Origin of the sequence: Synechococcus sp. UW179A, assembly GCF_900473965.1 — a bacterium.
GTDB lineage: Bacteria > Cyanobacteriota > Cyanobacteriia > PCC-6307 > Cyanobiaceae > Synechococcus_C.
On sequence record NZ_UCNJ01000017.1, the window covers coordinates 1 to 56,517 of the forward strand.

A 56,517-nucleotide genomic window follows, 5' to 3' on the forward strand; every position below is an offset into this window, starting at 1 on the left:
TTGCCCTTGAGTGATGGGTTGGTGGGATCACTGACATCGATGATGTCCAGGCCGTTAAGACTATCGGCAACGAAGGCGGTGTTGCCATCGGCGGAAAGACTGACGCCCCTGGCAAAGCCCGAGGTGTTGATGTCGAAGTTGCCCCTGAGTGTTGGGTTGGTGGGATCACTGACATCGATGATGTCCAGGCCGTTAAGACTATCGGCAACGAAGGCGGTCTTGCCATCAGCTGAGAGGGTGACTTCTAAGGCATAGCCCGAGGTATCGAAGTTGCCTCTGAGGGTTGGGTTGGTGGGATCACTGACGTCGATGATCGTCAGACCGCTGCTCTGATCAGCAACGAAGGCGGTGTTGCCATCGGCCGAGAGAGTGACATACCAGGCATTCCCCGAGGTGTTTAAGTTGCCCCTCAGTGTTGGGTTGGTGGGGTCGCTGACATCGATGATGTCCAGGCCATCTGCGTAATCCGCCACGAAGGCGGTGTTGCCATCGGCCGAGAGAGTGACATACCAGGCATTTCCCGAGGTGTTTAAGTTGCCCCTCAGTGTTGGGTTGGTGGGGTCGCTGATATCGATGATGTCCAGGCCATCTGCGGAATCCACCACGAAGGCGGTGTTGCCATCGGCGGAGAGGGTGATGCCCTTGGCAAGGCCCGAGGTGTCGTAGGTGGAGATCAGCGAAGGTGCGGTCGCGATGGAGGCAGCGCCATTGGCCGCTGGATCGACAACATCAATGATCTTCAGCCCGCTGCTGTAGTCGGCGACGAAGGCGGTGTTGCCATCGGCGGAAAGAGTGACGTCTGAGGCAAACCCAGAGGTGTTGTATGTGGCTGAGAGTGAAGGGCTGGCGGGGTTGCTGACATCAATGATCTGCAACCCGTAGCCCAAAGCCGGGACGAAGGCAGTGTTGCCATCGGCCGAGAGGTTGACGGCCCTGGCACTCCCGAAGAAGGTGAGGGTGCCCCTCAGAGATGGGCTGGAGGGGTCGCTGACGTTAATGATGTCCAGGCCGTGACCGCCATCCGCCACGAAGGCGGTGTTGCCATCGGCGGAGACAGCCACTCCAGTGGCTTGCCCGGAGGTGTTGTAGGTGCCCGTGAGTGTCGGGGTGGAAGGGTCGCTGACATCAATGATCTGCAACCCGCTTCTCCACTCAGCGACGAAGGCGGTGTTGCCATCGGCGGAGACAGCGACTCCGACGGCTGGATCGGAGGTGTTGTAGGTGCCGGTCAGTGATGGGCTAGCTGGGTTGCTGACATCAACGATCTGCAACCCGCTTGATTGATCAGCGACGAAGGCGGTGTTGCCATCGGCTGAGAGGGTGACAACCCGGGCACTGCCGCTGGTGTCGAGGGTGCCGGTCAGTGATGGGCTGGCGGGGTTGCTGACATCAATGATCTGCAACCCGCTCGAGTCATCAGCGACGAAGGCGGTGTTGCCATCGGCGGAGACAGCCACTCCAGTGGCTTGCCCGGATGTATTGTATGTACCCGTGAGTGTTGGGGTGCTGCTGATCGATTCGGCTCCGGTGCGATCCCAGGCTTTGAACGTGATCAGGTCACTGATCGTGCCGCTGTAGTCCGTCGCTGGCGCGAAGGCCAGCCGGGTGTTGCCATCGGCATAGAGAACCCGCGCTGAACTCGCCGATACAGCACCGACATCACTCCAAGACGTGCCGTTGTTGGTGGAGTAGTAGAGCGTTCCACCATTCAAGTTGGTGCCGATGATGGCAATGGCCGGCGAATCACCATCGCTATCGCTGAAGTTATTGAGGCTTCCGTCTGAATCAATCAGGGCTGACACAAGGGTGCCGACAGCACCGGATGGAACCCCGGAGTTGATGGCAATGGCGCTGAATTGTGGGCTGGCCGATGCTGTGAGCGTGGGAGCAGCGGCTTCCACGGCAATGCGCTGGCCGTTGATGATCAGGGTGTGATGGTCGTTCTGGTTGGTTTCAACGAATGGGACCGCAACACCGCGGATCAGCGCCGAAAAGATGGCTCCTTCATCACCGGCGGTGTCGTTGCTGCCATTGAGCCTGTGATCGATAGCATGGCCGACTTCTTCCAGCAGCACCGCTTCCACTTCGGTAGCGCTTGCTGAATTCAGCCAATCGGCATTGAGATAGATCCGTTCCTCTCCCTTGGTATCTGCATGGGCGTAAGCCCCATGCAGCCCCGCCATGGTGTGGCCGTCGAGAATCTCGACGCTGATGCCATTAAAATCAATGGGAGCCGAACGGCCAAAAATTCGTTGCAGCAGTTGTTGCCAGGCCTGTGGTTTTGATTGCCAACGCCTGAGCCGTTGATCCACAGCGTGGATCGCTGTAGTCCATGCCGTGTGGGACTCGCCCGCCGCGGTGTCTGTGCTGTTGTGGAGATGGAGCTCAGCCAACAGATCACTGGGGCAGCATTTCTTTTTACAGAGTGCTCAGCTTTGCTGCTCGGAAATGACCCGATTCGTTGTCATGTCAAGCGAAGGAGCATCTGTTCAGGGTGATCCTGTTGGCGTTTGCTCAAAGCTTTGGTGGTTGGTTCCGGCTTTAGAGGCCTGTTCGATGCCACTGGCTGCCGGGTAGTTTCAAAACGGCAGCTGCAGGGTTCGCCTCTAGGCAGAATCGTGGGTAAGGAACCTGAATTGCGTGGCTGCGAGCAGCATCCAATCTGCGGATCAGCACTGGCCCTGGTGGCCGCTGCTGCCACTGCCGCTGCTGCCACTGAGGAATTTCTGCTTGCAGCGGGTTTAAGGGGGTGATCCCTGAGTTGCCTCTGGTTTGTTGTGCAAGTGGACGTGATTGTGGGCCAGTGATGATGGGCTTGCGGTGGTGCTTGAGCTGGTGCTGTTGAGGATTGGAAATCAGATGATTTCAAATTGGATGCTGAGGTCGTTGAAATCCCAGTCAGAGGAGTTTGGTGAGTTGTTGTCCTCAAAGGCAAAGAAGTTGCATCCGAGGGTTTTGATCTGGGATGAGCCGTAGGTGTAGATCTCGCCATCGGGTGTGATCAGTACAGGCGCGTAAAAGCCAGCGTCTGAAGTCGATAGATTCCATTCAATGGCCTGCGTATCAACACCAGTGCAGGAGATGCTGTTGCCGCCTGGATTAATGAGGTTGTCGGCAACGACCTGATCAAAGGCTGCACCTGCAGTGTTGGTGATGCCATCAACGGAGAAGTTGCCGTCAGCGTCCTCACTGAGCTTGACCATGGCAATGCGGTTGTTGAACGCGCAGTTGCTGTTGAGTGAAAGCTTGAGGGTCTGGCCTGTTGCCGGAATGCTGGAAAGATCAAGGACAGCGTTGTGGATGCCTTGTTGCTTGGCAGCCATCCCGGTTGCTGCAGGATTGGGTGAGGAGGCTGAGTGGCTGATGTCGATGATCAGATCATCGTGATCGTTGTCAGTGAGTCTGTCGTTGAGCCTGAGCTGGAAGCTGCCGTCGCTGTTGTCCGTGATGCTGAGTTGCGGAGAGCTGATGAGCGGCTGGTTGTTGCTGAACTGATGGAACGAAATGGTGGACCCGTGTGGAACGAAGATCGCGTGCCCACCGCAGTTTTCTGAGAACGGTGTGGCGCCGATACAGCCGAGGGCGTTGTTGTTCTGGTCAACGATGATCAGGCTGTTCTGGAGATCGGAATCAGCCGAGATGACCTTGAGGTTGATCCAGAGTCCTTGGGAGGCGCTTTGGGTGACGAACAACGCGTTGTCGTCATTGAGTAGAAGGTTGCTGGTCGTTGGTGTTTGAGAAACGGGAGCTGAGCTCAGTGTGGAACTGGAGTTGTCACTTGATGAACCTGAACCCCCACCGGATGATGCTGGGATGATGGAGTTGTTGGTGACCGTGGTGCTGGAGAAGGAAACGGCGTCATTGCCGGCCGAATCCTGAACCGCGTTGGCATCGTCAGAGCTGGAAGGGTCGGAGTAGGCAACGGTGACGGCCTGATTGGTTTTGATGGTGTTGGTGAGTGTGAGCTCACTGGTGGAACCGTCATTGGTAACAGCGGTAACGGCATTGGCGGCACCGTCGGTTGTGACTGCAAAGGCCGAGGTGGGAGCGGTTGTGGAGGACAGGGTTTCGTCGTAGGTGAGAACGACCTTGGCCCCGTCTGTGGATGTGGCGGCAGACGAGAAGGTGGGCCTGAGGGTGTCAACCGAGAGGCTGACGGAGTTGTTGCTATCAGAGCCGTCGTTGTTGGTGTTGCCTGCGGCGTCGGAGAACTTGGAGGAGGCAACGGAGATCAGACCGTCGTTGGTGCTGTTGGCAGAGGGAGTGAATGTGGAGGAGTAGGAAGTGCCAGAACCGGAGAAGTTGGAAAGAGCACCGCCGGAGATGGTGAGATCGGAATCGGTGAAATCGGTGGAGGCTTTCGAGAGTGTGAAGCCGAGGCTTGCGGTTTCGCCAGCTTTTAAGGAGGCGACATCAGAGCTAATGGCAATGGTGGGCGGAGTGGAGTCTTTGGTTGAGGTATCGGAGGTTTGTGTTGCTGCATTGCCAGCTAAGTCGCTGACATCAGCTGTGATGGAGAGTGTGCCGTCGTTAAGGGAGGAGAGATCGAGATTGGAGCGTGAATAGCTGTTGCTGTTGACGGTGGCGGTGGAGTTGATGGGAGTACCACCAGCATCGGAGGAGATGTTGATGGAAACGGTTTGACCGTCTTGAACACCTGAGGTGGAGCCAGAGATGGTGACGGAATCGTCTTCTGCAGCATTGATGAATCCATCACCGCCGTCGTTGATGGCAACGGAAATGGATGGAGCGGATGTGTCTTTGTTGGTGGTATCGGAGGCTTGTGTTGCTGCATTGCCAGCTAAGTCGCTGACATCAGCTGTGATGGAGAGTGTGCCGTCGTTAAGGGAGGAGAGATCGAGATTGGAGCGTGAATAGCTGTTGCTGTTGACGGTGGCGGTGGAGTTGATGGGAGTACCACCAGCATCGGAGGAGATGTTGATGGAAACGGTTTGACCGTCTTGAACACCTGAGGTGGAGCCAGAGATGGTGACGGAATCGTCTTCTGCAGCATTGATGAATCCATCACCGCCGTCGTTGATGGCAACGGAAATGGATGGAGCGGATGTGTCTTTGTTGGTGGTATCGGAGGCTTGTGTTGCTGCATTGCCAGCTAAGTCGCTGACATCAGCTGTGATGGAGAGTGTGCCGTCGTTAAGGGAGGAGAGATCGAGATTGGAGCGTGAATAGCTGTTGCTGTTGACGGTGGCGGTGGAGTTGATGGGAGTACCACCAGCATCGGAGGAGATGTTGATGGAAACGGTTTGGCCGTCTTCTGCGCCAGACGTGGTTCCTGCGATGGCAACGGAACCATCTTCTGCTGCGTTGAGGCGCCCGTCGCCGCCGTCGTTGATGGCAACAGAAATGGTGGGTGGAGTGACGTCAGGGACCGCAAAGACCCGCACATGGCCTGAACTGTTTCCATTGCCATCATTTTGATTTGCGGCGATGGCAACGGTGCTGCCGTCACTGGAAAGAGAGACGCGCCACCCGCTTTGGTCATTAATGGCTTCTCCAGCGACATCAGTGCCGATTTGCACCCAGGCAGTGCCACTCCACTGGTAGAGGCGTGTGTGGCCCGGACTATTATTTGCAGCGGCGCTAGCAGGGGCACCAATGGCAACGATGGTTCCGTCGCCGGAGAGCGAGACGGAATAGCCACTGAAGTCATTCGCGGCTTCTCCATCAATGTCAGCGCCTAATTGACTCCAGGCGGTGCTGTTCCATTGATAAATGCGTGTATAGCCTGAGGTGGTGAAGGACCCAATGGCAACGGTGCTGCCGTCGCTGGAGAGTGAGACGGAATAGCCGCTTTGGTCATTAGCTGCTTCTCCATCGATGTCACTGCCTAATTGGTTCCAGGCGGTGCCACTCCATTTGTAGATGCGTGTGAGGCCTGCGTTGCCGTCGTGGCCCCTAGCACCGATTGCAACGGTGCTGCCGTCGCTGGAGAGCGAGACGGAATAGCCGCTTTGGTCATTAGCTGCTTCTCCATCGATGTCACTGCCTAATTGGTTCCAGGCGGTGCCACTCCATTTGTAGATGCGTGTGTGGCCTTTATTGTTGCCATTGTCAATGGCACCAACGGCGACGATGGTTCCGTCGCTGGAGAGCGAGACGGAATAGCCGAATTTGTCACCATCGCCTTCTCCACTGATGTCACTGCCTAATTGGGTCCAGGCGGTGCCATTCCATTTGTAGATGCGTGTGTGGCCTCTGTCGTTGCCATCGCCGTTGTGGTCAATTGCACCAATGGCGACGATGGTTCCATCGCTGGAGAGCGAGACGGACTGGCCGCATTTGTCAAGGATGGTTTCTCCATCAATGTCAGTGCCTAGTTGGTTCCAGGAGACCGTCTCTGAATTCAATTGGTAGAGACGCACATGGTTTGAGCCAAGTGCCCCAATGGCGACGATGGTTCCGTCGCTGGAGAGCGAGACGGAGCTGCCGTTTCGGGAATATGCGGCTTCTCCGTCGAAGTCGAGGCCGAGTTGGATGAATGAAGACATCGCTACGCCTCAGCCGGATCAGCGTGCTGAGCTCCTATATCGAGCCAGCTTCCAGGCTCCACTGGAAATGCCCAGACGCCAGCATTCCACTCCCTTTTCCAAGAGAGCAGCTCCGGTACGAGTGGCGAGAGAACTATCAAATGCAGACTTTGTTTGACTGATTCTGGAGCCGACACTGCGATGAAGCCACTGGTTTTAAGCCGATTCGTGCATGATTTGCTTGGGCCATCACTCGGTTTCGTTGAGAGGGGTTAAGAAGGGGGCTGAGTCTTGGTTCCGGCATTAGAGGTCTGTTCGATGCCACTGGCTGCTGGGCGGTTTCAAATCGACAGCTGCACGGACCGCCTCTAGGCAGAATCGTGGGTACGAAACCTCAGCTGAGTGGCGTTAAAAGACATCCAACCTGCTGAACAGCACTGGGCCTGGTGGCCGCTGCTGCCGTTGTATCCGTATGGCCGCCGTGCCACTCACTTTGAAGAGCTGATTCCTGGACAGATCTGGAGCCTTGAGCAGCTTCAGGGTGTGTATTACGTGGCGGTGCCGATTCGGCTCACGGTGGTCAAGGTTCCCGGCGGTCTGATGCTGATGAATCCGCTGCCGCCCACCGGCGAGCTCCGCGCTTTGATTCGCACCCTTGAAGCTGAGCATGGTCCGGTGCGCAGCATCGTGTTGCCCACGGCCTCTGGTCTGGAGCACAAGCTGCCGTTGGCTCCGATGGCCAGAGCATTTCCTGAGGCTGATCTCTGGGTCTGCCCAGGTCAGTGGAGTTTTCCGATCAATTTGCCGCTGTCTTGGCTGGGTGTGCCCGCCAAGAGAACCAGGGTGTTGCTCGACGATGGCGTGCCCCACCCCGAAGTCTGTGAGTGGATTTCACTTGGCCCCCTGGATCTCGGCGTTGGTCGTTTTCAGGAAGTGAGCTGCCTGCATCGCCCCTCGGGTGCGCTCTTGGTGACCGACGCCCTGGTTGGTATTTCGTCTGAACCACCGCAGGTGTTTGCGCACGACCCTGCACCGCTGCTGTTCCATGCCCGTGATCGCGGCGATCAACCCTTCGACGACACTCCCGACAATCGACGCCGAGGCTGGGCGCGGCTTGTGCTGTTTGCTTCCTACCTGCGCCCGGAACCCCTGGATGTACCTGGCCTGCTGCAGGTGATTCGGCAGGCCTTTCGGCCCGGTCTGCGCAGTGCGCGAACCCATTTCGGCCTGTATCCCTTCGCTTGGAAGCCTGGTTGGCTGGATTCGGCCAAGGCTCTGATGGGTGACGATCAACCACGACTGCAGGTGGCGCCGGTGCTGGAGCGCCTGGTGCTGCCCCGACAACGACAGGCGTTGATCGCCTGGTTGGCTGCTCTCGAACAGCTGCGTGACATGCATTGGCTGGTGCCCGCTCACTATTCAGCGCCGCTCGCCTTCTCAACCCTGCAGGTGGTTCAGCTGCGCGAGCATCTCATGCTGCGGGAATGGGCCCCCAGTGAGGGCAACTGGGAGTTCCTAGGAAGCATTGATCAAACACTTCTCGACCTTGGCGTTGTTCCCGACTCGGAGAAATCATTGCAGTGAACGACGCGGTAATCGCTGATCACTGCAGGCTCGAATTGGAATCAGAGATCCGAGTCAGAGTCGATCGCCATTTCATCGTCACCGAACAGCGTCTCTTCCAATTCCTTGCGTTGCTCCATCTGGCGCAGGAAGTAGCCAGTCATCATCGCCGAAGCCAGCATGTTGGCCAGATTGTCGCGGTTCGAGGTCACCTTGACCTCGAACTGTTCACCGGGAAGCATTCCCAGAAGTCCTTGAACGTTGTGGCGGATGATGTCCTGAATGTCCGGACTGGCCGATTTGGCCACCCTTTGAAGCACATCCGGTGATTGATCCTGCAGGTACTGAATCAAGCCATTGACGGGCTGACCCTCCTGGTTGTCAGTGGTCAGAAACTCAGGGTTAAACATCCCATCGCTCTCCGTCATGCACTTGACCTTATCGCAGCTGTGCTCTGCGTCACTAAGGCGTCCGGTCGGGAGAACCGAATCGGCCCGAACCTGCTGAGCGGCCAATAGCGCAGGATTGCCGTTCCGATCACATCCGCCTGCGGCAAGGGTCCCCAGAGGTGAGAATCAAGGCTGGCATTGCGGTTGTCACCCATCACCCAGAGATCGTCTTCGGGCACGGTGACCGGAGCCATCTCGTAGTTGATGGCTTCGTTCAGCCAGGGCTCATTCACGGCTTCACCGTTGCGCCTGAGCTGGCCATCACGCACCTCCAGCTGATCTCCGGGCCTGCCCACCACCCTCTTGATCAAGGCGGCATCGGGGTCATAGCCGGCCTGCACCAGTGGCTCAGGAACCTTGAACACCACGATGCTGTTCAGGGGCAGTGATTGGTGACGCACCCGGTCGAAGCGTGGACTCAGTTTCTCCACCAGGATCCGGTCCTGCAGTTGCAGGGTGGGCAGCATCGATCCAGATGGAATCCAGCGCGGCTCCACCACGATCCAGCGCAGCAGCAGTGCCAGCAGCACCCAGATCAGCAAGGAGCGCCAGCTTCCCTGACGTTTCGTGGAGTCGGCGGAAGGGTCGCTCATCAGCAGCGTCAGCAATGAGGGTTGGCCTTGAACGAGGATCGCATCAGCCTCGGCATCAGGTCTGAGTCACGCCGCCGACAATCTCGCTGCAGCGATCGGTCTGCTGTTGTGCCTGCAGCGCCAAGGCTTGGAGCGCTTGGTGCTTTGCCCTGGCAGTCGTTCCGCACCACTGGCGCTGGCGGCGGGTGGCCTGGCTGATCGTGGAGTGCTGACGCTGACCACGGCTATTGATGAGCGCTCAGCTGCCTTTCATGCCCTGGGCATGGCTACAGCATCCGGGCGTGCAGTGGCTGTGATCACAACGTCGGGCACTGCGGTGGCCAATCTGCTGCCCGCTGCGGTGGAGGCCGACCGCTCAGCTCTGCCCTTGCTGTTGCTCACAGCCGATCGTCCGCAAAGGCTCAAGAACTGCGGCGCCAACCAGACGGTCAATCAGGAGGACTTTCTGGCGTCGGTTTGTCGAGCGTTCATGACTGGACCTCTGGATGGTCTGCACCGGCTGTCGCAGGCCGAGCTGCAATCGCTGGCGAATCAAGCCTGGGACCAAACGCTTCAGCATCCCGGGCCAGTGCATTTCAATCTTCCCTTTGAGGAGCCCCTGCATCCCAGCCGCGACGACCAGCAGCAGGCCTGGTCTGGTTGGGATTTCGCTGTGAATCAGCAGCGGCAGCTTCGCCGTCCACCGGCCTCCGCTGCTACCAGGCCAACCGATGGCTTCGATTGGTCCCGGCCCGGCGTGGTGGTGGCCGGACCCTGGCGAGGCCTTGAAGCAGATAGGCCCGCCTATCAGCAGGCACTCAATGCTTTCGCTGAGTGCAGTGGCTGGCCTGTGCTGGCGGACCAGTTGGCCGCAATTCCTGCAGATCTGCCCCATTTGATCCGCCACTGGGAGCTGCTGTTGCCGCAGTCTTTGCCACTTGCTGAGGCAGGCCTTCAGGTGCTGCGGCTGGGTCCACTTCCTGCCAGCCGGCGACTGGAGAGCTGGTTACGCAGCCTTGGTTCGGGTCAGCTGTTGATCAGCGAAGGCGAACCCCGCTGCCTAGATCCACTGGGGTTGTCGCGGCAGTACAGCAGTGGCCTGACGGCCTGGTGGAACGCCATCAGCACTGATGCTTGCTTCAGTCCGTCTGGCTCTCGGGCGCTGCGATGCGCTTGGACACAGGCCGATGCCCAGGTGCAACAGGTTCTGGATCAGCACTTGCCAGCTGCAGGCGCTGTCAGCGAGCCCGCACTGATGAAGGCCCTGCCTGAACTGTTGCCGCAGGGGCTGCCGCTAATGCTTGCCGCCAGCAGTCCTGTGCGCGACTGGCAGACCTTCGCAGCTGCCGATCTTGGCTCACGTCGCTGCTTCAGCTTCCGCGGGGCTTCCGGCATCGACGGCACCCTGTCGCTGGCCCTTGGTCTGGCCCGCGTTCAGGGTCCAACCGTGCTGATCTGCGGTGATCTGGCGCTGCAGCACGACAGCAATGGCTGGCTGCTGGCCAGCGAAGCCTCTCTACCTCTGCTGGTGCTGCTGATCGATAATGCTGGTGGCGGCATCTTTGCCCAGCTGCCGATTGCTTCCGCTGCCTCCAGCTCGTTGGATCAGCTGTTCGCCATGCCTCAGCGCCATGATCCTCTGGCTCTGGCAGCGGCCCATGCGGTGCCCGCTCGCCAGCTGACTCGGCTCGAGGACCTGCAGCCAGCTCTGGAGTGGGGACTGGCGCAGCAGCGCACAGCATTGCTGCGTGTTTGCACTGATCGATCCGCCGATGCCGAACTGCGTGATCAGCTGCGTGAGATCACGGCCGTCGCGCTGCAGCAGTCCCGGGGCGGTACAACAGAGGCCTGATCGTCGTCGCTGCCATGGCTGAGTCGTTCCCCCGCGCGGTCTTGCCCGGTGATGCAGGGGTGACGTGGCAGCCCTGGGGCCAATACGAGGATGTGTTGCTCGATCGCTGCGACGCAGGCATCGCCAGGGTCGCCATTAATCGACCGCAGAAACGCAATGCCTTTCGCCCGCGAACCGTGGCGGAGCTTTGCGATGCCTTCGCGCGCATTCGTGATGACAGCAGCATCGGTGTGGTGTTGTTCACCGGGGTTGGCCCTGCAGACGACGGTGGCTATGCCTTCTGCGCTGGCGGTGATCAGAGCGTCCGTGGCGATGGTGGCTACCTCGATGAGCAGGGTCTTGCCCGCCTCAATGTTCTTGACCTGCAGCGGATGATCCGCAGCCTGCCCAAGGTGGTGATCGCTCTGGTGGCCGGTTATGCGATCGGTGGTGGCCAGGTGCTGCATCTGCTCTGCGACCTCAGCCTGGCGGCGGATAATGCCGTGTTCGGCCAAACCGGACCACGGGTTGGCAGCTTTGATGGAGGATTTGGTGCTGGCTATCTGGCCAGAGTGGTGGGCCAGCGCAAGGCAAGGGAGATCTGGTTTCTCTGTCGTCGTTATGGCGCTGAGCAGGCGCTCGCCATGGGTCTGGTCAATGCCGTTGTTCCTCTGCAGGAGCTTGAGGCCGAAGGAGTTCGCTGGGCCCAGGAGGTGTTGCAGCACAGCCCCACGGCGATCCGCTGCCTCAAGGCTGCCTTCAATGCTGAAACCGATGGGTTAGCAGGGCTTCAGGAGCTGGCTGGCCAGGCCACCCATCTCTTCTACCGAACCGAGGAGGGCCAGGAGGGTCGTAACGCCTTCCTTGAGAAGCGAGATCCTGATTTCTCTTCTTCTCCCTGGCTGCCCTAGCTAAACAGGGAGAAATCTTCCGCTCTGCGTAGCGATGCCGGTTCGCATTCCCTTCGTTTCAGGCCTTCCGGCTTTGGCCGCAATGCTGCTGTTGCTGCCAGGTGCGGCGCTGTCTGTTGAGGAAGAGCCCAGCAACGACCCTTTTGCGGCTGACACAGTCGCGGCTGAAACGGCTGCCGCTCCCTCAGCCAAGCGAGAACCGGATCCCATTCCTCCCCTGGCAGCAGCGGTTTCGGATGCTGAATCCATGCAACGGGTTCCCGATGATCTGCTGCAGCGGCTGGGGTTGCAGCTGGTGCTGGATCGTCAGCATCGCCAGCTGCTTGTTTTGCACGACGGTGTGCTCACTCGGCGTTTTCCAGCTGCGGTCGGCACCGTGGGCTGGGAAACACCTGCGGGGCGATTCAGAGTGATGCAGAAGGTCAAGAAACCGGTGTGGACCCATCCTGTGAATGGCAAGAAGCTCGGCCCGGAGGATGAGACCAATCCACTCGGTAGCCGCTGGATTGGCTTCTACCGCGACTGCAAAGGCCGTGAAGGTTGGGATGGAGAGCAGTACCTCGACATCGATGGCTGCACGGTGGCTGGCTTCCACGGCACCCCCTATCGCTGGACGGTGGGTCGCGCTGTGTCCCACGGGTGTGTGCGTCTTTACGAGGAGAACGTGCAGGAGATCTACGAGCTGGTGCGTGTCGGAACTCCGGTCACCGTGCTGCCCTGATCGGCCTGATGACAGGGGGGGATTGCGCTTACAGTCGCGCCGCTTAGCCGGATCGATCGTCCATGCGTGTGCTGTTTGCCGCCGCCGAATGTGCACCCATGGTGAAGGTGGGCGGTATGGGCGATGTGGTCGGCTCCCTGCCTCCGGCTCTGGCTCAGCTCGGCCACGACGTGCGCCTGATCATGCCCGGCTACAGCAAGCTCTGGAGCCAGCTCGATATTCCCGCTGATCCGATCTGGCGCGCCCAGACCATGGGTACTGAATTTGCAGTGTTCGAGACCCGCCATCCCACCAATGGCCTTCCCCTGTACCTGGTGGGCCATCCCGTGTTCGACCCGGAGCGCATCTACGGCGGTGAAGACGAAGATTGGCGTTTCACTTTCTTCGCCAGTGCGGCGGCGGAATTCTCCTGGAATGTGTGGAAGCCGCAGGTGCTGCATTGCCATGACTGGCACACGGGGATGATCCCGGTCTGGATGCATCAGGACCCTGAAATCAGCACGGTCTTCACCATCCACAACCTCAAATACCAGGGGCCTTGGCGTTGGAAGCTGGATCGCATGACCTGGTGCCCTTGGTATATGCAAGGTGATAACACCATGGCGGCAGCACTTCTCTATGCGGAGGGTGTCAATGCCGTGTCGCCGACCTACGCGCAGGAGATCCGCACTTCCGAGTACGGCGAAAAATTGGAGGGGTTGCTGAACTACATCTCCGGCAAGCTGCGAGGCATCCTTAATGGCATCGATCTTGAGGCTTGGAACCCCGCCACAGACAAGACCCTGCCAGCGAATTACAGCGCTGATGATCTCAGCGGAAAGCTGGTTTGCAAGCGTGTACTGCAGGAGCGGATGGGGCTTGAGGTGCGCGATGACGCCTTTGTCTTGGGCATGGTGACGCGCCTGGTTGATCAGAAAGGCGTGGATCTGCTCCTTCAGGTTGCCGATCGACTTCTGGCCTACACCGATACCCAGATCGTTGTGCTCGGAACTGGTGAGCGAGGCCTGGAGTCCGGTCTATGGCAGCTCGCCGCTCGCCATCAAGGAAGGGTTTCGGCGTTCCTCACCTACGACGACGCACTCTCCAGGCTCATCTATGCAGGTAGTGATGCCTTCCTGATGTCGAGTCGTTTTGAACCTTGCGGCATCAGTCAGCTCAATGCCATGCGCTACGGCAGTGTGCCGGTTGTCCGTAAGGTCGGTGGCCTGGTGGATACCGTGCCGCCGCACGATCCCCGCAATGCTGTGGGGACAGGATTTTGCTTCGATCGCTTTGAAGCTGTTGACTTCTACACCGCCCTGGTGCGCGCCTGGGAGGCCTACCGCCATCAGGACAGCTGGAGACAGCTCCAGCTGCGAGGCATGCGTGAGGACTACAGCTGGGCGCGCTCGGCCCAGGAGTACGACCAGATGTACAGGGATGTGTGCGGTCTGAAGGAACCCGGTCCCGATGCGGCGGCTGTCGAGCGGTTCTCTCAGGGCCAAGATGCTGATCCATCGCGTAACGGAGCAGTTGACCCGCAGTCCGATCAAGCATCGGAACCGGACGGCCGTAGTCGTGTCAGTCGTAACCCCCTGGCCCGTTTGCTGCGTCAGTCACGCTCTTGAAACCTGCTCATCGCTGCCAGAAAAGGCCATGATGGTGATGGGCTTGGTGCGCACTGACTTGGCAGCACTGGGTTTCCATGGCCCAACACTTCAGTGATGCAGGATCAGGACGCAAGGGACGATCGTTCGCTTCCGGCTCCTTACCAGAGCCCTTGGGAAGCCCTGCGTCAGGATCTTCCAGCCGCGGCTGCCGATCTTCGCCTGCGCTTCCAGGAACTCTGGCGCCGTAATCGTGAGGGTGATCTCTCCACTCCTGGATTCTGGCCGCAGGATCTGGCCCCTCTGTTCTGGCCAGTGCTGCTGGCCGTTGGGTTACTGGTGCTTTCCCTCGGTGTCGTCCAGCTGCGATCAGCGTTGAATGTCGCCGATGTAGATCCCGTTCCGGCTGTCGAACGCATTCGCACAACACCACTGCCTGAAGCCCGCCCGCTGAGGTCAGAGCCTGAAATCTTGCCAGCTGCTGAAGATCCAACTCAGACTTCTCTGCCAACATCTCCTCAAAAGTTGCCGATGCAGGTTGCATCACCGGCGCCTGAGTCTCTCGTCTTGCCCAAGCCAGAGCCTCCCATCCTGCAGGTAGATCCTTTGCTGAACCTGCTGGAGCAAGTGGATGCAGATGGCGCTGATCCAACGGGCTTGTTGCTGGCCGCGCGTCCTGTTCTTGCTGAGAATGCTGCAGTGCTGGTTGTGGATTCAGGTGTTTGGTCTGAACTGCCACAGGCAATCAGGTTTGAGCGCGCTGAAAGCTGGTGGCAGACACTGCAGGATCAGGGGTATGACGCCATCACCCTCGAAGATGTTGATCAGCATCTACTGGCCAGGCCAGCTCGGGTGGGCGGCGGCATGATCATGTTCGATTCGTTTCCTTCGCCATGACGCTGCAGCTTGCTCAGCTTGTGCAGCTCTGGGGGCGACCCGAAATGAGTGGAGCAACGTCTGCTCATTTGCAGGTCGAGCTCGGGCCTGTCTGCACCGACAGTCGCCAGCTACAGCCTGGTGGGTTCTTCATCCCCCTGCGAGGCGACCGTTTTGATGGGCATACGTTTCTGAACCAAGCCGCGCAGCTGGGAGCGCAGGCCGCTGTTGTGGCCAGTGATTGGAATCATCCACTGCCGCAGGGGCTGCTGCACTGGCGTGTAGAGAACACGCTCTGGGCCTATCAGCAGCTGGCCACGCTGCATAGACGTCAGCTGAAGGCTGGCGTTGTGGCCGTTACCGGTTCAGCCGGTAAGACAACTACCCGTGAGCTGATCCGCGTAGCCCTAGCGCCTCTTGGAGACGTTCAGGCCACGGTCAGCAACAACAACAACGACATTGGCGTGCCGCTCACATTGATGGGTGCACACCAAGGCCACGCTGCTGTGGTGTTGGAAATGGGCATGCGCGGCCTGGGTGAGATTGAACGTCTTTCCCGTTGTGCCGAACCGCAGATTGCCGTGATCACCAACATCGGCACGGCTCACATCGGTCGGCTTGGCAGCCGTGCGGCTATCGCCACGGCCAAATGTGAGATCACAGCCGCTTTGGCCCCCCAGGGAGTGGTTGTGATTCCTGCAGGTGATGCCCTGCTGGAACAGGCCCTGTCGCGCTGCTGGAGTGGTCGCACGCTGCGTGTTGCTCTTGAAGGTGATGTCGCCGCTGACCTCCTGAACCGTGATCTTCCTGCTGCGGATCTGACAGGGGTTTATGACCCGCAACAGAGTCTGCTAAGCCTCGAGGGGATGCGCTTCTCCTGTCCACTGGAGGGACGTCACAATGCCCGCAATCTGCTGCTGGCTTTCGCGGTGGCTAAGGAACTCGCTGTTCCTTTGGCCGATCTTCAGGGTCTCAAGGTGACCGTTCCCGGTGGCCGCAACAGGCGCCTGAGCATCGGCACACTCAACCTTTTGGATGAGACTTACAACGCTTCGCCGGAAGCTGTTCTCGCCGCTTTGGATCTTCTGGCACAGCAGCCTGGTCGTCGTTTCGCCGTCCTTGGCACCATGCTGGAGCTCGGCGCCAGCAGCATCGAGCTGCATCAGGCAGTTGTCTCCAGAGCCGTCCAGCTCGGACTAGATGGCTTGGTGGCGGTGGCGTCCGGCGAGGAGGCTGTTGCTATGCAGCGAGCAGCTTCGCTTCTGGACCGCTTTGCTCTTGTGAAGTCGCCCGAACTGGCTGCAGTAGCCCTTAACCAATGGTTGCAGCCGGGCGACACACTGTTGCTTAAGGCCAGCCGCGGAGTGGCTCTTGAGCGATTGATTCCGTTGCTCAAGCAACCCTGAGGGTTGGGGTTTAGGCCGCCATCACTCCTGATTGGCCGTCTTCGCAGCGAATCAGATCGATGGCATGGGGATGGTTTCGGATGTAGGGAACCGCCTCCATGGCTAGCACTCTGGCCTCAAACGCATCACCGGCGTAGTAGCAGGATTCGATCTGTCGGCTGCTGGCGTCTCGGTATCGCACCGTGTAGCGCTTCTGATCGTTCATGGATCCAGTGATGGATGCACCCAACGTCCCGCATGATCAGCGTCAGGCCATCGGTATTACCTGAAGACAATCAGGGGATTCCTATCAGTTTCCTTGGTTGATCTGGTCTGCAACAAGTGTTGCTAATCCTTCAATCAGCATTTGAGATCATTGTTTTGAGTTGATCGGCTTGTGGCAATTCAATCGGATCCATCGTGACCTCATTCCAGCCGTTCTCCTCACGATTGGAGATCAAGGGTGTCAGTCGAATCTCTAGAGGACTGCCCTCGCTGATGTCGACTCGAAGGGCGCTGTAAGCCCTGCCGCCATTGCAGTCAGCCCAGCTTCTGCCTACATACAGGTCACTGCTGGCGACCCGTCGCTGCTCTCCGTTGCTGTGTGATTCGCTGAGGTACGGTCCCTGTCCGCGTTGGTCACGAAGGCTGTAGCCGCTGCCTCCGCAGACAGCCCAGTTGGTGAATGAATCGCCGTGACCGGTGTCGTGAGTTCTCAAAATCTCGAGGCAGTGCGCATGACCGCTGAGCACGAGGTCGACGGTTCGGATATTGCGGCTCTGTTTGCCAAGGGCCGTGTTGACATCATCCAGAACATTGCGCAGACGTTGTCGGATGCCCAGTGTGTCGGCTTGAGACCATTTGGTTCTCTCCGTTACGTAGGGAGGGTGATGCAGGGTCAGGATCCGGCCGCGTGCACTGGGATCCCGATGGGATGCGATCAGTCCGTCGCGCAGCCATGTCAGCTGCTCGCCATCTTCGGCGGCGTGATGGTGAAGTCTTCGCTGCAGATCGAGCCGTTCCTCCTGCAGGGTCTCGAGATCGTCCATCAATCCATCGCGTTGTTGTTCGTCACGGGTTTGCAGTGACAGTGCCTTGAGGCAGCGATTTTGCTTTTCGTCAATGGATTTCAGCTGTTGTCGCAGCAGCGCACGGTCGTCATGACCGCTCAATGGAGCGATCAGGGTGTTGGAGTCAAGAGCGAAAACGTCTACACCGGCATGGCGAAACCGGTAGTAGCGGTTCGGCAATCTGGTGTGATGGCCGGGTTGGTACCGCAGGCAGCGTTGACCATCCCATTCTGCCTTGTAGTGTCGGTCGAGATAGTCGTCCAATTGGCTGCTGGGCACCTCTGACAGCACATCCATGAAGGCATGGGCAAAGCAGCCTCCCTGATCGGATCCGCGCCATCCGGTGTCCACGTCGTGAAACCATTGCAGATGGCGACGCAGGGGCAGGGTTAAACCGGCTAGTGCTGAGATGATCGGCGCCAGATCGTAGTAGTCGTGGTTGCCGAGCACCGGCAGAAAAGGCTTGTTAAACAGCAGCTTCTGCGGGTTGATGCTCTCCCAGTCTTCGCCGCCGGATAGCCACTCCCGGTAGGGGCGGATGAAATTGTTGCGGTATTGGGCCGCGGCGCCCACTAGGTAAACCACATCACCTGTATGTAGTAAGAAAGCGGCCTTGTCCTTATGCGGGAGCAGACGTTCAGCGATGTGACGTGGAGGGCTGTGGCGTCGATGGCGGCCGGTTCCACTGTCGCCGAGAACTAGAAAGTGAAAGGCGGAGTGCTCCGTGCTGTGCATGCCTGGCTGCTCGATCACCAGCCGTGTCTGGTCAATCTTGCGTGCGCTGATCGCTGGATGCTGCCAGCGAACGCGATGCGCCATGCGCATGATCTTGCGCTCGATCGGCGGGTCGCTGGCGAGATTCAAGGGCTGAGACGGATCGGTGCAATGACTTTCAGCGCATCAGGAATCACCGACACGGTCATGTGATCGGTTTCCTCGATCTCACCATCGATCACCATGGTCTGTGGCTTGGGAAGCGTCACGCTCAGTTGGTGGGTGCGTACGCAGAAGATATCGGCATTGTTGGCGTTGTTCTTGAGCACGGCCGATTTCGCCAGGCTCGACAACACTGAGAATCCGCCCATCCGACCCCGTGGTGAAGCAATGATCACCTCAAGCTGGCCGTCATCGGGGATCACTTGTCCGAATCCCTGAGCCATCACGGATGTGGCCGGGGCAGCATTGGCCACGGTGATGGCGCTGGCATGCACTTCAGTTGCTTCTCCGTCGATCATTAATTGGGCATCGAAGGGTTGCTGTTCCACCAGCTGCCTTGCTCCCGAAAAGATGTAAGCCATCGGTCCCAGCATGTTCTTGAGCTCACGGCTGGCTTTGTTCACCATGCCGGCCTCGAAGCCAAGTCCTGCCAGCAGGATCATCGGTTTGTCATTGCAGAGCGCCACATCCACAAGCCGCGTGTTGCCAAGGATCAGATTGGTGCAGGCAGCCTTGACTGAGGTTGGAATTCCTAGCGCGACGGAGAAGGCGTTGGCCGTGCCCCGGGGAATGATGCCCAGAGGAATGTCAGTGCCTCGCAGTGCACTGGCCACGGCACCCACCGTGCCATCACCACCTGAGGCGATGATCAGCGATTCACCCTCACCCTCTTGATCAAATGCGTTGATCTCTTTGATCAATTCTTGAGCCTGCTCGCCCGGATCCAGGCCAGGCTTGGTCATCCACACCTCCAGCATGATCTGCGGCTCGAGATAATTGCGGATCTCGGCCAGCTCGGCGTTGGGATCTCCCTGACCGGCGATGGGGTTAAAGATTAGATATCCCCGGCGACTTCCCTTAATCCCGCGGATGAGTGCTGATGCGGTGGCGGGATTAAGAGCAATGGGAAGGTTGTTGATCAGCGCTGCGCGTAGCAGGGGCTCTGAGAGCACATCCCCGGCCCGTTCACCGCAGGGGGACGGGAAATGGATCAAGCCGCTGACATCGCCGTGGAGAATCGTCGCGGCCAATTCGATATCGCCCCCTTCAGCGATGGCACGCGATGACGTGACAGCAAGCTTGTCGAGGCTTCCGCCGCTAGTCATGTGCTCAAGCACGTCCTCGGCAATCAGAAGATCGAAACCTCTGAGCAGTTCACTGTTGTTCCCAACCCAGGAGCTGAGTGCTGTACAGACAGTCAGGTCGGCATTAAGAACAATCTTCGACGGCATCGATGCTCAGGGGTGAAGTCGGACGTCAGGGACTGGGTTGAATGTGGTGTCGAGTTCACCACTCTTCTCTGACGGTCTGTCGGGCAGGATTGATGGCGAATGCACCCACACGACACCCTTGTTGGTAGTGGATCGAACGTTCAGCGTCAGCTGATGATTGAGGCCGACAGATCCCAAAAGTGCTGAGGTTGCGTGCCGAGAGGTGCAGGTTTCATCTCCAACGACGGTTGGGAATGGCCAGGGTTTTGCTCAACAGATTTTGTTGAAGGCTCGGCTCGGAGTCTTGGCTCTAGGGCTTGGCTCGAAGACTTGCCCCTAGGGCTTGGCTGCAGACCAGTTCTCTTTGATCATCTGTTTGGCGCGTCCAATCGCGAGAGCGCCATCAGCAACGTTCTTGGTGAGTGTTGAGCCTGCGGCCACCGTGACACTCTTGCCCAGGGTGATCGGTGCGACTAGCACTGAATTGGCACCTGTTTTGCTGTCGTCACCGATCACGGTGCGGTGTTTGTTGACGCCGTCGTAATTGGCTGTGATCGTGCCAGCTCCAACATTCACATTGGTTCCCAGCTCGGCATCGCCGATGTAGCTGAGGTGATTCACTTTGCTGCCGCTGGCAATGGTGCTTTTCTTCACCTCTACGAAGTTGCCGATCTTGCAGTCATCGCCGATTGCTGCCGCCGGACGCAGGTGGGCAAACGGTCCGACCGTTGTGTTGCTTCCCACCTCAGCCATGTTGATCACCGAATGCAGCACGGTGACACCATCACCCAGAACCGCATTCTCCAGAAGGCTGCCGGGTCCCAGGCGGCAGTTATCACCGATCCTGCAGGTGCCACGCAGGTGCGTCTGAGCTTCGATCACCACATCGCGACCGAACTGGCAGGTTTCACTCAGGCTGCAGCTGTCTGGATCAATGAAGGTGACTCCCTCATCCATCCAGTGCTCCTTCAAGCGCTGCTGCAACAGGGCCTCGCATTGAGCCAGCTGGCGGCGGTTGTTGATGCCGTTCACTTCATCGGAATCCAGCACCTCCAGGTGCATGGCCCGATCAAGCATGCCAACGGTGTCGGTGAGGTATAACTCGCCCTGATCGTTGTCAGTGCTCAGCGTCGGGAGCACGGCTGCGAGCTTGCACCAGTTGAAGCAGTAGATGCCCGCATTGGTGAGATTGTTGCAGCGTTGCTGCTCACTGCAGTCGCGATGCTCAACGATGGCGCTCACTAGGCCATCCGCAGTCGCGAAAACACGTCCATAGCCCGTGGGATCCTTCAGCCGTGCCGTCAGCAGCGTCACATCGGCACCACTGTCGCGGTGGGTTGCCACCAACTGATCGATGGTTTCCGCACGCAGCAGCGGAACGTCGCCGTTCAAAACCAGCAGCTCTCCCTCAAAATCCTGCAATGGCGTTAGCAGCTGTTGCACGGCATGGCCCGTGCCGTTCTGAGGATCCTGAAGCACGAATTCAAGCCCGCCGATAAGGCTCAACTGCTGTTCAACACGACCGGCCTGATGGCCAACGATCAGGATCCGGCGCTCAGGCAGCAGATTGCCGGCACTGGCAAGAACCCTTTCCACAAGAGTGGCTCCTGCCAGAGGTTGCAGCACTTTCGGCAATGCACTCTTCATGCGGGTGCCTTTGCCAGCGGCCAGAACAGCGACGGCGAGCATGAACAGCAATGCGGATCGGGCGGAATCTACCGGGATCCAGCCGGTTCAGCCCAGCAGAGAGCCCAGTCGTTTTTTCAACGGCCGACCAATGTGCAACTGGGTTGACGGATTAAGGCATGGGCGCGTTGGCGGGTGCAGTCCATCGGTTGGAGCACTGTGCTGAGGCGCTCGTCGTCATGCAGGGCTTCAAGAACGAGAAGACTGCCGTAAAAGACGATCTGAAATGTCCAGGCGTCAAAGCCGGACAGGGTGAAAGTCATGGCAGAAATGCACATCACTGCATTCAGCCTGCACCTTCATGGGCCCAAAGTCGACGATGTCTTGAACTCACCATCATGAATCAACAAAAAAGACCTACAACATCCCTCCACAGGCCTTGTTTTTTATACGGGCGAAAGTTGATGTGCACAGCGAAAAAAGTTTGATCAGATCATTTTCATCCAGCCTGCACTAGCCGTTTTGGATGTCGCTGCCGCCTGGGTATTCCAGACCTGTCACTGCGGTTCAGGATCACACTTAGGTCATATTTGGAGCATGTTTATGAGGCTTATGCATCAACCAGCGGCGCTGCCAGGCGCTCGTGCTTTCAAGATCACAGGACTGCTGTTCACGCTCTCGCCTTTGCTGGATGATTTTGGCCTCGTCAATACCCATGGGATCTCGATAGGGCACTGAAGCTCTCGTGTTGAGGTGCTCCTCTTCCATGGCACTGAGTGAGGTCCAGCCTGGCCCCTCCGCCGCTAGAGGGGCTGTTGCGAGGGGGTTGACGGCCAGCGTGCCGGAGCTCCATTCGATCCGCTGTCCGGTGATCGGGAGCATTGAGCGAAGCGTCAGGCCCGCACGTCGAAGACTGCTTCTCACCGCAGCAGCTCTGCAGTAAGTCACCAGGCGTCCTCCCGGTGCCAGGCGGCTGGCCAGAGCTCCGAGGAATTCCTCGCTCCAGAGCTGTGGGCAACGCCCTGGAGAGAAGGCATCCAGCAGGATTAGGTCAAGCTGGCTACTGCATGGCAAGGCCTTTAGGTTTTGTCGGGCATCACCCCAAAGCATCGTTCCCTGGCCTCCGCAGTCATTCCATCCACCGCTCTGGTGGAGCTGTTCAAGTCGCTGCAGCACTGCATTTGGCCAAAGGTCACAAAACGGTTGGTGATTCAAAGCCCATTCCAGAGGCCTCTGATCCACTTCCAGGCCCCACCACTGCAGTTTGGGTGTGCTGATTTGAGGCAGCGCGCGCATCAGGGCGGCGCTGTTGTAACCGAGCCCGAAGCAGACATCGAGCAGCTTCAGTTCGCTTGCCTGCGAGAACCTTTTCAGCTCGGCTGGTCGAACAAATTTCGCTTCCGCTTCCTCCAGAGCACCTGCGGAGCTGTGAAAGGCCTCGTCAAAGTGATCGCTGTGAAGACTCAGGCTTCCGTCAGCCGTTTCGAGCGCCCTAAGTTGCCCGAGCGGATGGTTCAACGCTGCAGTCGCTCGAGATCGGTCCAGAAGGTGGGGTAACTGACGGCTGCGGCTTCACTTCCTACCAGTGTTGAATCGCCCTTGGCCATCAAGGCCGCTACCGCAAGGCTCATGGCCACACGATGGTCGGTCTCGCTGTCGAGTTGAGCCCCTTTCAGTGGTCGGCCTCCACGGATGGTCAAACCGTCGGGATGCTCTTCGATGTCCGCACCCATGGCTTTGAGCTGGCGTGCCATCACCGCCAAACGGTCCGTTTCTTTCACCCTCAGTTCAGCCGCTCCTGTGATCCGGCTTTCGCCATCGCAGAAGCATGCAGCCACGCTCAGGATCGGGACTTCATCCACCAGCCGCGGCATGATCTCCTCTCCAAAGCGAAAGGGTTTCAGTGATCCATGCGTGACACGCAGATCCCCCACCGGTTCTCCAGCCACATCATGCTGGTTGAGCACTTCGATTCGGGCTCCCATCTGCGCGAGAACCTCTAGCACTCCGGTGCGGGTTGGATTCAGGCCCACATTTTCAACAGTCAGATCGGCTCCGGGAACCAGAGCACCAGCGACCAGCCAGAACGCCGCTGAGCTGATATCACCAGGAACCACCACATGCTGACCATGCAGACGAGCTCCAGGTCGAATGGTGATGTGGCGTCCCATTTCGCCGCCTACATCCAGGTCGGCGCCAAAGGCCTTCAGCATGCGTTCGCTGTGATCACGGGAGTGGGCAGGTTCAATCACCGTGCTAGTTCCGTCTGCAGTCAGTGCAGCGAGCAGCAAAGCAGATTTGACCTGAGCACTGGCGACTGGTGTGCCGACAACAGCCCCACGTAGCTTGCGTCCCTGCACAGCTAAGGGGGCGAAGTTGCCCTGCCCGCGGCCGCGTACCTCGGCTCCCATCATCGAGAGCGGTTGCCCAACTCTTTGCATCGGTCTCCGCTTGAGCGAATCATCCCCGCTCAGTACAAAATGCCGACCATCCCGACCAGCCAGTAATCCGAGCATCAGACGCATGGTTGTGCCGGAATTTCCGCAGTCGAGCACTTCACTGGGCTCCTGCAAACCATCCAACCCAACCCCCTCAACGGTGATAATTTGCCCATCGGCCACAGCACTGATCTCAGCTCCCATCGCTCGCAGGCAGGCTGCTGTACTGATCGGATCCTCTGCAGGAAGCAGCCCTTCAATCGTGGTTTTGCCTTCGGCAATGGCTCCGAACAGCAAAGCCCTGTGAGAAATCGATTTATCTCCGGGAACCCTCACGTGACCATTGAGACTTCCGCCGGATCTCAGTTGACGGGCATCTCCTGGTGTTCCCGGCACGTTTTCTCATCGCTTGGTAGTTGAATTCTATGAGTCGCATGCTCCTACATCAATTCGTGTCTTGGTGTTGATTCAAGATGCTCACTCTCAATCAGAAATTTTAAATCCTTTCTAAGGCAATTAGGCGACTTTTACTTAAAAAAGTACCGTCAAATCATCTTTTGAAAAAAGAAAAAACTTCTGTTTTGTCTTGGCCGATGAAAGTGCATGGATTGAGTAAGTGCAATATTCTCAAGGCCTAATGGCTGCTCTCCTTCAGGCGTCTAGTTCAAGCATCCTGCGTTTGAAGCACGCTTTAGAAGAAAAAGTTTGTTCACCACAAACTCAATCTGCATCAAGGGTTGTGATTGTTCCTAAATACTTTAATTCCAGGGAAAAGGTTAAGATAACGCGACTTTTCTGGCGATTACAATATTGAGTTCATCGCGATAATTTTTAGCTGCTTGCCAGTCTTTCCTTTTTACCGCGTTGTTATAAGCCTTGATGAGTTGTTGCCGATGGAGCTCGTGCGCAACGTCCATGATTTCGCCCTTGCTCCGAATAATTTATGGATGGTTTTGGTGGTCTGGGCGAAGTTCTGATGCGTAGCAGGGTGATCAATGAATCCGATGCGCTTGTTGGAGTTGACGTTTGACTGACTGACCACTGGCATTGGTGCCATGGCTTCGAATGTTTCTCTTGCTGCCAAAGGTGAATGATCCTTCCTTACAAGTGAAGGTTGCATCTGTAACCAAGGTGGCCGGTTTGTGTTTTGTCAACCCCTATTGATTGCCGGAGCTCGGGCTGAGCCTGAGTCTGTCTGAGATTTTTGTGATCATCGCAGGATCATCGGGGCTTTCGATCAGGCTCGAATTCGATTGATTTGAGGCTAGATGCGGTGGTGTCAAGGGATTTGGGCTTGGAAATTCTTTCCTCCTGGGCTCGCGTCTTGCCTTGGCAGCCTCGATTGGGCTTTGAAACCAGCAGGTTTTCGTAGTGCCTGGGCTTGGGATGGCGTTGTTTGAATCGCATTTTTTGCGAATTGCTCTGCCTTCTAGGGGTCTGCTTGTTGTATTCGAGGCTGCTTTTTCGGTAGCGGACTCGCTTGCTGTGCGTTTTAATACGGTCCGAGGCAAATGCCTCTTCCTCTTTTATTGGTGTGAGGATCAATGAAACTGTTCAAGCAACTGCTGGTTGCTCCTGCTGCTTTGGGCCTGCTGGCTCCTATGGCTGCTGGTGCCACTGAAGTCAATGTTGCTGGTGTGTCCGACTACGCAAACCTGTCTAACGACGCGGTTGCTGTGGATCAGGTCACCAGCATCACCCAGTTCTCTGATGTCTACCCGACCGACTGGGCTTATCAGGCTCTCAGCAACCTGATTGAGCGCTACGGCTGCGTTGCCGGCTATCCCAACGGCACCTACCGCGGCAACCGTGCAATGACCCGCTTCGAAGCGGCTGCACTGTTGAACGCCTGTCTCGACCGCGTCACCGAGGTGACCGACGAGCTCAAGCGCCTGATGAAGGAGTTCGAAAAGGAACTCGCCATCGTTAAGGGTCGTGTTGACGGTCTGGAAGCTCGCGTTGGCGAACTGGAAGCAACCCAGTTCTCCACCACAACCAAGCTGAAAGGTAAGGTTGACTTCGTTATGGGTGGCGTCAGCTATGGCGGTGAAGGGCATGAACTGACAGTTCCTTCACGCGTAATCGACACCACGACGACCGACGACGGCGAGGTTGAAAACGTCTACTACAAGGACAAGGGCAAGTACCTCGGCCAGGACGCTTTCACGTTCAACTATCGCGCCACCCTGAACCTGAACACCAGCTTCACGGGGAAGGATCTGCTGTACACCCGCCTGCGTGCCGGTAACTTCAACAACAACGCCTTCTCCGGTAAGGGTTACACCGGCAACATCACTCAGCTTGCCGTTGCTAAGTCAACTGGTGATGCAGTGAAAGTTGACAAGCTCTGGTACCAGTTCCCTCTGGGTGCTGACTTCCAGGTTTATCTGGGTGCCAAGATCGAGAACTATTACATGCTTGGCGCTCCCGCCACCGTGTATCGCGAGATCCTGAAGGACTTCAAGCTGGGTGGTTACTACGGCGTATACGGCGCTAGCACCTCACCTGGTGCAGGTATCGTCTGGAAGCCCAACAGCCAGAACGATCCTTACGATCCCAAGTTCACTGTTGCTGTGAACTACGTCGCCAAGAACGGCTACAAGGGCAACCCCAAAGATGGCGGTGGCATCGGTACCGACACGTCTAAAGGCAAGTTTCTTGCCCAGATCGGTTATGGCGGCCCTCAGTGGAACATCAACGCCGGTTATGCCTACATCCAGCGTGGCATGACCGTCGGTTACGGCACACCTCTGGGTGCAACCACCACTGTTAAGGGTGGCGACGATGAGTCTGCATCCCGTGGTTTCAGCGATGCCAACGCGTTCGCTCTGCGCGCCTGGTGGCAGCCTGCTGAGGCAAGCTGGGTTCCCTCCATCACCCTTGGTTGGGACTACACTTCCTTCAGCCACGACAGCGACGTTACTGCGATCAAAGTCAACGGCACAACGTTCGACGGCAGCGCAGTTAAGAGAAAGCAGGCTTCTCAGGGTTGGACTGTTGGTCTGAACTGGAAGGATGCCTTCATGAAGGGCAACCTGCTTGGTTTCGCTATCGGCCAGCCTCAGTTCGAAACAGAGCGTGAGAACAGCACTCCCGATGACGGCAACTACGCCATGGAGCTGTACTACCAGTTCCAAGTCACCGACAACATTGCTGTGACTCCTGCCATCTTCTATGTCTCTCGTCCCTTCGGTGAACTCACCGGCAGTGGTCCTTTCACCGGTGGCGAAGATGCTGAGCAGTTCAACACCTTCGGTTACCTCGTGAAGACCACCTTCCGTTTCTGATTCAGATCGGTTGATTCTTCTCCAAGCTCCCTCTTTGAGGGAGCTTTTTTATTTGGCTGATTCCAACAAAAAAGGAGGCCCTCAGGCCTCCTTACTCATTGATGAGACTGGCTGAATTGATTACCAGCAGTTTTCGCCCTCACCAATGGGTACACAGATATCTTCTTCGGCAGCTTTCTCAGCTGCTTTCTTGGCATCGGCATCCTTCTTGGCTTCGGCGTCGATGTCCTGATCAGTGCTCCATTCCTGCAATCCACCACCCATAGGGTTGGTGTCGGCGAGTGCAGCTGGATCTGCAACTTGGCTGCTCAGTGCAGCCGCACCGGCAAGAAAAATGGAAAGAGTTGACCTCTTCATTCCAATAACCACCATTTATATAGGCTCTTTCAATACTAAGTCGTTTCAACAGCGTTGATCAGGTGCCCAGTGAGCGCAGTAAATTTGTATACGCTAGAAACACAAGGTCGAGTTCTTCGCTGCGACCGTGTTTGGCGAGTAATCCTCTGGCCCCCGTATCCAGTTGAAACAGGGTGACGCGATCTGTTTCGTTCTTCAGATAACTTTCGATCCAACCAACGCAAACGACGCGTTCTCCGCTGGTGACTGTGTTGACGCGATGCATCGTTGAGCTGGGATAAATCACGATCTCTCCCTGCTGAAGTTCCAGTTCCAGGGAGTCCGTCACAGTGTCGACTTCCAGTGAACCGCCTGTGAATGACTGCTGGTCAGATAGGCAGAGGGTGAAAGAAAGGTCGCTTCTGCCGCTGCTCATGTAGGCATTGTCAACGTGACTGTCATATCCACCTCCAGTTCTTGTTCTGCTGATTAAAAACCGGTGCAGTTTTCGCGGCACACAGAAGCTTTTGATCGCTGGATGTGCCCACATGGCCTGTTGTACAAGGTTTTGGATCTCAGCTCTGATGGCTGATGTGTGCACGATCTGTTCATTGATTTTTCCGTCTCTGGCCTGTGCACCAGCTGTTGTTCTGCCATCAATCCATTCGCCGTTTTCGACGTTGTGCAGAATTGCTTGGCATTGCTCAGGATTGAAAAGTTGAAGCTTGATATGGTTCATTGAGAACAGTTTGCTTGTATCATACGTTTTCGTAATTGGTATCGACTGGGTGCGACGTTTTGGTTTTTCGCAGACAGCCTCAGGTGGGTTCTTGTGTTTTATGAAGCTGCTTGCCTTTCCCTTGCTTGCATCTCTGTCTTTTCTGACGGCTGCGGCGCAGGCTGAAGAAGTTCGTGTTTACTCCGGTCGTCATTACAATACCGACCGACAGAGTTACAAGGCGTTTTCTGATAAAACCGGTATCAAGGTTCGGCTCATCGAAGCTTCCGGGATCTCTCTGGTAGAGCGCCTCAAGCGCGAAGGGAGCAACACCAAGGCTGATGTGATCATTCTTGTTGATGCGGCCAGAATTAATAATGCTGCAAAAGCTGGCTTGTTTCAGCCAATCAACTCAGCGAAGTTGAATTCCGAAGTTCCAGCGCGTTATCGCGATCCAGGTAATCGTTGGTTTGGTATTGCTCGACGTGTACGTGCAATTATCATTAATCCCAATCAAGTTAAACCATCTCAGGTGCAAACTTATGCACAGCTAGCTTCTCCTGATCTCAAAGGTAAAGTCTGTCTGCGTAATCGTAAAAATGTCTACAACCAGTCGTTGGTCGCAGATCAGCTCGCGATTCGTGGTGAAGCAAAGACCAAGGCTTGGCTGAAGGGATTGATTTCTAATGTTTCTCAGCCTTACTTCCCTGGAGATATCGCCTTGATCCGCGCGGTTGCTCAGGGTAAGTGCGGAGTTGGCGTGGTTAACCATTATTACCTTGCTCGCATGCGAGCAGGTATTAATGGCGCGAAGGATCAAAAGCTCGGCAATCAGGTGAAGATTGTGATGCCAAATCCTGCCCATGTGAATATCAGCGCAGCAGCGGTGTCTAAATACGCCAAAAATAAATCAGCTGCTGTCAAACTAATCGAGTTCCTGGCATCTCCCAATGGAAGTAGAGGAATTGCAGGCCCCACGTTTGAGTTTCCGCTCACTGGTGTTGGCGGTTCAACATATCTCAAAGGGATGACCAAATTCACCCCAGATAATGTTTCGATCTCTCAGCTAAGTGCACTGAACCCCAAGGCCATTCAGCTCATGGCCCAGGCCGGTTGGCAATGAGTTGATCCAGCAGGTAGCCGAACAATTCTGGGTTCGGCTCCCTGTTACTGATGTCGGTTAACCCCAGTTCGTCCAGCCGATCAGTGACACGCTGTTCGAGATCGTCTGGTCTGCTGAGCGGTTTACCCCAGCGATGGTTTTTCTCAGGGCCAACCTTTGTGGTCGCATCGATGGCCAGCCTGCCGCCAAGGCCGAGTTGCTCACTGGCGAAGTCCAAGCTGTCGAACGGTGTGTTCTCCAGGGTGAACAGATCCCTTTGTGGATCGACTTGGGCAGCGATCGCCCAGACCACCTGGCGGGGATCGCGCACGTTGATGTGGCTGTCGACCACTACGACGAACTTGGTGTAAGTGAACTGCGGCAAGGCGCTCCAAAAAGCCATCGCTGCCCGTTTTGCTTGACCTGGATAGGCCTTGTCGATTGAGATCACCGCGAGTTTGTAGCTCAATGCTTCCATCGGTAGGAAGAAATCTTTGATCTCGGGGATCTGCTGGCGCAGGATCGGTGTGTAGATCCTGTTGAGTGCGATCGCTAGCATCGCTTCTTCCTTGGGAGGACGGCCGCTGAAGGTGGTCAGGAAGACCGGATCCTTGCGTTGCGTCATGCAGTGAAAACGCACCAGCGGTGAGTCTTCAACGCCGCCGTAGAAGCCCATATGGTCGCCAAAGGGGCCATCGGGCATTACCTCGCCCGGTGTGATCGTGCCCTCAAGCACCACTTCACTGTGACTTGGAACCTGAAGATCAACGGTTTTGCAGGGAGCGAGCCTGACTCCTTCACCGGCATAAATCCCTGCGAATAACCATTCGCTTAATTGCACTGGAATTGGTGTGGCTGCCGCCATCACCAGCAGTGGATGGACACCGATGGCGATGGCGATCTCCAGCTTCTGGCCGAGTGCTGCCGCTTTGCGCAGATGACGAGCACCACCACGCACGCTGAGCCAGTGCACGGTCATGGTGTTGATCGATTGTTTCTGAAGTCGATAAACCCCCACGTTGGGAACGCCGGTTTCGGGGTCTTTCGTAATCACCAGCCCAAGCGTGATCACACCGCCTGCGTCGCCAGGCCAGGGACGGATCAGTGGAATGTTGTTGAGGTTGACCTCATCACCTTCAAAGACCTGCTGCCTGCATGGAGGTAACAGATCTCGGTCCGGTCTCGCTTTCACCAGGTCCCAGAACACCCGGGCAAATTTCTTGGTTTCCCCTAACCCCTTGGGTGGGCGCGGCTGCTGGAGCAACGCCAAGCGCTCGCCTAGATCCTCCAGTTGCTCTGGATGATCGAGGCCCATGCTCCAGACAACACGCTCGACGGTGCCGAGCAGGTTGACGGCGACCGGCATGGAAGATCCGATCACGTTCTCGAACAACAGCCCGGGCCCTCCGCTGGCCAGAACGCGATCGGCGATGGCCGCCAACTCGAGATCGGGATCCACTGGCGCCGTGATTCGCTTCAGTTGACCCCGCTCCTCCAACAGTTGAATGAAGGCGCGCAGATCCCTGGTGCCGGGACCGGGGCGGAACAGAGCCATCTGGAAGCCACCTCAGCGGGCGTGATCTCGGTACTGTGACGCACGCTGACGGTGAGTGTGGCCATGCAGGTTTCCTATTTTCATGCGGCAGCAGATGTTCCCGACACTGTCGGTACCGCTGATGGTCCTGACGCAGCGGTCGTGATCGATGTTCTGCGCGCCACGACCACGATTGCCTGGGCGCTGCACAACGGTGCCGAGGCGGTGCAGGCTTTTGCGGATCTTGATGAACTGCGTTCCCAGGCGCAGCAGTGGCCTGAATCCTCTCGTTTGCTCTTAGGGGAGCGCGGCGGTTGCATGCTCGATGGATTTGACCTGGGTAACTCCCCCATAGCGGTGACTCCCGAGGTGGTGCGAGGCAAAAGATTGCTGATGAGCACCACCAACGGCACCCGCGCTTTGCAGCGGGTCCGTGACGTCGCTTGCCTCGTTACAGCAGCATTACCCAATCGACGTGCGGTGGCAGAGCGGCTGCTGGTAGGGAAATACCAGCGGATTTTGATCCTGGGCAGTGGCTGGGAAGGGACCTATTCCTTGGAGGATTCTTTGGCTGCTGGAGCGATTGGAGAGCTGCTCGTATCGGCTGGCGCATCGGCGGCAAATGATGAACTCCAGGCTGCACTGGCCCTCTGGAGTCAGTGGCGGCATGACCCAGAAGCCTGCCTTCGTGTCGCTTCACATGGTCAACGGCTGATCGGAATCGGCAACCACGATGCCGATTTCAGCTGCTGCGCCGGGTTGGATCAGATTCAGGTCGTACCGACCCAGGTTGAACCCGGTGTTTTACGAGCCGTTCCTGTGTAAAGCGCGGAGCACTCGTCAGCCATACCATTTCATCGACTGAACTCTGATCTCCGTGCGTGATTTCCTGGCTGCTGCCGTGCAACTCACCAGCAGTTCCGACCCGGAGAGCAACTTCAGTGCTGCCGAGGAACAGATCGACCTTGCTGCACGAAGGGGAGCCGAGTTGATCGGACTTCCCGAGAATTTTGCATTTCTCGGTGAGGATTCACGGCGACTGGAACTGGCGCCGGCTCTTGCAGATCAGGCATCCAGTTTTCTGGTCACCATGGCGCGTCGTTATCAGGTGGTGATTTTGGGGGGCGGTTTCCCTGTCCCCGTCGGTGACGGTGCACACACCTACCAACGCGCCCAGCTGGTGGGTCGCGATGGTCAGATTCTTGCCAGTTACGACAAGATTCATCTGTTTGATGTCGACCTGGCCGACGGTAGTTCCTATAGAGAGTCAGCCTCTTTCAGCCAGGGAACGACGCCTCCGCCCGTTGTGGATGTGCCTGGACTTTGTCGGGTGGGGCTGTCGATTTGCTACGACGTGCGCTTCCCTGAGCTCTACCGAAATCTGATCGGAGCAGGAGCTGAGTTGCTGATGATTCCCGCCGCTTTCACGGCCTTCACGGGTAAGGACCACTGGCAGGTGCTCCTGCAGGCTCGTGCGATCGAAAACACCTCTTATGTGCTCGCCCCTGCGCAGACAGGTGTCTACGCAGGACGTCGTCAGAACCACGGGCATTCCATGGTCATTGACCCCTGGGGAACTGTGCTGGCCGATGCCGGGGTCAGCACGGGTGCAGCCGTTGCCCCTATTGATCTGGATCATCTCGAGCGCATCCGCACTCAGATGCCTTGCCTTAAGCACCGCAGAACCACACTGTTCTGAATCTGATGCCTCGGCTCCCTCGTCGTTTTAGTGCCCTGCTGGTTGCCCTCGTCCTGCAGAGCGCAGGCTTGCTGATGGCGTTGCCTGCTCGTGCCGCCAGTGCCCTTGCGGCCTGGTCGCTGGGAAGTGATGGTGTTTTGCAATTGCGCACGGCTACAGGTGCGCGGCTCGAGGCCTTTTTTGAAGCCGGGGAAGGTGGTCGTGGACCGAGGGTCTGGATCGATTTCCCCGGTGAGCTGAGCCGCGCCCGCAAGCTTCGAGGTTCCGGACCCGTCCGCGAGGTTCGACTGGGCAAGCCCAACCCTGGTGCCACGCGTCTAGTGATCGAGTTCAATCCCGGCGTGGAACTCGACCCTGGTCAGTTGCGTCTGATCGGTACCTCGCCGGATCGCTGGAAGTTGATGTTTGAGGGGCTGGCCACCACAGGCTTGCGCACGTTCGGGGAAGGCGATCTCAATCGGGCGAGTTCTGGTCGCTGGGGCGGCGTTCGCATCAAGCCCACGCGGACTCCGGTTAATGCAGCGGGGCTGCCAACTGTTGCTCGCGGTCGTTACCGCGTCGTGATCGATCCAGGTCATGGGGGGCCTGACCCCGGTGCGGTGGGCATCAGGGGGATTCGCGAGTCGGAAATTGTTCTCGATATTTCTCTTCAGGTGGCTCGATTGCTTGAGGCCAAGGGTGTTCAGGTCACCCTGACCCGCACAGCAGAGGTTGATGTTGATCTGCCGCCGAGGGTTTCGCTTGCCAACCGACTGGGTGCAACTGCGTTTGTGAGCATTCATGCCAATGCCATCAGCATGTCCCGTCCGGAAGTGAACGGCATTGAAACCTTCTATTTTTCCGATCCCCGCTCTGCTCGGCTGGCCGCTCATATTCAGCAGCAGGTGCTGAATGTGTCTCCCGGAAGCCCCAATCGCGGCGTTCGTCGCGGACGTTTTTTCGTGATTCGCCGCACCACCATGCCTTCAGTGTTGGTCGAAACAGGCTTTGTCACGGGCAGTCTCGACTCCCCAAGGCTGGCTACCGCATCGCATCGCCGTCGGCTCTCTTTGGCCATTGCCGCCGGCATTCTTGAGTATCTGCAGGGCGTGCGATGACCATCCGCCTTGGCATGTTTGACAGCGGTCTGGGGGGACTCACGGTTCTGCGTCGGGTTTTGGAACGCCACGGATCCCTTCAGGTGATCTATCTCGGCGACACGGCCCGTGTTCCCTATGGCAGTCGCTCCGCGGCTGAAATTCGCACCATTGCCTCAGAAGTGGTGAGTTGGCTGAGCCAGCATCAGATCTCAACGGTGGTGATGGCCTGCAACACCACCAATGCCCTGGCTAGAGATGTTGCCGAAGGTCAAGCTGGTGTCCCTGTGGTTGGCCTGATTGGCGCAGCTGCGGCGATGGTGCGGGAAAGCCGTGTCGGAGTCTTAGCAACACCAGCAACCGTCGCATCGGGGGCCTACAGGGAAAGCATCGAGGCTTTACATCCTGGGACGCTGGTGGTGCAGCAGGCTTGTCCTGAGTTTGTCCCCTTGATTGAAACCGGAGATCTGCGTTCCGACGCCCTGCGCAATGCCGCAACCCGCTACCTGCAACCCCTGATGGAGGCTTCAGTGGAGTCTGTGGTTCTTGGCTGTACTCACTATCCCCTGTTGGTGCCGCTGCTCAATAACCTCTTGCCGCAATCCATCCGGCTGATCGATCCCGCCATGGCCGTGGCCGGTCAGCTTGATGCCTTGCTGGGGAAGCCAGTGCCTGGAGGCCTGGATCAGCCCCTCGATATGGGGGCAACCCGCATCTGTGTGACGGCTGACGCCGAAGGATTTGCTGACCGTGCCACGCCCTGGCTGGGACAACGGCCACGGGTTGAGCTGGTGCAACTGCAGTGTCAGGTCGGCGCCTTCTAGGATCAGCTCACTGAGAGGATTCATGACCACCGTCACCGATTTGCTGGAGCCGGTCGAGGCGGATTTAGAGATCCTGCTCAGCGATCTTCGCAATCTGATCGGAGCGGGTCATCCGATTCTTCAGGCCGCTGCCGAGCATCTGTTCAGTGCAGGTGGCAAGCGTCTGCGGCCCGGCATTGTTTTGTTGGTTTCAAGAGCTCTCGCCAGCGATGGTGGTCTCACCTCCCGGCACCGCCGGTTGGCTGAGATCACCGAGATGATTCATACCGCTTCGCTGGTTCACGACGACGTGGTGGATGAGGCAGCAACCCGGCGTGGGGTTGAAACCGTCCATAGTCGCTTCAATCATCGTGTGGCTGTTTTGGCAGGTGATTTCCTGTTTGCCCAGGCCAGTTGGCACCTTGCCAACCTCGACAACCTCGATGTAGTGAAACTGCTCAGTCGCGTGATTATGGATCTCGCTGACGGGGAGGTGAAGCAGGGTTTATTCCGATACGACACAGGACAAACCTTCGAGACGTACCTGGAAAAGAGTTACTGCAAGACAGCTTCTCTGGTTGCTAACAGTGCCCGTGCAGCAGGCGTTCTCAGCGGCTGTACCGAACCTCAGCTGGAATCTCTCTATCGCTACGGACGTCAGTTGGGTTTGGCCTTCCAAGTGGTGGATGACATTCTTGATTTCACGGCCAGTGATCAGCAACTGGGCAAGCCTGCTGCCAGCGATCTATCGAGTGGTTATCTCACCGCACCTGCGTTGTATGCACTGGAGCGGAACCCAGCCATGGGTGTTCTGATCGAACGCGAATTCAGTAATGACGGAGATCTCGACGAAGCTCTCGGCATGGTGCGTGAGTCGGATGCCATTGCCCGTACCCGTCAACTGGCTGAAACTTTCGCCCAGGAGTCTCGCGAAGCACTCACCTGGCTTCCCGACTCCCCCTATCGCACGGCCTTGTTGGAGCTCCCCGATTTCGTGCTTAGTCGGCTTTACTGATCAATGACTCAAGGCAACGCTGGGCCTCGCTGAGCTGGCTGATCGCAAATAGTCGACCAGCATGCACCAGTTTTTGGGCTCCAGGATCTAGCCGGTACGCTTCTTCAGTCTTTCTGAGCAGGCGCCAAACCAGACAACCAGCGGCCAAGGCAGATTCGCATCCGGCTTTGGAGTCTTCAAATGCCCAGCAGTCTTGGGGGCTGACCTTCAGCCGTTCCGCTCCCATCAGGAAAGGATCCGGAGCTGGTTTGCCGGCTTTCAGCCCTGGTTCATCGCCGCAAATCATCAGCTGTAAGCGATTCACCCAGGGGTGGTTGCCAATCTTGCGTTGCACTGACTTTCGGTCACTGCTGGTGACCAGAGCCGTCGCAATGCCAAGGCGGCCGGCTGTTTGTACCAGCGATTCCGCTCCCTCGATGGCTTTGGCTTCAGGTAGAAGTTGTTCTGCGATCGGCTGCCTGATGGCAAGCAGTTGTTCCGGTGTGATCGATCGATCGATCCAGGAACACACGAGCCTGGCGTTGTCCAGCCGCCGGCGACCCTGCAGTTTGATCAGCTGGTCCGTTGCAAGACTGGTTCCGAACTGTTGTGCTGCCTGTTGCCAGGCGCGCGAATGAAGCGGCTCGGTGTCCAGCAACAGGCCGTCTAGATCAAACAGGCAGGCCTTGGGTTGGGTGGTGAGCTGATTACTCAGTGGGAACAGGGCTGATGTGGGCATCCAGTCCAGACATGGCTACTGCTTGTACCTCAACCATTCTGATCGGGGCTTGCGTTGATTGCCCACTCACCGTGGACCGCGCTTAAGGCGACGAGAGCATTCGGTCGTTCGCAACAGTTCCGACCTACAGAGTTCTGATCACCATGACTTGGGCGGGCATCGTTTCCAGCTTCCGGTTTGTGTGTTTTCTAGGTGTTTAATTGCCAAGCAGATGTTTAACCAGTGCACATCAAGGATCAACTTTCGCTTTTTGCGTGCTGCAATCATGGAAAGTTCTCTGCGTCGATAAAACTCGATATCACCAATTTCTTCCATCAGAATATGTTTCTCTCTTTCGTAGAAGTCAATGGCTTCCACTGCAGGAATGTCGTCAATAAGGTCTGAAAAGATTGTCATTTTGATGTCCGAATGGGACCTTTTCGGTCTATGCCCAATCCTTGTCTCTTGGAAGATAGGATCACCGCCCTGAAAGGTTCGGTTTCAGGCCCCCTTGCTTGAAAGCCTTGATCACCAGCTCGGCTGAAAACGCTTCCAGTTGATTTCTGCAGGGGTTGTTGCCTGAATACCTCCTCGAATCGGTTGGGTTGGCTCTAGCACCTGGGTTGACGCTCAGAAAAAAGGGTGATTATGAACGGGAAAGGAATGCTGAAAAAGATCAATGACGCGTGAGTAATTCCCGGACCTTCAGGCAACGGTTGAAGGACAAGCTGGCATTACCCGCAGCAGAGCCATGGCTTTGAGCCAGTTCGTTGGTGCTGCGCTGTGATAGTGCAGCATGCGATTGACTTTGATCCGAAGTCTCTGATCGACTTCCAGCCAGAAATGCGGTAGCTGGTCGATGATCACCCAAGAGGGCGAAGGGTTGAGCCGTCAGCCAATGCGATAATTAACCGGACAAACATCATTTAAATCTAAGGTTAGATCTTGTTGACTTTCGACCCTGTGGATGTCGTAGTCATTGGTGCAGGAGGCGACATCGGCAGTCTCTTGACCACCTACCACCTTCAGCACGAGGTCCTTCCGCCGACAGAGCGCTTTCAGCTCGTTACAAACGACCACGACAAGAGAGATAGCACCCTGTATGGGCTTCGGATCGATCTGCTTGATGCCTTTGAAGAACGGGCTCCCGACATCGATGGCGCACAGCGGCCCGAGGACGTCGTCGGCGATGTGATTGTGGTCGTCGGGGGAGAGACGGTCACGAAGAAGACAACCAATCGAGATGAATTTGCTCGGACGAACTTGAATGTCTTGCTGAATACGCCGAGGCGCTTGCAAAAACGGGGCAGGGCTAAAGCTGACCCCCACTCCCTCTTGCGAATCCTGCCCAGATTGTTGCGGACTGACTAGCTGTCATCACAAGAGACAGCCATCTGCCTTCGAAACGGTTTGATCCAAGGACCTGTCTGAATGCGCCGTGGCAACTATCTTTTGCCCTAGGCGCAACAGAGAAACCCCTGATGACGAGCGAGAAATCCACCATCGAGAGCGTGCTAGACGAGCAGCGCGTTTTCGAGCCGTCTCTCGACTTCTCCCGTTCCGCTCGCATCAGCGGACTAGAAACTTACAGAGCGATGGCGGACGCCGCCCGTCAGGACCCTGAAGCGTTCTGGGGAGATGCAGCCCGCAAGGAACTCTCCTGGTTCACGCCTTTCGATGCCGTTCTGGATTGGTCGGAGGCGCCTTTTGCTCGCTGGTTTGAAGGCGGTACCACCAACATCTCCCACAACTGTCTGGATCGACATCTTCAGAGCGAGAAGGCCAACAAAACTGCACTGATCTGGGAAGGAGAGCCAGGTGACGTTCGACGGTTCACTTACCGCGAACTGCATGCCGAGGTCTGTAAAGCCGCCAATGCCCTCAAAGCAATGGGAATCGGCAAGGGCGACCTCGTGGCGCTGTACATGCCGATGGTGCCTGAGGCGGCAATCGCCATGCTCGCCTGTGCCCGCATCGGTGCACCCCATTCCGTGGTGTTCGGCGGCTTTTCAGCTGAAGCACTTCGCGATCGTCTGATCGACGGTGAAGCCAAGGCTGTCGTGACTGCCGATGGAGGCTTTCGCAAGGACAAGCCCGTTTCGCTGAAGCCTGCTGTTGATGCTGCTCTTGCCGGCGATAGTTGCCCAACTGTGAAGTCTGTTCTGGTGGTGCAGCGCACCAAGCAGTCGGTGGAGATGACCGAAGGTCGTGATCAGTGGTGGCATGAACTAGTCGAGGCCCAGAGCACCGATTGCCCCGCGGAACCGATGGCCAGTGAAGACCGTCTTTTCGTCTTGTATACCTCTGGCTCCACCGGCAAACCCAAAGGTGTTGTACATAGCACTGCGGGATACAACCTCTGGGCCCATCTCACATTCCAATGGATCTTCGACATTCGCGACGATGACGTCTACTGGTGCACGGCGGATGTGGGCTGGATCACCGGACACAGTTATATCGTTTACGGTCCGCTTTCCAATGGTGCCACCACGGTGATGTATGAGGGGGCACCGCGTCCCTCCAACCCCGGGGCGTTCTGGGAGTTGATTCAAAAGCACGGCATCACGATCTTCTACACCGCTCCTACGGCGATCCGCGCATTCATGAAAAACGGGCGTGAAGTGCCCGATCAGTACGACATGAGCAGTCTTCGTCTGCTGGGTACTGTGGGCGAACCGATCAATCCCGAAGCCTGGATGTGGTATCGGGATGTGATCGGCTCCGGTCGTTGCCCGATTATCGATACCTGGTGGCAGACCGAGACCGGTGGCGTGATGATCAGTCCCCTCCCGGGTGCGACTCCTACCAAGCCCGGTTCAGCGACGTTGCCGTTGCCGGGCATTGAAGCCGACGTTGTGGATGCAGATGGCAACGCGGTTGGAGCCGATGAAGGGGGATACCTTGTGGTCCGTCGTCCCTGGCCGGGGATGATGCGCACCGTGCATGGCAATCCTCAGCGCTTCCGTGAAAGTTACTGGGAGCACATTCGTCCCTCTGACGGTAGTCACATCTATTTCGCCGGTGATGGCGCTCGTCGAGACGCCGATGGCTACTTCTGGGTGATGGGTCGTGTTGATGACGTCATCAATGTTTCCGGTCACCGCCTCGGCACCATGGAGATCGAGTCTGCTTTGGTCAGTCATCCGGCCGTGGCGGAGGCTGCGGTCGTGGGTCGTCCTGATGATCTGAAAGGGGAAGGCATCGTCGCGTTTGTCACCCTCGAGGCGGGACGTGAGCCAGCTGATTCGCTGATTGCAGAACTGCGGGCCCACGTCGGCAAGGAGATCGGCCCGATTGCAAGGCCCGATGAGATCCGCTGCAGCGATGCTCTGCCCAAGACCCGCAGCGGCAAGATCATGCGCCGGATCCTCCGCGCCCTCGCCGCTGGCCAGGAAGTTACCGGTGACACCAGCACCCTGGAGGATCGCTCGGTGCTGGACAAGCTGCGTGCCTGACCCCGCTCTTCCTCTGCGGAGAGGGACAATCGATTGAGGTCGGGAGCTTTGAAAGCTCCCAAACTCTCCTGCCGTTCACCAGTCCCTCACCAGATCGCAGGGCATGGTCAATTCAGCAGGGTTCAACAGTGATGAAACGCAAGCCCAACGTCAGCTACCGCTACCACCACATGGGCGTTCCCATCTCGGAGCAACGCCCTGGTGAGCACTACAGCTCAACCTTTCGGATTTACAAATCCGGTGGGGAGGATTCCGGATTCAGTTTCATCGCTTTGCCCCCGGCAGCTGCCTGCACCCACTGATTCAGTCCACCCCGCATGTGGCATTTCAGGTGGATGATCTGGAAGCCGCAGTGGCTGATGAGCTCCTGCTTCTCGGGCCCTATGAACCGTTCAGCGGCTTCTGGGTGGCCATCATCGAAGACCAAGGTGTTCCGATTGAGCTGATCGAGACGACACTCAGCGACGAAGAGGTCTTTGGAGAACCCAAGGCCAATTCAGTGATCTACCCGGAGGAGACGGTGCCACTCAGCGCCCATGAGGTGATCAGGTCCTGAAGCCGGTTCACCTGCTGCTGCCGGTCACTGCCCTCGGCCCAGTCGCCCAGAAACTGTCTGCGTAGGCCGGCACTGGCGGGGGTGAGGTGATCTCCAGGCAACCTGAGCAGCTCGCTCTGGTCTCCCTGGCGGCTCTGCAGAGCGGTGATCAGGTCGAGGCTCTGGTCGATCTGGTCTCTGTTGAATCGCACCACCTGGTTGCGGGGCTGAAGGTATTGACGCTTGATCAGTCGCAGAGTTTCCTTGGGGCTCGGGCTGAATTCAGTGTTCACCCCCAAGCTTGGAGCCACCACGCCGAGCAGGGGAATCGACTGATCTGCGGTGAAGTTGTTGAAGCTGAGCGCCACAAGGCCACTGCAGTTCCGCCCTCCATCGGGAGCCAGCAGATGCAGTTTGCAACCCAAGCTGTGGCCGAGACGCAGAGGTGGTGGAAGATATCCCATCCGGTCTTGCAGTCGGGTCCGACAAGCGCGCATGGCACTCCAGGCCTCACGTGCCTGGAGCTGGTGGTCGAAACCAGGCACATAGCTCCAGGCATGCACAGCAACTCCGCGGGCAGCTAGTCCTTCCAGCAGGCGTCGGTAGCTGATCTGAGGGGTTGCCGCCAGATAACTGCCACCCACAAATTCAACCAGTCCCCTTGGCTGGCGCGGACACAGGGTCCAGCAGTCACGGAAGCGAACCCAGCTGCTCATTTGCTGGGTTGCAGCGAACGAAGCACCTGCATCGCCTCGCGGACATGGGCTGGGCCATCGAGCAGGTTGTTGAACACGTGCTGGATTACACCCTGGCCGTCAATCACATAGGTGACGCGCGATGGCAGCAAACCGAAAGTCTTGGGGACGCCGAAGGCTCTGCGCAGACGTTGATCACTGTCACTCAGAAGCGGAAACGGAAGCTGATGACGTTCGGCGAAACGGCGATGGCTGACCAGATCGTCACCGCTGACACCCCAGACCTGAGCGCCGAGCTGTTGAAGCTCCTGGTGGGAATCACGGAAACCGCAGGCTTCCGCGGTGCAGCCTGGGGTTTCGTCCTTGGGGTAGAAAAACAGCACCAGGGGGGTGCCGTTGCGCTCGGCGATGGCGCAGCTGTTGCCTTCCTGGTCCTCCAAGTTGATGGACGGAACGCTGTCACCAACGGTGAGGGCCATGAAGAGGAGTCGAATTGGTGGCGAAACGTTAGGAAGCGCGGATGAAGGACGGAGAATGGTTCGATCCAGGAGGGAGGACAGCGCGTGGAGAACTCATCAGTACCCGGTCAGCTCGATCTGCTGTCGTTGAGCGGTGGCCAACCATCTCCGTCCCCACCACCTCAATCCCCACCTCAATCTTTTTCGCAATCTCCGCAGCAATCGCTGGAGCGTCCTTTAACCAGTCCGTCGCCGCAGTCAGGAGCTGATCGTCAGGCTGCAGCACGCACGCTGTTGATTGTTGACACCGAGACCACAGGATTGGATCCGCAGTTGGATCACTGCCTTGAGGTTGGCGTGATTCTTTTCGATGTGTCCAGTCGCCAGGTGCTGGCGCAGCAATCGTTTCTGTTGCCTGTGGAGTCCAATGCCGCGGAAGCGATCAATCGCATTCCAGCCTCCGCCACCAACCTGCCCCAGCCCTGGCGTCCTGCCCTCGGCTATCTCCAGTCGCTGCTGGATGCCGCCGATGTGCTCGTGGCGCACAACGCAGCCTTCGATCGCCAGTGGTTCGGCCGAGGTCACCTGCCGGCAACCGATAAGCGCTGGCTCTGCAGCATGGAGGACATGCGCTGGCCACCGGAACGCCAGCTCAGGTCCAGGCCTTCGGTGCGTGATCTGGCACTGGCCTATGAAATCCCTGTCTGGGCTGCCCATCGTGCCCTGACCGATTGCATCTACCTGGCTGAGGTCTTCCGGCGATGTGAAGACCTTGAACAGTTGATCGAGCATGGACTGGAGCCGCGTCAGCTGATGCGTGCCCAGGTGTCTTACGACAACCGTCATCTCGCCCGGGATGCCGGTTTCCGCTGGAACGAGCCGGTGAAAGGAGCTTGGGCCAGGCGCCTGTCGGCGAGGGAGGCCTCCAATCTCGACTTTCCCGTTGTGCCTGTTGAGCCTTCATTGCGCCTGGCGTCCTGATTTGCTTCATCAGTCCGAAACCTCGCGGAGGGTTTGCCCGAGCTTGAGATCTGACAGCCAGGCTGATGTGATGGATCTTCCCAGGCATCCGCCTTCCATTCGTTCTCGCCTGCAGCGCTGGCAGCAGGTACGGACTTGGGCGCGCCTGATTCGCGAGGCAGAATGCCTCTGGCATGTGGATGTACGCGAACTCAAGCGACTCGGTGCACTGGAGCTCTCGCACTTACTGGAGGAGGTCCCGTCCTGTCAGCGGTCGCGGGTGAATCGATGGCTGACGCGTTACTCGGCATCGACGCGGTTGCCTTCAGGTGCGTCCACCCATAAGCCTTGATTCACTGTTCAAACGCACTTAAGCGCTCACGAACAGCGCTCATGAACGCTGCCTGGACCTGCAATCCGCTAGGGGTAGGTCGATTCCGTCCAGGCCACCCATGAGCTTTGCCAGGCAAGCTCTCATCCTGTTCTTCCTGCTCGCTGTGGGATCCGGTGTCTCCGCCTCCTCCGATTCGTCTCTGACCGCAGTTGGCGTCGCACTCCCCTCCAGGCTCTATCGAAACTGGTTTGCACAGATCACTGGTTCAGGCGGTCCTGAGGTCAGCTTTCGACCCGTTAGCTCAGCCGAGGCTCAATGGGCCCTGATCAGGCAGGCCGTTGATTTCGCAGTGTCCGATGCCCCGTTGCAGCCCAGGGACCTGGCCAAGGTGAGGCGTGGTGTGGTTCAGATTCCCATCGCTGCAGAAGCCATCACTTTTGGATACAACCAGCCAGGCTGCGATCTGAAGCTGACCCAACAGCAGGCAGTCCAGGTGGCCAGTGGCAGGATCACCGACTGGAAGCAGCTCGGCTGCAAGCCTGGTGCTCTGACCTGGGTGCATCGATCAGATGCCTCTGGCACCACCGAGGCCTTCTCTCAGTCGATGCAGGCTTTTTCCTCTCAATGGTTGCTAGGGACAGGTCAATCGATTCGCTGGCCAGCAGCCAATGCGATCGCCGCAGAAGGGAACTCCGGTGTTGCCGCTGCCATTGAAAACAGGCGAGGAGCCATCGGCTATCTCGGTGTGTCCCATCTCAGCGGCAGTCTGAGGGCCGCTGCCTTGCAGAATAAAGCTGGAGAATTCCTGCGACCCAGTGTCGTCTCCAGCGCTCAGACCCTCAAGGGCATCGAACTGGATTTCAATCTTGCCGGCAGCAACCCCAACCCTTTGGCCCAGGGTGCCTATCCGATCGTCACGCTGATCTGGGGTCTGGCCTACAGGTCGGGAAACGGCGACAACACGCAGGCGGTCAGAGCGGCTCTTGACTTCATGCTGAGCAGCCAGGCCCAGGGTCAGGTTGCCGAGCTCGGTTTGATTCCCCTTGAGACTGAAATTCTCAGCAAGTCGCGGCCAGTGATTGAACGGATTAGTCAGTAATCGCAGTACTCCTGATCGATCATTGCCAGGTTTGACACCCGTCGATTGGTCATTTTTACCCTGATCTTTCGATACTTTTGAACACTCCTTATTGATTCGATTGCCGGCTCTTCGTCTGGGTAGGTCATGTTGCGCTCCATACACTCGTCGGTAGGGAATCGTCAGTCGGTGCTGTCGAATCTCCTACAGAATCAAAAACACAAAAAGCAAGGCACTGCCTTCTGGACTCCAGTTTTCAAAATCGAAATCGCTTGCACCTCGCCGCGGGAAACGTGGTGCCACTTCACAAAAACAGGTTGTGGCTTGTTGTTAATGGCATGGTGAAGCTCGGGGCGGTTTCTGTGCATGGAGATGAGCTACTGCTGGGGCTGGCTGGTCCCAACGAGACCTTCGGCGAGCCATTGAGCACGGTCCAGGCCTATGAGGCCGTCACCCTTGCCGACTCGGATCTTCTTTGCATGACGATGGGCGAGGTGCGTGAGTCATAGGACCTTGCCAATGATCTGCTGGGAGCGGTTGTGCTTCGTCATCGGCAGTCGGAGTACCTGCTCTCGCTACTTGGGCTTCGTCGAGTTGAGGAGCGCGTTAGAGGTTTTCTGGAGTTGCTTGCTCAGGATTATGGCCAGCCTTGTGAGCAGGGACTGCGCCTCAATCTGCGCTTGACTCATCAGGAGATGGCGAGTGCCCTGAGCACCACCCGTGTGACGGTGACTAGGGTCATCGGTCTGCTCAGAGATGAGGGGTGGCTCAAGATCGACGGTCAGCGCCATCTCGTGATCACCCATCTGCCCTGCAAATGAAATGCTCTTGAGTAGAGATATTTAGAATCTTAATTCGGGGTAGTTTTTGTTTGCTTTGAGCGGATTACAGAGAATTCAATAAAAAAAGGCTCCTCAAACGAGGAGCCTTTGTTTTGGATTGAACTTTGACATCGGAGCGGCGGGATTTGAACCCACGACCCCTACTACCCCAAAGTAGTGCGCTACCAAGCTGCGCCACGCCCCGACGGCAGATGCAAGCTATCACAAGGCATTCCCGCTCTTCGTGTGTCGCCGAATGCGTGTTAGCAGTCTTGTTGTGAGCTTGTCACGGCTGTCGCCCGCATACCCCCAAAGTCGCAGTTGTCGGCCCAATTGACGCAGCGATGACAGACTCATTGAGGCAAGCTGCAGCTCTGGCAGTGTTCTCCAGGCTCTTGAGGCGACCGGCAAAGTGGAACGTCGTCTGTTGTCTCCAAGACTCAACGTGCCATCAGCGATCCACTCCGGAATTAGCACCACCAGCACTGCGATCAGGCCGTAAAGCTCCACCAGGCCACTCGGCAGTGGATGTAAACGTCGAGGTGGCTTCGGCTCAGGAATGGTCGGCACGCCGCGCAAGGAGTTCCAGTCGCTCCCAACCTTGCCAGGTCGGTTTAACCAGAGGGGAGGAAGTGGTCAGATCGCCAGGGTTCCCTTCGGCAGAGGAGCGTTCACCTGTGCAGAAGGGGCAGGGGATGGATCGCGCCATAGAAATGGACGCTCCTGATCTGGCCTGGGTTTCAAGGAGAAGGCTAGGGCGAAGACCAGGACTACCGTCAGTGCGATGACGGCAATCACCACCCTGTCGGGAAGTGAGTCATTCATGTCTGCAGCTGGATCGGACTGTTCTCACCACGCAAGACGCAGTGACTGATGCTCCAGTCGTAATGGCTCCAGACTTGACTGGGCAAGAGGTAGTTGGCTGATTCAAAGTCGCCGAGACTTATCCCTGTGGGCATGGCCGAGCAGTAGGGCCTGCTGCCGGGACGTGCCAGATATTGCTGGTGGTAACTCTCGGCGAAATGGAAGGTACGGTCAGCTGAGATTTCGGTGGTGATGCTGTTCCGTTCGGCCTGAGTCAGGGCCTGTTGATACCAGTCGCGACTGGTCAGGGCCAGTTGCATCTGCCTGGGGGTGGTGGTGTAGATCGCCGATCGGTACTGGCTGCCCTGGTCATTGCCCTGACGGTCCCCCTGCGTAGGGTCATGACATTCCCAGAACAGCTTGAGCAGATCGCTAACGTCGATGGCTGGGGTGCTGTAGACCACGCGGACCACCTCGGTATGTCCAGTCCGTCCACTGCAGACCTGCTCGTAGCTGGGAGATGGAGTTTGGCCGCCGGCGTACCCAACTGCAGTGGATACAACACCCGGCAGACGCCAAAAACCCTTTTCTGCACCCCAGAAGCATCCGCAGCCAAAAACAATTTCCTCCTGGTCTTCCATCAGCGGCGCCTTGAGTGGCGTGCCGAGAACAACGTGACGTTCGTCGTTGTTTCCGTCTGATTGTCCTTGCTGAGAACCCGTGAGCCAGTTGGGCAGCATCACATTTTTGTCTGTTTTGCAACCCTAGGCAGATGTCATCGGATCCAGGCGGATGTGATTGAGCAGTGTGGTGACGAAGGCGAACAGTAGAAACGGAACGCTGAGCACAAGAATCAAACCGACTCCCACCAGGGCGAACACCGGTCGTGAAGACCCCATGAGGGCTAAGCCTGCGGCAAGACTCACAAAGATCACGGCCATCCAGGCCAAGATCTGTCCGTAGATATCCCCGAACGTCAGGGTGCAGCGGACCAACAAAGGGGTACCTGACGTCATGGTTCGGCAGCAGAGCCTCTAGCTAAGCCGAGGCAAGAGGGTTTGTCGCCCGTAAGTTGCGCAACCTTTGCGTCAGGCCACCGATTCCAGCCGTTCTGCCGCCTGTTCCCGTTCCCAAAGACTGCGGTAAAGGCCCTGTTGCCTGATCAGATCGGAGTGGTGTCCCTGTTGCACCAAGCGGCCATGATCCAGCACCAGGATCCTGTCGCATGCCGCCGCTGCCGACAGTTGATGGCTGATCATCACAATCGTGCGCTGCGTTTGGCGTCGCACAGAGGCGAGAATTTCGGCTGCGGTGTTGTTGTCAACGCTGGCAAGTGCGTCATCCAGGACCAGTACAGGAGCCTTGAGCAGCAAAGCCCTGCCAAGGGCGGTCCGCTGCCTCTGGCCTCCACTGAGGGTGATCCCTCGTTCACCGACAAGGGTGTTCATCCCATCGGGAAATCCGCGCACGTCTCCAAGCAAGCGGGCCTGTTCAGCCGCTGCCTCAACCCGGTCCATGTCGGCTTCTGGTTCGCCGTAGCGCAGGTTGTCCGCAAGGCTGCTTGTGAACAGGTAGCCCTCCTGGGGAACCAGAGCGATCTGTTCGCGTAGGTCGTCCAGGCTCAGATTGGTGAGGTCATGCCCATCAAGAAACAATTGATTGTCTGGCACTTCCACCATGCGACCCAGAGCGCGGGCCAGGGTGGTCTTGCCACAACCGACTGGACCGACAACGGCTACCAGTTCGCCCGAGCGAATTTGGAAACTCAGGCCATTCAGCGTGTCGCAATCGGATCCGTCGTAGCGGATGTGCAGGTTGCGAGCTTCCAGCTCTCCGCGCACCGGTAGTTCCAGATGCTCCGGTTTGTTCGGATCGCTGATCAGCGGTCTGCGCGACAACAGTTCCTCGACGCGTTCCAGGCTGACCTGTCCGGTTTGGAAGGTGTTTAGCGTGAAACCAAGCAGAGCGGTGGGAAACACCAGTTGCCCCACGTAAAAGATCAGGGCGACCATGCTGCCGATCGACAGGGAGCCCTGCTGGAGCTGGCTGCTTCCGAGTGCCAGCAGCAGCAACAAGGAGATCGATGAGATCCCTTCCAGTAGGGGGAAGAGGGTGCTGCGCGTGCGTGCCAGCTGGATGGCCGTATCGCGGTATCCGCGATTACGAGAACTGAACGCATTCAGCTCCTGTTGTTCCTGGCTGTAGATCTTGATGGCTGCGATGCCTGAAAGGTCCTCTTGGATCAGCTCACTAAGACCTGCAAGAGCTTCCTGCTGGCGCCTTTGTTCTCGCATCATGCGGCCTCCGAACAGGCGAACGGCGCCGAGCATCACCGGATAGGGGGAGATCGCAGCAATGGTGAGACCGGGATCAATCGCCAGCATGGCCGGCAGCGTGAAGGCGTAGGCGAGAACGGTGTTCGTCAGACTCAGCACTGCAAAACCCAGCAGCCGCCTCACGTTCTCGACATCGCTTGTGGCACGGCTGATCACCTCACCGCTGCCCATTTGCTGCACCCATCCAGGCTCCTGCTGCAGCATCTGATCAAACAGCTTTTGACGAAGTTCAACTTCCACTTGGCGCCCGACTCCGAAGACCAGCTGGCGCGAAATGAGCCTTGCTATTCCCATGCTCGTAGCGAGCAGCACAATCCAGCCCGCCTGAGCAAGCACATCGGAGAAGGCGAAACCTTCCTGAAGGTCATCGATCACCCGTCGAATCTCGAGGGGGATGGTGACGCTGAGCATATTCACCACGACCAGAGCGATCGCACCCATCAGCACCGTGCGTCGATGGGGTTTCAGGTAGCGGCCGATCAGATCGAGGCGGAAAGCGGCCATCGCGAACCCTGAACAACAAACAACCTAGGCATTGAGCTAATCCTTAGGAGAGGATCAAGACGTTGGAACGGTTGAGATTGGCGTCGAACTGGCCATCGCATCCTTTTTAAGGGATAGTGTTGATGTCCCCATCACCCGGCCCGGAGTGCATCTGCACCCGGGCTTTTTTCTGTTCGTCGATCCCCAGGCTCAAGGCCTCTCTTTCTCATGGTCTCCCAATCCGTTTCCTGGCCTCAGACACTCGAGCTTCTGCTGAATGGCGGAGTGCTCGTTCCTGACCAGGCAGCAGCATTGATGAGGGCCTGGCTCTCCGAGGAGCTCACGCCTGTGCAGACAGGGGCTTTTTTGGCTGCCATACGGGCACGTGGTGTCAATGGCGGCGAACTCGGTGCCATGGCGGCTGTGTTGCGTGCAGCTTGTCCTTTGCCAGGGGCACGCCCGGAACTGCTGATGGTGGATACCTGCGGCACTGGGGGTGACGGGGCGGACACCTTCAACATCTCCACCGCCGTGGCTTTCACAGCCGCAGCCTGCGGCGCCCATGTGGCCAAGCATGGCAATCGAAGCGCCAGCGGCAAGGTCGGCTCAGCGGATGTGCTCGAAGGCCTCGGCTTGTATCTGCAGGCACCTGCTGTTCAGGTGGTGGAGGCTCTCTCTCAGGCAGGAGTGACTTTCTTGTTCGCGCCGGCATGGCATCCGGCTCTGGTGAACCTGGCGCCACTTCGCCGCAGTCTTGGCGTGCGCACTGTGTTCAATCTGTTAGGCCCCCTCGTAAATCCCCTAAGACCCAACGGGCAGGTGCTGGGCGTGGCCACTAAAGACCTCCTGGATCCAATGGCGGAGGCACTGCTGAGTCTTCGCCAGGAAAGGGCCGTCGTGGTGCATGGTTCCGGCGGTCTGGATGAAGCGTCGCTTGCTGGACCCAATTCCCTGCGCATTCTCGAAAAGGGAATGCTGCGTTCAGAATCCATCTCACCAGGAGATCTCGGTCTTCAGGAGGCACCGCTCGAAGCGCTGCGCGGCGGAGATCTTGCATGCAATCAGGCGATCCTGAGTGATTTGCTTCAGGGGAGAGGCACTCAAGCCCAGGCCGAAGTGGTTGCCTTCAACTGCGCTCTGGTGCTTTGGGTGGCTGGTGTGGAGACAGATCTGAAGTCCGGTGCCCAGCGAGCACTTTCCGCTCTGCGTGATGGCCTTGCCTGGGAGCGTTTTGAGCAGTTGCGCCTGGGGCTGACCCCCGCCGAGGGAGGATGAGGACTCCAGCGTTGTTGAGGAGATTCGTCAGCTGATGGCTGCTTCATCTAGTGAGTCGGCATGGCTGGTGCTCGCCGATGGCACGGTTTTTTCTGGACTGCCCTGTGGCGCCAGCGGCAGCGTGGTCGGTGAGGTTGTTTTCAACACCGGCATGACCGGGTACCAGGAGGTGATGACCGACCCCAGCTATTCCGGACAGCTGGTCACCTTCACCTACCCGGAGCTGGGAAATACCGGGGTCAATCCCGATGATCAGGAGGCAGATCAGCCGCATGCCCAAGGTCTGATCGCCCGACAGTTGTCACCGGTAGCCAGCAACTGGCGCTCGCGTCAGAGCCTGCAGGACTGGTTGGAGACCCATGACGTTGTCGGCATCAACGGCATCGACACCCGCGCCCTGGTTCGCCATCTGCGTGAAACAGGTGCCATGAACGGGGTGATTAGCTCCGATGGTCGCTCGCCTGCTGAGCTGCTTGAGGTGGTGCGTTCAGCGCCCTCGATGGAAGGCCTGAATCTCGCCGACCGGGTATCGACAACCACTTCCTATGGCTGGAACGCTCCCTGTGCTGTTGATTTCGACCGACGCTTGCAAAGTGGCCGGCCTGAGAGTCCGTACCGCGTTGTCGCGATCGATTTCGGCATTAAGCGCGCCATCCTCGATCGATTGGTCAGTCATGGTTGTGATGTGACAGTCATGCCGGCATCGTCTGACCTGCAGAGCGTGATGGCTTGCAAGCCTGAAGGTGTGTTTCTGTCCAACGGACCGGGTGATCCGGCCGCCGTCAGTGACGGAATTGCTCTGGCCAGCGGTCTGATCCAGCAGCGGGATCTTCCATTGTTCGGTATCTGCCTCGGCCATCAGATTCTCGGACTGGCCCTGGGGGGCACCACCTTCAAACTCGGCTATGGGCATCGCGGTCTGAACCATCCCTGTGGAACCACCGGGCAGGTGGAGATCACGAGTCAAAATCATGGTTTTGCCTTAGATGCGGCGAGTCTTCCTGCCGACAGCATCGAGGTGACTCATCTCAATCTCAATGACCGCACCGTGGCAGCCATGGCCCATCGGCAGCAGCCGCTGTTTGGTGTGCAATATCACCCTGAGGCCAGTCCTGGTCCACACGATGCTGACCATCATTTCGCCCGTTTCGTTTCGCTGATGTCAGATCGACGTTGATGCGTGGTCTGTCTCGAAGAGCATCACTACACTTCGCACGACGACAACGCAACATGGGGGGTCTGGTCTCATCACTGAACTGCAGCGACTGACGGTTTCGCTCCGTGGAGGCTTTGAGCAGAAGGATGGCTGCCTGGTGTTTCACTTCACCGGACAGTTGGATGCCTACTCCGAAAAGCAGTTCATCACTTACGTGATGGATGTTTTGAAGGCCAATGCCTTCCCAGCTGTCTTTGATCTGAGCAAAATCGACTTTCTCGATTCCTCAGGTCTGGGCGCTTTGGTGCAGCTGGCCAAACAATGCAAAGACGCCAAGCGCAGCTTCGTGGTGGTTGGTAATGCCCGTGTCACCCAGACCGTGAAACTGGTCCGACTGGAATCGTTCCTCCATCTGGTGGATGATCTTCAGACGGCTTACACCCAGCTGGCTGCTTGAGCGACTGGATCCGGCAGCAACACTCCCTTCCGGCAGGCTCCACTGATCTCGGCCCCTTGCAGCTCGCCTGGCTCGGGGATGCCGTCTGGGAACTGCATCAGCGTTTGCGGCATTGCCGACAGGCGGGACGATCCAAGGATCTGCACCAGGCAGTGGTGGCTGAGGTTCGTGCCGAGGCCCAGGCAGTTGCTCTCAAGCGGCTTGAGCCTTGGCTCACTGAGGAGGAGAAAGATCTTGTGCGTCGTGGCCGCAATCGTGCCGGCCGTGGCCCACGTGGGGCCGACCCTGCGGCCTATGGAAAGGCCACGGGGTTTGAGACAATGGTTGGCTGGCTCTTTTTGCAGAATCCGACGCGGCTTGCCCAGCTTCTGGATCGACTCGAGGAGACCGAATCCGCCCTGTCATAACCATCGATCCCATGAGCTCCCGTTTTGATCGCCGCCCCGGCCGGCCCTCCCGTGGTGGTGATTCCGCAGGCGGTCGACCGTCTCGTGGCGGGCCTCGTGGTCGTCGTCCAAGAGTGGATGGCAGTCCGACAGGGTCTCGGAGGCGGGAGGCCGAAGACAGTCGCGCTGAGACGCCCTGGCGTGGATCACGTGATGGAGAGTTCCGAGCACGCGGACCGTCCAGGAATGGTGCGTTTCGAGGCGGCCCCAGAGAGGCATCAAGACCTGCTGGCCGGGTCGATCGGCGTGAAGGGGACCGGCGATTTGAACCACGCCGTCAGGGTGCCGGCCGCTTTGACGATCGCCGCTCCGAAGATCGGCGTTTCAGTGAAAAGCGCTTTGATAATCGCCGTGATGGTGACCGTCGTGATGGTGAACGTCGTGGTGAAAACCGGCGTTTTGAAGACAGGCGTTTCGAGGATCGCCGCGAAGGTGATCAGCGCTTTAAGGGGCGTCGTTCTCAAGACAGGCGTTTTGCGGAACGTCGTCCTGGAGGCCGTCGCTTCAGTGATGGCGATTCCCGCAGCCTCGGTCCTGGACGTCCCGAACACCATGACCGTCAGCAGCTTTTAGAACAACCTCGTGGGGAAGCGGCTCCCCATGGGACTGATCCCGTGGCGGATGACTTGCTCTGGGGCCGGCATGCCACACAAGCAGCACTGGAGGCTGGTCGTCCGATCCATCGCATTTGGTGCACCACTGAGATGCGCAGTGCTCCGAAATTCCTGCAGCTTCTCCGGGATGCCAAGGCCTCCGGAGTTCTGGTGGAGGAGGTCACCTGGGCGCGTCTGGCCCAGATGACCGGTGGTGCAGTTCATCAGGGAATTGCTCTGCAGACCGCTGCAGCGGACACCCTGAATCTTCCTGATCTCATCGATGGCTGCGGTGAGCTCAATGAACCTCCACTGCTCCTGGCCCTCGATGGCCTCACCGATCCCCACAATCTGGGTGCGATCGTTCGTTCCGCTGAAGCCTTAGGAGCCCACGGAGTGGTTCTGCCTCAGCGCCGCAGTGCAGGTCTTACAGGATCCGTGGCCAAAGTTGCGGCCGGAGCACTGGAGCATTTGCCTGTCGCGCGGGTTGTCAATCTCAATCGCTCTCTGGAAACCCTCAAGGATGCTGGTTATCGCGTGGTCGGTCTTGCCGAGGAAGGTGATCAGACCCTTGAAGAAGTTGATCTGGAAGGCCCGCTGGTGGTGGTCACCGGTTCCGAGGGGCAGGGACTGTCCATGCTCACCCGTCGGCATTGCGATCAGTTGATTCGTATCCCGTTGCGTGGTGTGACGCCCAGTTTGAACGCTTCCGTTGCGACCGCCCTCTGCCTATATGAGGTGGCACGTCGAGGCTGGATGAAGGGGCTTCAGGGCCAGAACCCCTCTCCACGCATCGTGCGGCCCCAGCTCTCCCCTCCGCCGTCGGAGCCACTGCAGGTTTCAAAGAACGGAGCGCTTGCTGGACCCTCCGCTGACGCATCAACAGCTGAGGCATCACCGGCAGAAACATCACCTGCGGAAGCATCGGATACCACTGGGATGCAGCCATCAGGCGAACCTGAATCTTCTCATTCACCGCTCGAGGAACCAAGGATTGATCTGCAGATTGAACGTCTCCAGCAGACTGCGGACCCACGCTTTGAAGGCAGCATTGATCTCTGAATGCAGTGCGGTGAACTTCAGGGACTCTGAACAGCGATGGTTGGAATCCTTCCGCCAACGGTGAATCAGTGCACAATGACCTTGTCTATATCGCTCCGCCATGGGCCCTCTGAACCGACCGATGCGCTCGCTTGCCAACGGTCTAGGAATGGCTTGGTGGGCCAGGGTTCAGACCCACGGCCCAGATGTCACCTATTGGTTCGGTCCCTTCGTGCGCCGCTCCACCCTGGAGAGGGAGCTGCAGGCATTTCTTAGTGATGTGGCTTCGGAATCGCCTGCTTCACTGGACCATTCCTTCGTGCGTTGTCGTCGTTCCGAACCGTTCACGATCGAATCTGAAGGCTGAGCGCGTTCGATCCGAACACATCTGACTGATAGCGTCTCATCTGCACGCAAATCCTGACCATGGCGATCGCCGAATGGCGTCAGCAACTGGCTAACGGAGAGGTGTCCGCGAGGGAACTCACCGATCATCACTTGGCCAGGATTGATGCGGTTGACCCCAGCGTGCACGCCTTTCTCGAAGTCACGGCAGAGCGTGCGCGAGCCGATGCCGATCGCATTGATGAGGCTCGATGTGCCGGCGAGGATCTGCCTTCACTGGCTGGGATCCCTCTCGGGATTAAGGACAATCTCTGTACCAGGGGAGTGCGCACCACCTGCTCCAGTCGCATGCTTGAGCAGTTTGTGCCTCCTTATGAATCCACGGTGACCGATCGGCTCTGGGCCTCCGGAGCGGTTCTTCTGGGCAAGACCAACCTGGATGAATTCGCCATGGGTGGCTCAACCGAAACCTCCGCATTCGGTGCCACCGCCAATCCCTGGAATCCTGAGCATGTGCCTGGAGGCAGTTCCGGTGGCAGTGCAGCTGCTGTTGCCGCCGGCGAGTGCTTGGCCTCCATCGGCTCCGACACCGGTGGTTCGATTCGTCAGCCCGCATCCTTCTGTGGGGTGGTTGGCCTCAAGCCCACCTACGGGCGTGTCAGTCGCTACGGCCTGGTGGCTTTCGCCAGCTCCCTTGATCAGGTGGGACCCTTCACCTCATCGGTGGCGGATGCCGCCGAACTGCTTCAGGTCATGGCAGGCGCTGATCCTCGCGATTCGACCTGTCTGAATGTCCCAGTACCTGACTACACCTCTGCCCTTGCTACTCCGGTCAAAGGATTGCGAGTCGGTCTGGTTACTGAGTGCTTCGACCAGGACGGATTGGACCCACAAGTGAAAGCGTCGGTGCTGGCCGCAGCAGATCAGCTCAAGGCTCTCGGCGCTGAACTGGTGGATGTGAGCTGCCCTCGCTTCAATGATGGCATCGCCACCTATTACGTGATCGCGCCCTCGGAGGCATCCGCCAATCTCGCCCGCTACGACGGCGTGAAATACGGCTATCGAGCCGAGGATGCAACATCTCTGGCGGCTATGACGGCTAAAAGTCGTGCGCAGGGTTTCGGCAGTGAGGTGCAACGGCGGATTCTGATCGGCACTTATGCCCTTTCAGCCGGTTATGTCGATGCCTACTACAAGAAAGCTCAGCAGGTGAGAACACTGATCCGGCGCGACTTTGATACGGCCTTCCAGTCGGTGGATGTTCTGTTGACACCCACAGCTCCGAGTACCGCGTTCAGGAACGGTGCCCATGCGGATGATCCCCTGGCCATGTACTTAGCGGATCTGCTCACTATTCCGGCTAATCTCGCCGGCCTTCCGGCCATCAGTGTCCCCTGTGGCTTCGATGCAGGCGGTCTACCGATTGGCGTGCAGTTGATTGGCAATGTGCTGGAAGAGCCCCGTCTGTTGCAAGTAGCCCATCAATACGAGCAGGCGGCGGAAGTGATGAAGTCCAGGCCTGAAGCTGGGCTAGTGCCGGCTTGACAACAACGATTCAGTCAGGGCGGCACCGCATCTGGTGTTGCTTGGGTGGCCTATGCACTGCATCTTGCGCATGCGCCTAGGCTGGGTGCATGGCATTCGTCCCCCTTCACAACCACAGCGACTACAGCCTGCTGGATGGAGCTTCTCAGCTGCCTCAGATGGTGGAACGTGCCAAGCAGCTGGGAATGCCTGCTCTGGCTCTCACCGATCACGGGGTGATGTACGGCGCTGTCGAGCTGCTCAAGCTCTGCAAGGGCAGTGGTGTGAAGCCGATCATCGGCAATGAGATGTACGTCATCAATGGTTCGATTGATGACCCACAACCCAAGAAGGAGCGTCGATATCACCTGGTGGTGCTTGCCAAAAATGCCGTCGGGTATCGCAATCTCGTCAAGCTCACCAGCATTAGTCACCTGCGTGGCATGCGTGGCCGAGGAATTTTTTCACGCGCCTGCGTTGATAAGCATCTGCTCGCTCAGTATTCCGAAGGTCTGATTGTTGCCACGGCCTGCCTGGGCGGTGAGATTCCGCAGGCGATTATGCGTGAACGACCTGATGTGGCCCGCGATGTTGCCCGCTGGTATCAGAGCGTTTTCGGTGATGACTTCTACCTAGAGATTCAGGATCACGGGTCTCCAGAAGATCGCATCGTCAATGTGGAGATCGTCAAGATTGCCAGTGAATTGGGCATCAAGGTTGTAGCCACTAACGATGCCCACTACCTCACCCGTAATGATGTGGAGGCCCATGATGCTTTGCTGTGTGTGCTTACAGGCAAGCTGATCAGCGACGAAAAGCGTCTTCGCTACACCGGCACTGAATATCTCAAATCGGAAGAGGAGATGGGACATCTTTTCGCCGATCACCTCGAGCCTGAGGTGGTGCAGGAAGCGATTGCCAACACCGTTGCTGTTGCAGAAAAAGTCGAGGACTACGACATCCTGGGCCGCTATCAGATGCCCCGTTTTCCGATTCCTGATGGCCATACCCCTGTCACCTATCTACGTGAGGTCACCGAGCAGGGCCTGCGTGACCGTCTTGGCCTGACAGCGGCAGACACCATCGAGGAGGTGTACGCCGAGCGGATGGTGCACGAACTCAAGATCATGGAACAGATGGGCTTTCCCACCTATTTCTTGGTTGTCTGGGATTACATCCGTTTTGCCCGCGAACAAAGCATCCCTGTGGGTCCGGGTCGTGGTTCGGCTGCAGGCTCACTGGTGGCCTATGCGCTCGGGATCACCAACATCGATCCTGTGAGTAACGGCCTGTTGTTTGAGCGCTTTCTGAACCCGGAACGCAAGTCGATGCCTGATATCGATACCGACTTCTGCATTGAGCGCCGTGGCGAGGTGATCGATTACGTCACGCGACGCTACGGCGATGAAAAGGTGGCTCAGATCATCACGTTCAACCGCATGACCTCGAAGGCCGTGTTGAAGGATGTGGCCCGGGTGCTGGATATTCCCTACGGCGATGCGGACCGGCTGGCCAAGCTGATTCCCGTGGTCAGGGGCAAACCAGCCAAGCTCAAGGCCATGATTGGCGAGGAGTCGCCCAATCCCGACTTCAAGGAGCGGTACGAGAAGGATCCCACCGTGAAGCGCTGGGTCGACATGGCCATGCGCATCGAAGGAACCAACAAAACCTTTGGCGTCCATGCCGCTGGCGTTGTCATTGCCGCTGACCCTCTCGATGAACTGGTTCCTCTACAGCGCAATAACGATGGTCAGGTGATCACCCAGTACTTCATGGAAGACGTGGAGTCGA

The 56,517-nt window shown here is 57.9% G+C and carries 56 protein-coding genes, 1 tRNA gene and 1 pseudogene (1 of these 58 only partly in view); 32 read left to right on the forward strand and 26 right to left on the reverse strand.

The features are described from left to right. Positions 1–2,393: hypothetical protein (locus DXY31_RS08515; RefSeq protein ID WP_198410866.1), on the reverse strand; the 2,393-nt coding region annotated here is incomplete at its 3' end. Between the two features lie 132 nt (positions 2,394–2,525). Between DXY31_RS08515 and DXY31_RS08520 the strand changes: the two genes are divergently transcribed. Further along, positions 2,526–2,753, forward strand: coding sequence for a hypothetical protein (locus DXY31_RS08520; RefSeq protein ID WP_137024937.1), 228 nt, complete (start codon positions 2,526–2,528; stop codon positions 2,751–2,753). 102 nt (positions 2,754–2,855) lie between these two features. Here the strand turns inward: DXY31_RS08520 and DXY31_RS08525 are convergent, their stop codons facing one another. Further along, positions 2,856–6,509, reverse strand: a complete 3,654-nt coding sequence (locus DXY31_RS08525) for an S-layer family protein (RefSeq protein WP_114993377.1) — start codon at positions 6,507–6,509, stop codon at positions 2,856–2,858. Positions 6,510–6,890: 381 nt separating this feature from the next. Here DXY31_RS08525 and DXY31_RS08530 point away from each other — a divergent pair, with 381 nt between their 5' ends. Next, a complete protein-coding gene (locus tag DXY31_RS08530) occupies positions 6,891–8,072 on the forward strand; it encodes a DUF4336 domain-containing protein (protein ID WP_114993378.1) in 1,182 nt (393 codons plus the stop codon). A gap of 41 nt (positions 8,073–8,113) precedes the next feature. Here DXY31_RS08530 and DXY31_RS08535 read toward each other — a convergent pair whose 3' ends face one another. Continuing rightward, positions 8,114–8,461, reverse strand: a complete 348-nt coding sequence (locus tag DXY31_RS08535) for a DUF760 domain-containing protein (protein ID WP_067098188.1) — start codon at positions 8,459–8,461, stop codon at positions 8,114–8,116. A gap of 14 nt (positions 8,462–8,475) precedes the next feature. Beyond that, positions 8,476–9,093, reverse strand: coding sequence for a signal peptidase I (lepB, locus tag DXY31_RS08540; RefSeq protein ID WP_114993443.1), 618 nt, complete (start codon positions 9,091–9,093; stop codon positions 8,476–8,478). A 27-nt stretch (positions 9,094–9,120) separates the two neighbouring features. Between lepB and DXY31_RS17545 the strand changes: the two genes are divergently transcribed. The 7 genes from DXY31_RS17545 (at position 9,121) to murF (ending at position 16,403) form a co-directional block, all read left to right on the forward strand. Then, positions 9,121–9,291 carry a hypothetical protein gene (locus DXY31_RS17545; protein WP_244279657.1) on the forward strand — a complete coding sequence of 57 codons (171 nt, stop codon included), beginning with the start codon at positions 9,121–9,123 and terminating at the stop codon, positions 9,289–9,291. Further along, complete coding sequence (menD, locus tag DXY31_RS08545; RefSeq protein ID WP_371639267.1) at positions 9,233–10,924, forward strand: 2-succinyl-5-enolpyruvyl-6-hydroxy-3-cyclohexene-1-carboxylic-acid synthase; 1,692 nt, start codon at positions 9,233–9,235, stop codon at positions 10,922–10,924. Before DXY31_RS17545 ends, menD begins: the two co-directional genes overlap by 59 nt. 14 nt (positions 10,925–10,938) lie before the next feature. Continuing rightward, a complete protein-coding gene (menB, locus tag DXY31_RS08550; RefSeq protein ID WP_114993380.1) occupies positions 10,939–11,814 on the forward strand; it encodes a 1,4-dihydroxy-2-naphthoyl-CoA synthase in 876 nt (291 codons plus the stop codon). Between the two features lie 34 nt (positions 11,815–11,848). Beyond that, positions 11,849–12,535: a L,D-transpeptidase gene (locus DXY31_RS08555; RefSeq protein WP_244279661.1), complete on the forward strand. Its 687-nt coding sequence runs from the start codon at positions 11,849–11,851 to the stop codon at positions 12,533–12,535. A 62-nt stretch (positions 12,536–12,597) separates the two neighbouring features. Continuing rightward, the gene (gene glgA, locus DXY31_RS08560; protein WP_114993382.1) at positions 12,598–14,142 is read left to right on the forward strand and encodes a glycogen synthase GlgA; all 1,545 of its coding nucleotides are present in this window, start codon (positions 12,598–12,600) and stop codon (positions 14,140–14,142) included. A gap of 96 nt (positions 14,143–14,238) precedes the next feature. Next, positions 14,239–15,018 (forward strand): hypothetical protein, encoded by a 780-nt coding sequence (locus tag DXY31_RS08565; protein WP_114993383.1) that lies wholly within the window; start codon positions 14,239–14,241, stop codon positions 15,016–15,018. After that, positions 15,015–16,403, forward strand: a complete 1,389-nt coding sequence (gene murF / locus DXY31_RS08570) for a UDP-N-acetylmuramoyl-tripeptide--D-alanyl-D-alanine ligase (RefSeq protein WP_114993384.1) — start codon at positions 15,015–15,017, stop codon at positions 16,401–16,403. Before DXY31_RS08565 ends, murF begins: the two co-directional genes overlap by 4 nt. 10 nt (positions 16,404–16,413) lie before the next feature. Here the strand turns inward: murF and DXY31_RS08575 are convergent, their stop codons facing one another. The 8 genes from DXY31_RS08575 to DXY31_RS17385 all read right to left on the reverse strand — a co-directional run bounded on the left by DXY31_RS08575 (position 16,414) and on the right by DXY31_RS17385 (position 24,580). After that, a complete protein-coding gene (locus DXY31_RS08575; RefSeq protein ID WP_114993444.1) occupies positions 16,414–16,608 on the reverse strand; it encodes a hypothetical protein in 195 nt (64 codons plus the stop codon). 130 nt (positions 16,609–16,738) lie between these two features. Next, positions 16,739–18,316 carry a metallophosphoesterase gene (locus tag DXY31_RS08580; RefSeq protein ID WP_114993385.1) on the reverse strand — a complete coding sequence of 526 codons (1,578 nt, stop codon included), beginning with the start codon at positions 18,314–18,316 and terminating at the stop codon, positions 16,739–16,741. Next, positions 18,313–19,620, reverse strand: a complete 1,308-nt coding sequence (locus DXY31_RS08585) for a diacylglycerol kinase family protein (protein ID WP_114993386.1) — start codon at positions 19,618–19,620, stop codon at positions 18,313–18,315. Before DXY31_RS08585 ends, DXY31_RS08580 begins: the two co-directional genes overlap by 4 nt. Before the next feature lie 315 nt (positions 19,621–19,935). Next, on the reverse strand, positions 19,936–21,288 hold the full coding sequence (glmU, locus tag DXY31_RS08590) for a bifunctional UDP-N-acetylglucosamine diphosphorylase/glucosamine-1-phosphate N-acetyltransferase GlmU (RefSeq protein WP_114993445.1): 1,353 nt from the start codon (positions 21,286–21,288) through the stop codon (positions 19,936–19,938). A 74-nt stretch (positions 21,289–21,362) separates the two neighbouring features. After that, positions 21,363–21,548 (reverse strand): hypothetical protein, encoded by a 186-nt coding sequence (locus DXY31_RS08595; RefSeq protein WP_066906656.1) that lies wholly within the window; start codon positions 21,546–21,548, stop codon positions 21,363–21,365. A 256-nt stretch (positions 21,549–21,804) separates the two neighbouring features. Further along, the gene (locus DXY31_RS08600) at positions 21,805–22,743 is read right to left on the reverse strand and encodes a tRNA (5-methylaminomethyl-2-thiouridine)(34)-methyltransferase MnmD (RefSeq protein ID WP_244279662.1); all 939 of its coding nucleotides are present in this window, start codon (positions 22,741–22,743) and stop codon (positions 21,805–21,807) included. Continuing rightward, positions 22,740–24,059 (reverse strand): 3-phosphoshikimate 1-carboxyvinyltransferase, encoded by a 1,320-nt coding sequence (gene aroA, locus DXY31_RS08605; protein ID WP_114993388.1) that lies wholly within the window; start codon positions 24,057–24,059, stop codon positions 22,740–22,742. The genes DXY31_RS08600 and aroA overlap by 4 nt, the downstream gene beginning before the upstream one ends. A gap of 380 nt (positions 24,060–24,439) precedes the next feature. Next, entirely contained in the window at positions 24,440–24,580 is a 141-nt protein-coding gene (locus DXY31_RS17385) for a hypothetical protein (protein WP_206749809.1), read from the reverse strand. Between the two features lie 627 nt (positions 24,581–25,207). Between DXY31_RS17385 and DXY31_RS08615 the strand changes: the two genes are divergently transcribed. After that, positions 25,208–26,950 carry an iron uptake porin gene (locus tag DXY31_RS08615; protein ID WP_114993390.1) on the forward strand — a complete coding sequence of 581 codons (1,743 nt, stop codon included), beginning with the start codon at positions 25,208–25,210 and terminating at the stop codon, positions 26,948–26,950. Between the two features lie 120 nt (positions 26,951–27,070). Here the strand turns inward: DXY31_RS08615 and DXY31_RS08620 are convergent, their stop codons facing one another. Both DXY31_RS08620 and DXY31_RS08625 read right to left on the reverse strand, forming a co-directional pair. Continuing rightward, positions 27,071–27,307, reverse strand: a complete 237-nt coding sequence (locus tag DXY31_RS08620) for a hypothetical protein (protein WP_114993446.1) — start codon at positions 27,305–27,307, stop codon at positions 27,071–27,073. 58 nt (positions 27,308–27,365) lie between these two features. Beyond that, the gene (locus DXY31_RS08625) at positions 27,366–28,025 is read right to left on the reverse strand and encodes a Fe2+-dependent dioxygenase (protein WP_114993391.1); all 660 of its coding nucleotides are present in this window, start codon (positions 28,023–28,025) and stop codon (positions 27,366–27,368) included. A 100-nt stretch (positions 28,026–28,125) separates the two neighbouring features. Between DXY31_RS08625 and DXY31_RS08630 the strand changes: the two genes are divergently transcribed. Next, on the forward strand, positions 28,126–29,127 hold the full coding sequence (locus DXY31_RS08630) for an extracellular solute-binding protein (RefSeq protein ID WP_114993392.1): 1,002 nt from the start codon (positions 28,126–28,128) through the stop codon (positions 29,125–29,127). On the opposite strand, the gene DXY31_RS08635 is transcribed toward DXY31_RS08630, so the two are convergent. Continuing rightward, positions 29,102–30,661 (reverse strand): UbiD family decarboxylase, encoded by a 1,560-nt coding sequence (locus tag DXY31_RS08635; protein ID WP_114993393.1) that lies wholly within the window; start codon positions 30,659–30,661, stop codon positions 29,102–29,104. The two genes, DXY31_RS08630 and DXY31_RS08635, sit on opposite strands and share 26 nt — an antisense overlap. 63 nt (positions 30,662–30,724) lie before the next feature. On the opposite strand from DXY31_RS08635, the gene DXY31_RS08640 reads away from it, so the two are divergent. The 5 genes from DXY31_RS08640 to sds are packed head-to-tail and all read left to right on the forward strand — an operon-like array spanning position 30,725 to position 35,233. Continuing rightward, a complete protein-coding gene (locus DXY31_RS08640; protein WP_114993447.1) occupies positions 30,725–31,465 on the forward strand; it encodes a 2-phosphosulfolactate phosphatase family protein in 741 nt (246 codons plus the stop codon). A gap of 52 nt (positions 31,466–31,517) precedes the next feature. Continuing rightward, positions 31,518–32,339 carry a carbon-nitrogen hydrolase family protein gene (locus DXY31_RS08645; RefSeq protein WP_114993394.1) on the forward strand — a complete coding sequence of 274 codons (822 nt, stop codon included), beginning with the start codon at positions 31,518–31,520 and terminating at the stop codon, positions 32,337–32,339. Positions 32,340–32,344: 5 nt separating this feature from the next. Further along, entirely contained in the window at positions 32,345–33,436 is a 1,092-nt protein-coding gene (locus tag DXY31_RS08650; protein ID WP_114993395.1) for an N-acetylmuramoyl-L-alanine amidase, read from the forward strand. After that, the gene (gene murI / locus DXY31_RS08655) at positions 33,433–34,239 is read left to right on the forward strand and encodes a glutamate racemase (protein ID WP_114993396.1); all 807 of its coding nucleotides are present in this window, start codon (positions 33,433–33,435) and stop codon (positions 34,237–34,239) included. The genes DXY31_RS08650 and murI overlap by 4 nt, the downstream gene beginning before the upstream one ends. A 22-nt stretch (positions 34,240–34,261) precedes the next feature. Beyond that, positions 34,262–35,233, forward strand: coding sequence for a solanesyl diphosphate synthase (gene sds, locus DXY31_RS08660; RefSeq protein WP_114993397.1), 972 nt, complete (start codon positions 34,262–34,264; stop codon positions 35,231–35,233). On the opposite strand, the gene DXY31_RS08665 is transcribed toward sds, so the two are convergent. The 3 genes from DXY31_RS08665 to DXY31_RS16970 form a co-directional block, all read right to left on the reverse strand. Next, on the reverse strand, positions 35,217–35,951 hold the full coding sequence (locus DXY31_RS08665; protein ID WP_114993398.1) for an HAD family phosphatase: 735 nt from the start codon (positions 35,949–35,951) through the stop codon (positions 35,217–35,219). The genes sds and DXY31_RS08665 overlap by 17 nt on opposite strands. 138 nt (positions 35,952–36,089) lie before the next feature. Continuing rightward, on the reverse strand, positions 36,090–36,347 hold the full coding sequence (locus DXY31_RS08670; RefSeq protein WP_114993399.1) for a hypothetical protein: 258 nt from the start codon (positions 36,345–36,347) through the stop codon (positions 36,090–36,092). A 288-nt stretch (positions 36,348–36,635) separates the two neighbouring features. After that, positions 36,636–36,797, reverse strand: coding sequence for a hypothetical protein (locus DXY31_RS16970; RefSeq protein WP_170953631.1), 162 nt, complete (start codon positions 36,795–36,797; stop codon positions 36,636–36,638). Positions 36,798–36,875: 78 nt separating this feature from the next. On the opposite strand from DXY31_RS16970, the gene DXY31_RS08675 reads away from it, so the two are divergent. From DXY31_RS08675 to DXY31_RS08685, 4 genes are all read left to right on the forward strand, one after another. Further along, on the forward strand, positions 36,876–37,301 hold the full coding sequence (locus DXY31_RS08675; RefSeq protein ID WP_114993400.1) for a hypothetical protein: 426 nt from the start codon (positions 36,876–36,878) through the stop codon (positions 37,299–37,301). Positions 37,302–37,411: 110 nt separating this feature from the next. Beyond that, complete coding sequence (gene acs, locus DXY31_RS08680) at positions 37,412–39,385, forward strand: acetate--CoA ligase (RefSeq protein ID WP_114993401.1); 1,974 nt, start codon at positions 37,412–37,414, stop codon at positions 39,383–39,385. A gap of 131 nt (positions 39,386–39,516) precedes the next feature. Beyond that, the gene (locus DXY31_RS17245; protein WP_198410867.1) at positions 39,517–39,687 is read left to right on the forward strand and encodes a hypothetical protein; all 171 of its coding nucleotides are present in this window, start codon (positions 39,517–39,519) and stop codon (positions 39,685–39,687) included. A gap of 17 nt (positions 39,688–39,704) precedes the next feature. After that, entirely contained in the window at positions 39,705–39,941 is a 237-nt protein-coding gene (locus tag DXY31_RS08685; RefSeq protein ID WP_198410868.1) for a VOC family protein, read from the forward strand. Here the strand turns inward: DXY31_RS08685 and DXY31_RS08690 are convergent. Continuing rightward, a complete protein-coding gene (locus tag DXY31_RS08690; RefSeq protein ID WP_114993402.1) occupies positions 39,890–40,636 on the reverse strand; it encodes a DUF1350 family protein in 747 nt (248 codons plus the stop codon). The two genes, DXY31_RS08685 and DXY31_RS08690, sit on opposite strands and share 52 nt — an antisense overlap. After that, positions 40,633–41,094 carry a peroxiredoxin gene (locus DXY31_RS08695; protein WP_114993403.1) on the reverse strand — a complete coding sequence of 154 codons (462 nt, stop codon included), beginning with the start codon at positions 41,092–41,094 and terminating at the stop codon, positions 40,633–40,635. Before DXY31_RS08695 ends, DXY31_RS08690 begins: the two co-directional genes overlap by 4 nt. Before the next feature lie 84 nt (positions 41,095–41,178). On the opposite strand from DXY31_RS08695, the gene DXY31_RS08700 reads away from it, so the two are divergent. The 4 genes and pseudogenes from DXY31_RS08700 (at position 41,179) to DXY31_RS08715 (ending at position 44,266) form a co-directional block, all read left to right on the forward strand. Next, positions 41,179–42,054, forward strand: coding sequence for a 3'-5' exonuclease (locus DXY31_RS08700; protein ID WP_371639264.1), 876 nt, complete (start codon positions 41,179–41,181; stop codon positions 42,052–42,054). Between the two features lie 70 nt (positions 42,055–42,124). Continuing rightward, positions 42,125–42,385, forward strand: a complete 261-nt coding sequence (locus tag DXY31_RS08705; protein ID WP_114993449.1) for a hypothetical protein — start codon at positions 42,125–42,127, stop codon at positions 42,383–42,385. Between the two features lie 100 nt (positions 42,386–42,485). Beyond that, a complete protein-coding gene (locus tag DXY31_RS08710; RefSeq protein ID WP_114993404.1) occupies positions 42,486–43,466 on the forward strand; it encodes a PstS family phosphate ABC transporter substrate-binding protein in 981 nt (326 codons plus the stop codon). Between the two features lie 221 nt (positions 43,467–43,687). Beyond that, positions 43,688–44,266 (forward strand): annotated as a pseudogene (locus DXY31_RS08715) (Crp/Fnr family transcriptional regulator). Between the two features lie 131 nt (positions 44,267–44,397). On the opposite strand, the gene DXY31_RS08720 reads toward DXY31_RS08715, so the two are convergent. The 6 genes from DXY31_RS08720 to DXY31_RS08745 all read right to left on the reverse strand — a co-directional run bounded on the left by DXY31_RS08720 (position 44,398) and on the right by DXY31_RS08745 (position 47,910). Then, a tRNA-Pro gene (locus DXY31_RS08720) sits at positions 44,398–44,471 on the reverse strand. Between the two features lie 17 nt (positions 44,472–44,488). Continuing rightward, positions 44,489–44,836, reverse strand: coding sequence for a hypothetical protein (locus DXY31_RS08725; RefSeq protein ID WP_114993450.1), 348 nt, complete (start codon positions 44,834–44,836; stop codon positions 44,489–44,491). Positions 44,837–44,902: 66 nt separating this feature from the next. Continuing rightward, positions 44,903–45,091 (reverse strand): hypothetical protein, encoded by a 189-nt coding sequence (locus tag DXY31_RS08730; protein ID WP_114993405.1) that lies wholly within the window; start codon positions 45,089–45,091, stop codon positions 44,903–44,905. Further along, positions 45,088–45,810 carry a peptide-methionine (S)-S-oxide reductase MsrA gene (msrA, locus tag DXY31_RS08735; protein ID WP_114993406.1) on the reverse strand — a complete coding sequence of 241 codons (723 nt, stop codon included), beginning with the start codon at positions 45,808–45,810 and terminating at the stop codon, positions 45,088–45,090. The genes DXY31_RS08730 and msrA overlap by 4 nt, the downstream gene beginning before the upstream one ends. Before the next feature lie 24 nt (positions 45,811–45,834). Next, entirely contained in the window at positions 45,835–46,086 is a 252-nt protein-coding gene (locus DXY31_RS08740) for a hypothetical protein (RefSeq protein ID WP_114993407.1), read from the reverse strand. 72 nt (positions 46,087–46,158) lie between these two features. After that, positions 46,159–47,910, reverse strand: coding sequence for an ABC transporter ATP-binding protein (locus tag DXY31_RS08745; protein WP_114993408.1), 1,752 nt, complete (start codon positions 47,908–47,910; stop codon positions 46,159–46,161). 207 nt (positions 47,911–48,117) lie between these two features. Here DXY31_RS08745 and trpD point away from each other — a divergent pair, with 207 nt between their 5' ends. The 8 genes from trpD to DXY31_RS08785 all read left to right on the forward strand — a co-directional run. Then, on the forward strand, positions 48,118–49,164 hold the full coding sequence (gene trpD / locus DXY31_RS08750; protein WP_114993409.1) for an anthranilate phosphoribosyltransferase: 1,047 nt from the start codon (positions 48,118–48,120) through the stop codon (positions 49,162–49,164). 34 nt (positions 49,165–49,198) lie between these two features. Continuing rightward, positions 49,199–50,341 (forward strand): glutamine-hydrolyzing carbamoyl-phosphate synthase small subunit, encoded by a 1,143-nt coding sequence (carA, locus tag DXY31_RS08755; RefSeq protein WP_114993410.1) that lies wholly within the window; start codon positions 49,199–49,201, stop codon positions 50,339–50,341. Between the two features lie 88 nt (positions 50,342–50,429). Then, entirely contained in the window at positions 50,430–50,777 is a 348-nt protein-coding gene (locus DXY31_RS08760; protein ID WP_170953634.1) for an STAS domain-containing protein, read from the forward strand. Next, positions 50,774–51,184 carry a ribonuclease III domain-containing protein gene (locus DXY31_RS08765; RefSeq protein ID WP_114993412.1) on the forward strand — a complete coding sequence of 137 codons (411 nt, stop codon included), beginning with the start codon at positions 50,774–50,776 and terminating at the stop codon, positions 51,182–51,184. The genes DXY31_RS08760 and DXY31_RS08765 overlap by 4 nt, the downstream gene beginning before the upstream one ends. Before the next feature lie 11 nt (positions 51,185–51,195). Next, a complete protein-coding gene (gene rlmB, locus DXY31_RS08770) occupies positions 51,196–52,878 on the forward strand; it encodes a 23S rRNA (guanosine(2251)-2'-O)-methyltransferase RlmB (protein ID WP_244279663.1) in 1,683 nt (560 codons plus the stop codon). A gap of 100 nt (positions 52,879–52,978) precedes the next feature. Continuing rightward, the gene (locus tag DXY31_RS08775) at positions 52,979–53,224 is read left to right on the forward strand and encodes a DUF1816 domain-containing protein (RefSeq protein ID WP_114993413.1); all 246 of its coding nucleotides are present in this window, start codon (positions 52,979–52,981) and stop codon (positions 53,222–53,224) included. A gap of 59 nt (positions 53,225–53,283) precedes the next feature. Next, positions 53,284–54,747, forward strand: a complete 1,464-nt coding sequence (gatA, locus tag DXY31_RS08780) for an Asp-tRNA(Asn)/Glu-tRNA(Gln) amidotransferase subunit GatA (protein ID WP_114993414.1) — start codon at positions 53,284–53,286, stop codon at positions 54,745–54,747. 89 nt (positions 54,748–54,836) lie between these two features. Further along, positions 54,837–56,517, forward strand: the start of a protein-coding gene (locus tag DXY31_RS08785) for a DNA polymerase III subunit alpha (RefSeq protein WP_114993415.1). The gene runs 1,841 nt beyond the window's last position; only the first 1,681 of its 3,522 coding nucleotides appear in the window; the start codon lies at positions 54,837–54,839; its stop codon lies beyond the right edge, outside the window.

Excerpts from the sequence above, each read along its gene's own strand:
- murF (WP_114993384.1), top strand. The coding sequence starts at position 15,015 with ATGACGCTGCAGCTTGCTCAGCTTGTGCAGCTCTGGGGGCGACCCGAA.
- rlmB (WP_244279663.1), top strand. The coding sequence starts at position 51,196 with ATGAGCTCCCGTTTTGATCGCCGCCCCGGCCGGCCCTCCCGTGGTGGT.
- DXY31_RS08620 (WP_114993446.1), bottom strand. The coding sequence starts at position 27,307 with ATGAAGAGGTCAACTCTTTCCATTTTTCTTGCCGGTGCGGCTGCACTG.
- murI (WP_114993396.1), top strand. The coding sequence starts at position 33,433 with ATGACCATCCGCCTTGGCATGTTTGACAGCGGTCTGGGGGGACTCACG.
- sds (WP_114993397.1), top strand. The coding sequence starts at position 34,262 with ATGACCACCGTCACCGATTTGCTGGAGCCGGTCGAGGCGGATTTAGAG.
- msrA (WP_114993406.1), bottom strand. The coding sequence starts at position 45,810 with ATGCTGCCCAACTGGCTCACGGGTTCTCAGCAAGGACAATCAGACGGA.
- DXY31_RS08575 (WP_114993444.1), bottom strand. The coding sequence starts at position 16,608 with ATGAACGATCAGAAGCGCTACACGGTGCGATACCGAGACGCCAGCAGC.
- DXY31_RS08775 (WP_114993413.1), top strand. The coding sequence starts at position 52,979 with ATGGGCCCTCTGAACCGACCGATGCGCTCGCTTGCCAACGGTCTAGGA.
- DXY31_RS08640 (WP_114993447.1), top strand. The coding sequence starts at position 30,725 with ATGCAGGTTTCCTATTTTCATGCGGCAGCAGATGTTCCCGACACTGTC.
- DXY31_RS08695 (WP_114993403.1), bottom strand. The coding sequence starts at position 41,094 with ATGGCCCTCACCGTTGGTGACAGCGTTCCGTCCATCAACTTGGAGGAC.
- lepB (WP_114993443.1), bottom strand. The coding sequence starts at position 9,093 with ATGAGCGACCCTTCCGCCGACTCCACGAAACGTCAGGGAAGCTGGCGC.
- DXY31_RS08615 (WP_114993390.1), top strand. The coding sequence starts at position 25,208 with ATGAAACTGTTCAAGCAACTGCTGGTTGCTCCTGCTGCTTTGGGCCTG.
- DXY31_RS08705 (WP_114993449.1), top strand. The coding sequence starts at position 42,125 with ATGGATCTTCCCAGGCATCCGCCTTCCATTCGTTCTCGCCTGCAGCGC.
- DXY31_RS08740 (WP_114993407.1), bottom strand. The coding sequence starts at position 46,086 with ATGACGTCAGGTACCCCTTTGTTGGTCCGCTGCACCCTGACGTTCGGG.
- carA (WP_114993410.1), top strand. The coding sequence starts at position 49,199 with ATGGCTGCTTCATCTAGTGAGTCGGCATGGCTGGTGCTCGCCGATGGC.
- DXY31_RS08565 (WP_114993383.1), top strand. The coding sequence starts at position 14,239 with ATGCAGGATCAGGACGCAAGGGACGATCGTTCGCTTCCGGCTCCTTAC.
- DXY31_RS08525 (WP_114993377.1), bottom strand. The coding sequence starts at position 6,509 with ATGTCTTCATTCATCCAACTCGGCCTCGACTTCGACGGAGAAGCCGCA.
- DXY31_RS08665 (WP_114993398.1), bottom strand. The coding sequence starts at position 35,951 with ATGCCCACATCAGCCCTGTTCCCACTGAGTAATCAGCTCACCACCCAA.
- DXY31_RS08555 (WP_244279661.1), top strand. The coding sequence starts at position 11,849 with ATGCCGGTTCGCATTCCCTTCGTTTCAGGCCTTCCGGCTTTGGCCGCA.
- trpD (WP_114993409.1), top strand. The coding sequence starts at position 48,118 with ATGGTCTCCCAATCCGTTTCCTGGCCTCAGACACTCGAGCTTCTGCTG.
- glmU (WP_114993445.1), bottom strand. The coding sequence starts at position 21,288 with ATGCTCGCCGTCGCTGTTCTGGCCGCTGGCAAAGGCACCCGCATGAAG.
- DXY31_RS08595 (WP_066906656.1), bottom strand. The coding sequence starts at position 21,548 with ATGACTTTCACCCTGTCCGGCTTTGACGCCTGGACATTTCAGATCGTC.
- DXY31_RS08585 (WP_114993386.1), bottom strand. The coding sequence starts at position 19,620 with ATGCCGTCGAAGATTGTTCTTAATGCCGACCTGACTGTCTGTACAGCA.
- DXY31_RS08710 (WP_114993404.1), top strand. The coding sequence starts at position 42,486 with ATGAGCTTTGCCAGGCAAGCTCTCATCCTGTTCTTCCTGCTCGCTGTG.
- DXY31_RS08670 (WP_114993399.1), bottom strand. The coding sequence starts at position 36,347 with ATGACAATCTTTTCAGACCTTATTGACGACATTCCTGCAGTGGAAGCC.
- glgA (WP_114993382.1), top strand. The coding sequence starts at position 12,598 with ATGCGTGTGCTGTTTGCCGCCGCCGAATGTGCACCCATGGTGAAGGTG.
- menB (WP_114993380.1), top strand. The coding sequence starts at position 10,939 with ATGGCTGAGTCGTTCCCCCGCGCGGTCTTGCCCGGTGATGCAGGGGTG.
- acs (WP_114993401.1), top strand. The coding sequence starts at position 37,412 with ATGACGAGCGAGAAATCCACCATCGAGAGCGTGCTAGACGAGCAGCGC.
- DXY31_RS08650 (WP_114993395.1), top strand. The coding sequence starts at position 32,345 with ATGCCTCGGCTCCCTCGTCGTTTTAGTGCCCTGCTGGTTGCCCTCGTC.
- DXY31_RS08745 (WP_114993408.1), bottom strand. The coding sequence starts at position 47,910 with ATGGCCGCTTTCCGCCTCGATCTGATCGGCCGCTACCTGAAACCCCAT.
- DXY31_RS08730 (WP_114993405.1), bottom strand. The coding sequence starts at position 45,091 with ATGAATGACTCACTTCCCGACAGGGTGGTGATTGCCGTCATCGCACTG.
- gatA (WP_114993414.1), top strand. The coding sequence starts at position 53,284 with ATGGCGATCGCCGAATGGCGTCAGCAACTGGCTAACGGAGAGGTGTCC.
- DXY31_RS08535 (WP_067098188.1), bottom strand. The coding sequence starts at position 8,461 with ATGTTTAACCCTGAGTTTCTGACCACTGACAACCAGGAGGGTCAGCCC.
- DXY31_RS17385 (WP_206749809.1), bottom strand. The coding sequence starts at position 24,580 with ATGGACGTTGCGCACGAGCTCCATCGGCAACAACTCATCAAGGCTTAT.
- DXY31_RS17245 (WP_198410867.1), top strand. The coding sequence starts at position 39,517 with ATGAAACGCAAGCCCAACGTCAGCTACCGCTACCACCACATGGGCGTT.
- DXY31_RS08625 (WP_114993391.1), bottom strand. The coding sequence starts at position 28,025 with ATGAACCATATCAAGCTTCAACTTTTCAATCCTGAGCAATGCCAAGCA.
- DXY31_RS08690 (WP_114993402.1), bottom strand. The coding sequence starts at position 40,636 with ATGAGCAGCTGGGTTCGCTTCCGTGACTGCTGGACCCTGTGTCCGCGC.
- DXY31_RS08630 (WP_114993392.1), top strand. The coding sequence starts at position 28,126 with ATGAAGCTGCTTGCCTTTCCCTTGCTTGCATCTCTGTCTTTTCTGACG.
- DXY31_RS08635 (WP_114993393.1), bottom strand. The coding sequence starts at position 30,661 with ATGGCTCTGTTCCGCCCCGGTCCCGGCACCAGGGATCTGCGCGCCTTC.